The organism is Arthrobacter sp. zg-Y919 (assembly GCF_030142045.1).
Lineage (GTDB): Bacteria > Actinomycetota > Actinomycetes > Actinomycetales > Micrococcaceae > Arthrobacter_B.
Window position 1 is genome coordinate 1 of record NZ_CP126242.1, and the last position, 57,671, is coordinate 57,671.

Annotated in this window: 54 protein-coding genes and 3 tRNA genes (1 of these 57 running past the window's edge); 34 read left to right on the forward strand and 23 right to left on the reverse strand. The window is 65.2% G+C overall.

The genetic code is table 11. The annotated features are described in order from the left end of the window. The 11 genes from dnaA (at position 1) to QNO10_RS00055 (ending at position 12,176) form a co-directional block, all read left to right on the forward strand. Positions 1-1,419, forward strand: coding sequence for a chromosomal replication initiator protein DnaA (gene dnaA / locus QNO10_RS00005; RefSeq protein WP_229945871.1), 1,419 nt, complete (start codon positions 1-3; stop codon positions 1,417-1,419). A gap of 611 nt (positions 1,420-2,030) precedes the next feature. After that, entirely contained in the window at positions 2,031-3,155 is a 1,125-nt protein-coding gene (gene dnaN, locus QNO10_RS00010) for a DNA polymerase III subunit beta (RefSeq protein ID WP_229945868.1), read from the forward strand. A 147-nt stretch (positions 3,156-3,302) separates the two neighbouring features. Continuing rightward, entirely contained in the window at positions 3,303-4,487 is a 1,185-nt protein-coding gene (recF, locus tag QNO10_RS00015) for a DNA replication/repair protein RecF (protein ID WP_229945866.1), read from the forward strand. Continuing rightward, a complete protein-coding gene (locus QNO10_RS00020; RefSeq protein WP_229945864.1) occupies positions 4,471-5,010 on the forward strand; it encodes a DciA family protein in 540 nt (179 codons plus the stop codon). Before recF ends, QNO10_RS00020 begins: the two co-directional genes overlap by 17 nt. A gap of 265 nt (positions 5,011-5,275) precedes the next feature. Further along, on the forward strand, positions 5,276-7,333 hold the full coding sequence (gene gyrB / locus QNO10_RS00025) for a DNA topoisomerase (ATP-hydrolyzing) subunit B (protein WP_442860212.1): 2,058 nt from the start codon (positions 5,276-5,278) through the stop codon (positions 7,331-7,333). A gap of 75 nt (positions 7,334-7,408) precedes the next feature. Next, entirely contained in the window at positions 7,409-10,066 is a 2,658-nt protein-coding gene (gene gyrA, locus QNO10_RS00030; RefSeq protein ID WP_229945862.1) for a DNA gyrase subunit A, read from the forward strand. Beyond that, positions 10,063-10,572, forward strand: coding sequence for a DUF3566 domain-containing protein (locus tag QNO10_RS00035; protein WP_229945859.1), 510 nt, complete (start codon positions 10,063-10,065; stop codon positions 10,570-10,572). Before gyrA ends, QNO10_RS00035 begins: the two co-directional genes overlap by 4 nt. Positions 10,573-10,713: 141 nt before the next feature. Then, a tRNA-Ile gene (locus QNO10_RS00040) sits at positions 10,714-10,787 on the forward strand. 18 nt (positions 10,788-10,805) lie between these two features. After that, positions 10,806-10,952, forward strand: a complete 147-nt coding sequence (locus QNO10_RS00045) for a DLW-39 family protein (RefSeq protein ID WP_229946629.1) — start codon at positions 10,806-10,808, stop codon at positions 10,950-10,952. A gap of 67 nt (positions 10,953-11,019) precedes the next feature. Then, positions 11,020-11,092 (forward strand) — tRNA-Ala (locus QNO10_RS00050). Positions 11,093-11,258: 166 nt separating this feature from the next. Continuing rightward, positions 11,259-12,176, forward strand: coding sequence for a DMT family transporter (locus QNO10_RS00055; RefSeq protein WP_229945856.1), 918 nt, complete (start codon positions 11,259-11,261; stop codon positions 12,174-12,176). A gap of 98 nt (positions 12,177-12,274) precedes the next feature. Here the strand turns inward: QNO10_RS00055 and QNO10_RS00060 are convergent, their stop codons facing one another. After that, positions 12,275-13,270, reverse strand: coding sequence for a hypothetical protein (locus QNO10_RS00060; RefSeq protein WP_229945854.1), 996 nt, complete (start codon positions 13,268-13,270; stop codon positions 12,275-12,277). Between the two features lie 152 nt (positions 13,271-13,422). Between QNO10_RS00060 and QNO10_RS00065 the strand changes: the two genes are divergently transcribed. Then, on the forward strand, positions 13,423-13,965 hold the full coding sequence (locus tag QNO10_RS00065) for a peptidylprolyl isomerase (RefSeq protein ID WP_229945853.1): 543 nt from the start codon (positions 13,423-13,425) through the stop codon (positions 13,963-13,965). Positions 13,966-14,183: 218 nt separating this feature from the next. Beyond that, complete coding sequence (locus tag QNO10_RS00070) at positions 14,184-14,894, forward strand: rhomboid family intramembrane serine protease (protein ID WP_331460315.1); 711 nt, start codon at positions 14,184-14,186, stop codon at positions 14,892-14,894. Between the two features lie 411 nt (positions 14,895-15,305). On the opposite strand, the gene QNO10_RS00075 is transcribed toward QNO10_RS00070, so the two are convergent. After that, the gene (locus QNO10_RS00075; RefSeq protein ID WP_229945849.1) at positions 15,306-15,557 is read right to left on the reverse strand and encodes a cell division protein CrgA; all 252 of its coding nucleotides are present in this window, start codon (positions 15,555-15,557) and stop codon (positions 15,306-15,308) included. 201 nt (positions 15,558-15,758) lie between these two features. Here QNO10_RS00075 and QNO10_RS00080 point away from each other — a divergent pair, with 201 nt between their 5' ends. Together QNO10_RS00080 and QNO10_RS00085 are read left to right on the forward strand one after the other, a co-directional pair. Then, complete coding sequence (locus QNO10_RS00080; protein ID WP_231707255.1) at positions 15,759-16,547, forward strand: class E sortase; 789 nt, start codon at positions 15,759-15,761, stop codon at positions 16,545-16,547. 176 nt (positions 16,548-16,723) lie between these two features. Beyond that, a complete protein-coding gene (locus tag QNO10_RS00085; protein WP_229945843.1) occupies positions 16,724-17,392 on the forward strand; it encodes an aminodeoxychorismate/anthranilate synthase component II in 669 nt (222 codons plus the stop codon). On the opposite strand, the gene pknB is transcribed toward QNO10_RS00085, so the two are convergent. From pknB to QNO10_RS00120, 7 genes are read right to left on the reverse strand one after another with little or no spacing between them, the layout of a single operon-like run. Continuing rightward, positions 17,389-19,287 carry a Stk1 family PASTA domain-containing Ser/Thr kinase gene (pknB, locus tag QNO10_RS00090; RefSeq protein ID WP_229945840.1) on the reverse strand — a complete coding sequence of 633 codons (1,899 nt, stop codon included), beginning with the start codon at positions 19,285-19,287 and terminating at the stop codon, positions 17,389-17,391. The two genes, QNO10_RS00085 and pknB, sit on opposite strands and share 4 nt — an antisense overlap. Before the next feature lie 6 nt (positions 19,288-19,293). Continuing rightward, entirely contained in the window at positions 19,294-21,123 is a 1,830-nt protein-coding gene (locus QNO10_RS00095) for a protein kinase domain-containing protein (RefSeq protein ID WP_229945838.1), read from the reverse strand. Beyond that, on the reverse strand, positions 21,120-22,559 hold the full coding sequence (locus QNO10_RS00100; protein ID WP_229945835.1) for a peptidoglycan D,D-transpeptidase FtsI family protein: 1,440 nt from the start codon (positions 22,557-22,559) through the stop codon (positions 21,120-21,122). Before QNO10_RS00100 ends, QNO10_RS00095 begins: the two co-directional genes overlap by 4 nt. Next, positions 22,556-23,974 (reverse strand): FtsW/RodA/SpoVE family cell cycle protein, encoded by a 1,419-nt coding sequence (locus tag QNO10_RS00105; protein ID WP_229945833.1) that lies wholly within the window; start codon positions 23,972-23,974, stop codon positions 22,556-22,558. The genes QNO10_RS00100 and QNO10_RS00105 overlap by 4 nt, the downstream gene beginning before the upstream one ends. Next, positions 23,974-25,443 (reverse strand): PP2C family protein-serine/threonine phosphatase, encoded by a 1,470-nt coding sequence (locus QNO10_RS00110; RefSeq protein WP_229945830.1) that lies wholly within the window; start codon positions 25,441-25,443, stop codon positions 23,974-23,976. Before QNO10_RS00110 ends, QNO10_RS00105 begins: the two co-directional genes overlap by 1 nt. Positions 25,444-25,487: 44 nt before the next feature. Next, complete coding sequence (locus tag QNO10_RS00115; RefSeq protein ID WP_442860211.1) at positions 25,488-25,973, reverse strand: FHA domain-containing protein FhaB/FipA; 486 nt, start codon at positions 25,971-25,973, stop codon at positions 25,488-25,490. Beyond that, positions 25,973-26,704, reverse strand: coding sequence for an FHA domain-containing protein (locus tag QNO10_RS00120; protein WP_229945828.1), 732 nt, complete (start codon positions 26,702-26,704; stop codon positions 25,973-25,975). Before QNO10_RS00120 ends, QNO10_RS00115 begins: the two co-directional genes overlap by 1 nt. 461 nt (positions 26,705-27,165) lie before the next feature. Between QNO10_RS00120 and QNO10_RS00125 the strand changes: the two genes are divergently transcribed. Beyond that, positions 27,166-27,248 (forward strand) — tRNA-Leu (locus QNO10_RS00125). Between the two features lie 143 nt (positions 27,249-27,391). Here the strand turns inward: QNO10_RS00125 and QNO10_RS00130 are convergent. Then, positions 27,392-27,781 carry a DUF5997 family protein gene (locus tag QNO10_RS00130; RefSeq protein WP_229945825.1) on the reverse strand — a complete coding sequence of 130 codons (390 nt, stop codon included), beginning with the start codon at positions 27,779-27,781 and terminating at the stop codon, positions 27,392-27,394. Positions 27,782-27,834: 53 nt separating this feature from the next. On the opposite strand from QNO10_RS00130, the gene QNO10_RS00135 reads away from it, so the two are divergent. Together QNO10_RS00135 and QNO10_RS00140 are read left to right on the forward strand one after the other, a co-directional pair. After that, positions 27,835-28,578, forward strand: a complete 744-nt coding sequence (locus QNO10_RS00135) for a LysR family transcriptional regulator substrate-binding protein (protein ID WP_229945822.1) — start codon at positions 27,835-27,837, stop codon at positions 28,576-28,578. A 106-nt stretch (positions 28,579-28,684) separates the two neighbouring features. Then, positions 28,685-29,062 carry a VOC family protein gene (locus QNO10_RS00140; protein WP_229945819.1) on the forward strand — a complete coding sequence of 126 codons (378 nt, stop codon included), beginning with the start codon at positions 28,685-28,687 and terminating at the stop codon, positions 29,060-29,062. Position 29,063: 1 nt separating this feature from the next. On the opposite strand, the gene QNO10_RS00145 is transcribed toward QNO10_RS00140, so the two are convergent. The 3 genes from QNO10_RS00145 to QNO10_RS00155 form a co-directional block, all read right to left on the reverse strand. Then, the gene (locus QNO10_RS00145; protein WP_229945816.1) at positions 29,064-30,794 is read right to left on the reverse strand and encodes a cation:proton antiporter; all 1,731 of its coding nucleotides are present in this window, start codon (positions 30,792-30,794) and stop codon (positions 29,064-29,066) included. A gap of 59 nt (positions 30,795-30,853) precedes the next feature. Further along, the gene (locus tag QNO10_RS00150; RefSeq protein ID WP_229945812.1) at positions 30,854-31,630 is read right to left on the reverse strand and encodes a metal-dependent hydrolase; all 777 of its coding nucleotides are present in this window, start codon (positions 31,628-31,630) and stop codon (positions 30,854-30,856) included. Between the two features lie 105 nt (positions 31,631-31,735). Beyond that, positions 31,736-32,254 carry a gluconokinase gene (locus tag QNO10_RS00155; protein WP_229945809.1) on the reverse strand — a complete coding sequence of 173 codons (519 nt, stop codon included), beginning with the start codon at positions 32,252-32,254 and terminating at the stop codon, positions 31,736-31,738. 205 nt (positions 32,255-32,459) lie between these two features. On the opposite strand from QNO10_RS00155, the gene QNO10_RS00160 reads away from it, so the two are divergent. Then, positions 32,460-33,164, forward strand: a complete 705-nt coding sequence (locus QNO10_RS00160; protein WP_229945807.1) for a FadR/GntR family transcriptional regulator — start codon at positions 32,460-32,462, stop codon at positions 33,162-33,164. Positions 33,165-33,204: 40 nt separating this feature from the next. Here QNO10_RS00160 and QNO10_RS00165 read toward each other — a convergent pair whose 3' ends face one another. Then, a complete protein-coding gene (locus tag QNO10_RS00165) occupies positions 33,205-33,702 on the reverse strand; it encodes a Dps family protein (RefSeq protein ID WP_229945805.1) in 498 nt (165 codons plus the stop codon). A 280-nt stretch (positions 33,703-33,982) separates the two neighbouring features. Here QNO10_RS00165 and QNO10_RS00170 point away from each other — a divergent pair, with 280 nt between their 5' ends. Next, the gene (locus tag QNO10_RS00170) at positions 33,983-34,573 is read left to right on the forward strand and encodes an SRPBCC family protein (RefSeq protein WP_331460314.1); all 591 of its coding nucleotides are present in this window, start codon (positions 33,983-33,985) and stop codon (positions 34,571-34,573) included. Positions 34,574-34,643: 70 nt separating this feature from the next. On the opposite strand, the gene QNO10_RS00175 is transcribed toward QNO10_RS00170, so the two are convergent. Then, complete coding sequence (locus QNO10_RS00175) at positions 34,644-36,128, reverse strand: FAD-dependent oxidoreductase (RefSeq protein WP_229945803.1); 1,485 nt, start codon at positions 36,126-36,128, stop codon at positions 34,644-34,646. 155 nt (positions 36,129-36,283) lie between these two features. On the opposite strand from QNO10_RS00175, the gene QNO10_RS00180 reads away from it, so the two are divergent. Both QNO10_RS00180 and QNO10_RS00185 read left to right on the forward strand, forming a co-directional pair. Continuing rightward, positions 36,284-36,784 (forward strand): DUF4383 domain-containing protein, encoded by a 501-nt coding sequence (locus QNO10_RS00180; RefSeq protein ID WP_229945801.1) that lies wholly within the window; start codon positions 36,284-36,286, stop codon positions 36,782-36,784. An 82-nt stretch (positions 36,785-36,866) separates the two neighbouring features. After that, entirely contained in the window at positions 36,867-37,094 is a 228-nt protein-coding gene (locus QNO10_RS00185; RefSeq protein ID WP_229945799.1) for a DUF2630 family protein, read from the forward strand. Positions 37,095-37,097: 3 nt separating this feature from the next. On the opposite strand, the gene QNO10_RS00190 is transcribed toward QNO10_RS00185, so the two are convergent. From QNO10_RS00190 to QNO10_RS00200, 3 genes are read right to left on the reverse strand one after another with little or no spacing between them, the layout of a single operon-like run. After that, positions 37,098-37,400, reverse strand: coding sequence for a hypothetical protein (locus QNO10_RS00190; protein WP_229945797.1), 303 nt, complete (start codon positions 37,398-37,400; stop codon positions 37,098-37,100). Between the two features lie 5 nt (positions 37,401-37,405). Further along, on the reverse strand, positions 37,406-38,311 hold the full coding sequence (gene ku / locus QNO10_RS00195; protein WP_229945795.1) for a non-homologous end joining protein Ku: 906 nt from the start codon (positions 38,309-38,311) through the stop codon (positions 37,406-37,408). A gap of 15 nt (positions 38,312-38,326) precedes the next feature. Further along, complete coding sequence (locus tag QNO10_RS00200) at positions 38,327-39,262, reverse strand: hypothetical protein (protein WP_229945793.1); 936 nt, start codon at positions 39,260-39,262, stop codon at positions 38,327-38,329. A 172-nt stretch (positions 39,263-39,434) separates the two neighbouring features. Between QNO10_RS00200 and soxR the strand changes: the two genes are divergently transcribed. The 4 genes from soxR (at position 39,435) to QNO10_RS00220 (ending at position 41,486) form a co-directional block, all read left to right on the forward strand. Then, positions 39,435-39,893, forward strand: a complete 459-nt coding sequence (gene soxR, locus QNO10_RS00205) for a redox-sensitive transcriptional activator SoxR (RefSeq protein ID WP_229945790.1) — start codon at positions 39,435-39,437, stop codon at positions 39,891-39,893. 80 nt (positions 39,894-39,973) lie between these two features. After that, positions 39,974-40,525 (forward strand): flavin reductase family protein, encoded by a 552-nt coding sequence (locus QNO10_RS00210; protein ID WP_229945789.1) that lies wholly within the window; start codon positions 39,974-39,976, stop codon positions 40,523-40,525. Positions 40,526-40,590: 65 nt separating this feature from the next. Next, positions 40,591-40,809 (forward strand): PLDc N-terminal domain-containing protein, encoded by a 219-nt coding sequence (locus tag QNO10_RS00215; protein ID WP_229945788.1) that lies wholly within the window; start codon positions 40,591-40,593, stop codon positions 40,807-40,809. Positions 40,810-40,811: 2 nt separating this feature from the next. Next, positions 40,812-41,486: a pentapeptide repeat-containing protein gene (locus QNO10_RS00220; RefSeq protein ID WP_442860210.1), complete on the forward strand. Its 675-nt coding sequence runs from the start codon at positions 40,812-40,814 to the stop codon at positions 41,484-41,486. Here QNO10_RS00220 and QNO10_RS00225 read toward each other — a convergent pair. After that, positions 41,483-42,709 carry a L,D-transpeptidase gene (locus QNO10_RS00225; RefSeq protein WP_229945783.1) on the reverse strand — a complete coding sequence of 409 codons (1,227 nt, stop codon included), beginning with the start codon at positions 42,707-42,709 and terminating at the stop codon, positions 41,483-41,485. The genes QNO10_RS00220 and QNO10_RS00225 overlap by 4 nt on opposite strands. A 146-nt stretch (positions 42,710-42,855) precedes the next feature. Beyond that, positions 42,856-44,355, reverse strand: coding sequence for an SDR family oxidoreductase (locus QNO10_RS00230; RefSeq protein WP_229945782.1), 1,500 nt, complete (start codon positions 44,353-44,355; stop codon positions 42,856-42,858). A gap of 160 nt (positions 44,356-44,515) precedes the next feature. Between QNO10_RS00230 and QNO10_RS00235 the strand changes: the two genes are divergently transcribed. The 4 genes from QNO10_RS00235 to QNO10_RS00250 all read left to right on the forward strand — a co-directional run bounded on the left by QNO10_RS00235 (position 44,516) and on the right by QNO10_RS00250 (position 50,794). Next, the gene (locus QNO10_RS00235) at positions 44,516-47,170 is read left to right on the forward strand and encodes an ATP-dependent DNA ligase (protein ID WP_229945781.1); all 2,655 of its coding nucleotides are present in this window, start codon (positions 44,516-44,518) and stop codon (positions 47,168-47,170) included. 36 nt (positions 47,171-47,206) lie between these two features. After that, positions 47,207-49,687: a phosphoketolase family protein gene (locus tag QNO10_RS00240; RefSeq protein WP_442860209.1), complete on the forward strand. Its 2,481-nt coding sequence runs from the start codon at positions 47,207-47,209 to the stop codon at positions 49,685-49,687. 102 nt (positions 49,688-49,789) lie between these two features. After that, a complete protein-coding gene (locus QNO10_RS00245; protein ID WP_229945779.1) occupies positions 49,790-50,257 on the forward strand; it encodes an SRPBCC family protein in 468 nt (155 codons plus the stop codon). A gap of 78 nt (positions 50,258-50,335) precedes the next feature. Next, positions 50,336-50,794 carry a GNAT family N-acetyltransferase gene (locus QNO10_RS00250; RefSeq protein WP_229945778.1) on the forward strand — a complete coding sequence of 153 codons (459 nt, stop codon included), beginning with the start codon at positions 50,336-50,338 and terminating at the stop codon, positions 50,792-50,794. Between the two features lie 100 nt (positions 50,795-50,894). On the opposite strand, the gene QNO10_RS00255 is transcribed toward QNO10_RS00250, so the two are convergent. Beyond that, complete coding sequence (locus QNO10_RS00255) at positions 50,895-51,893, reverse strand: SDR family NAD(P)-dependent oxidoreductase (RefSeq protein ID WP_229945776.1); 999 nt, start codon at positions 51,891-51,893, stop codon at positions 50,895-50,897. A gap of 185 nt (positions 51,894-52,078) precedes the next feature. On the opposite strand from QNO10_RS00255, the gene QNO10_RS00260 reads away from it, so the two are divergent. Continuing rightward, the gene (locus QNO10_RS00260) at positions 52,079-53,086 is read left to right on the forward strand and encodes a LacI family DNA-binding transcriptional regulator (RefSeq protein WP_229945773.1); all 1,008 of its coding nucleotides are present in this window, start codon (positions 52,079-52,081) and stop codon (positions 53,084-53,086) included. 15 nt (positions 53,087-53,101) lie between these two features. On the opposite strand, the gene QNO10_RS00265 is transcribed toward QNO10_RS00260, so the two are convergent. Further along, positions 53,102-54,157 carry a winged helix DNA-binding domain-containing protein gene (locus tag QNO10_RS00265; RefSeq protein ID WP_229945771.1) on the reverse strand — a complete coding sequence of 352 codons (1,056 nt, stop codon included), beginning with the start codon at positions 54,155-54,157 and terminating at the stop codon, positions 53,102-53,104. Positions 54,158-54,229: 72 nt separating this feature from the next. Then, a complete protein-coding gene (locus tag QNO10_RS00270) occupies positions 54,230-55,345 on the reverse strand; it encodes a GTP pyrophosphokinase (protein ID WP_229945769.1) in 1,116 nt (371 codons plus the stop codon). A 106-nt stretch (positions 55,346-55,451) separates the two neighbouring features. On the opposite strand from QNO10_RS00270, the gene QNO10_RS00275 reads away from it, so the two are divergent. The 3 genes from QNO10_RS00275 to QNO10_RS00285 all read left to right on the forward strand — a co-directional run. Continuing rightward, positions 55,452-56,210 carry an alpha/beta hydrolase family protein gene (locus QNO10_RS00275; RefSeq protein WP_229945766.1) on the forward strand — a complete coding sequence of 253 codons (759 nt, stop codon included), beginning with the start codon at positions 55,452-55,454 and terminating at the stop codon, positions 56,208-56,210. A 34-nt stretch (positions 56,211-56,244) separates the two neighbouring features. After that, the gene (locus QNO10_RS00280; RefSeq protein WP_229945765.1) at positions 56,245-57,153 is read left to right on the forward strand and encodes a carbohydrate kinase family protein; all 909 of its coding nucleotides are present in this window, start codon (positions 56,245-56,247) and stop codon (positions 57,151-57,153) included. Positions 57,154-57,241: 88 nt separating this feature from the next. Further along, positions 57,242-57,671 carry the 5' portion of a YbhB/YbcL family Raf kinase inhibitor-like protein gene (locus QNO10_RS00285; protein WP_229945763.1) on the forward strand. It continues 107 nt past the right edge of the window, so only the first 430 of its 537 coding nucleotides appear in the window; its start codon is at positions 57,242-57,244; the stop codon falls past the right edge of the window.

Below are 57,671 nucleotides of genomic sequence, written 5' to 3' on the forward strand. Positions count from 1 at the left end.
GTGGGTACGGACGAAATCAACGATGTGGGCAGCTCCTGGCGCAAGGTCATCCGGACCTTGGAGACGGATGACAGGGTCACTCCCCGGCAGCGTGGATTCGTGGTGCTTGCACAGGCGCAGGGACTCATCGGCACCACCTTGCTGGTGGCAGTACCCAACGAACTGACCCGCGAAGTACTGCAGACACAGTTGAAGAACATTCTCGACGAGGTTCTCCGCGGTGTGTTCCAGGCGGATATCCAGTGTGCGTTCGTGATCGATTCGGATCTCACACCGGTGGCGGAAGCCGAGCCCGAACCGGAAGAGCAGCCGGCCGCACCCAGTCCCGTGCCCACCGGCGAAAGCGCTCCGTCCCCGACGCCGCCGAGCACCAGCCAGGAATTCGGCCGGCTCAACCCCAAGTACGTCTTCGAAACATTCGTGATCGGATCCTCCAACCGGTTCGCCCACGCGGCAGCGGTAGCCGTGGCGGAAGCCCCCGCCAAGGCCTATAACCCCTTGTTCATCTATGGGGACTCGGGGTTGGGAAAGACCCACCTGCTCCACGCGATCGGGCACTATGCCCGCCACCTGTACACCGGGATCCGGGTCAGGTACGTGAACTCCGAGGAGTTCACGAACGACTTCATCAACTCGATCCGCTATGACGAAGGTGCCAGCTTCAAGCAGCTGTACCGCAACGTGGACATCCTGCTCATTGACGACATCCAGTTCCTGGCCAACAAGGACGCCACCCAGGAAGAGTTCTTCCACACGTTCAACGCGCTGCACAACCACAACAAGCAGGTGGTCATCACCTCGGACCTGCCGCCCAAACAGCTCTCCGGGTTCGAGGAACGCATGCGGTCACGGTTCGAATGGGGCCTGCTCACCGATGTGCAGCCGCCGGAACTCGAGACCCGCATCGCGATCCTCCGGAAAAAGGCCATCGGCGACAGCCTCAGTGCTCCTGACGATGTCCTGGAATACATCGCGTCCAAAATCTCCACCAACATCCGCGAACTCGAAGGCGCCCTGATCCGCGTCACCGCGTTCGCCAGCCTGAACCGCCAGCAGGTGGACGTGGGCCTGGCCGAGATCGTACTCAAGGACTTGATTACCGACGACGGTGCGCAGGAGATCACCGCGGCCTCAATCCTCGGGCAGACGGCAGCCTACTTCCAGATCAGTCTGGAGGAACTGTGCAGCAAGTCCCGGACCCGGACCCTGGTCACTGCCCGGCAGATCGCGATGTACCTTTGCCGCGAACTGACAGATATGTCCCTGCCGAAGATCGGCCAGGAACTGGGCGGCCGCGACCACACGACGGTGATTCACGCGGACCGCAAGATCCGGGAACTCATGGCCGAACGGCGGGCCATCTACAACCAGGTCACCGAGCTGACCAACCGGATCAAGCAGCAGCAGCGCGAGGCCTGAGCACGGTTTTCCCGGGCCCCGCAGGGGCTCAAAATTAACATTTGTGGACAAGGGTGTGGATAACCCGGTGGACAACCCCTGGTTACCCACACTTCCCTGTGGATACAGGGAATCCTCAGAAAGTTTCCAACAGGCTCCGACACGGCCGCTGCAGTGGGTCCACAGGTTATCAACAGGCTTAAACAGCCGGGATGCACCGCAGGCCCGGGTTATCCACAGTATCCACAGGAGTTATTAACACTACGGATCTTAAGAAATTCGGTTCCACCAAATAACAACTAAGCTCAAGGCCCACCTCGAACAACACCTCTGAAGACTCTTCAAAAGCTCTTTCGAGGAGACCAGCCAGGACCGATGCACCCGCTCCGCCCGTTATCGGTGCAGGCATCCACCGGACAGGGCTAAGCTGTCACAGAGTATGGTTGTCATTCGCGTGCAAACCCGTACGGTTCGGTGTCCACGGCAAAGTCCATGACAGTCGGGAGCCAAACGGGAGCTGGACCTTCCCTCCGCGGATGCTGTTCCATCGGTTTGCACACACATGGCTCAAGACGAGTTCAAGACAAGTTCAGTTGTACTGAGAAGTACGTTGCGAAAGGCGGCACCCTTCAGTGAAGTTTCGAGTTGAGCGGGATGTCCTGGCCGAGGCCGTCACGTGGACAGCACGTTCCCTGTCCCCGCGCCCGCCGGTTCCGGTCCTTTCGGGGCTGCTTATCAAGGCCGAAAACGGTTCACTGAGCCTGGCCAGCTTCGACTACGAGATTTCCGCCCGTCTGCAGATTCCTGCCGACGTCAGCGAAGAAGGAACCATCCTCGTATCCGGCCGTCTGCTGGCTGAGATCTGCCGAAGCCTTCCCTCCGCACCGGTCGAAGTGGAGACCGACGGCGCGAAAGTAACCTTGACCTGCCGCAACAGCCGGTTCAACCTCGCCACCATGCCGGAAGCGGAATACCCGGAACTGCCGGCACTTCCCGAAGTGAGCGGCGTCGTTGACGGAGATGCCTTCGCCCAGGCCGTTTCCCAGGTCATCATTGCCGCCAGCCGGGATGACACCTTGCCCATCCTCACCGGGGTACGGATGGAGATCGAGGATGATCTCATCACTTTCCTGGCCACCGACCGCTACCGGCTGGCCCTGCGTGAACTGTCCTGGAAGCCTGCAACGCCAGGCATTTCCACCAGTGCACTGGTCAAGGCCAAGACCCTCAACGAGGTAGCCAAGACCCTCGGCGGCGCCGGTGACCTCAATATCGCCCTGTCCGACGACAGCGAACTGATTGGTTTTGAAAGCGGCGGACGCCGGACCACCTCCCTGCTGGTGGATGGCGACTACCCCAAGATCCGGTCCTTGTTCCCCGAGAACACGCCAATCCACGCGACCGTTGAAACCCATGCACTGGTCGAAGCCGTGCGCCGCGTCTCGCTCGTCGCCGAGCGCAATACCCCGGTCCGGCTCGCCTTCACCGACGGGCAGGTGTCCCTGGACGCCGGCACCGGTGAAGATGCCCAGGCCTCTGAAGCACTGGAGGCGGCACTGGTGGGGGATCCCATCACGGTGGCCTTCAACCCGCACTACCTGAGCGAAGGCCTGGGCGCATTCCCGAGCAAATACGTGCGTTTTTCCTTCACCACGCCGCCCAAGCCGGCCGTGATTTCCGCCCAGGAAGAGCTCACCGGAGATGACCAGGCTGATTACCGTTACCTGCTGATGCCGGTGCGTCTCCCCAACCAGTAATTTCCCGCTGCGCCGGGCGGATTGGGGAAAAACCGGCGTAACAAAGCCGTCGTAACACAACTTGACAATGGCCTTTGATGGACGGCCGTTATTGGGGCAGCCGGGCCGTGCCCGGCAGGTTTACGGACAGGAGAGGAACAAGAACCGATGTACGTTGACCACCTGTCCCTGTCCGGCTACCGCAGTTACCCGCAGCTGGACATCCGGTTGGAACCGGGCGTCACGGTGTTCGTCGGCCCCAACGGCACTGGCAAGACCAACATTGTCGAAGCCATCGGCTACCTTGCGACGCTCTCCTCCCACCGGGTCAGCACCGATGCGCCGCTGGTGAATTTCGACGCCGAACAGGCTGTGATCCGGGCACGTGTGGTGCGTGGTCCGCAGGCCACGGGGGTGGAGCTGGAAATAAATCCAGGGCGTGGCAACCGTGCCCGGATCAACCGGGCCAATCCGGTGAGAGCCCGCGACATTCTCGGCCTGTGCCGGACAGTGCTCTTTGCTCCTGAAGACCTGGCGCTGGTCAAGGGAGATCCCGGCAGCCGGCGGCGGTTCCTCGATGAGCTGATCGTTTCGCTGGTCCCGCGGCATTCCGCAACCCGGTCGGATTATGAACGGGTGTTGAAGCAGCGGAACGCACTGCTGAAATCCGCTCGGGCGGCCGGCCGCTTCACTTCCGCCCACGAGGCCACCCTGGATGTCTGGGACCAGCACATGGCCGTGGCCGGCGCCCAGCTCGTGGCCGCACGGCTTGAAGCGCTGCAGCGGCTGCAGCCGCACCTCCAGTCGGCCTACCGGGATCTGACCGACGGCTCCAAGGTTGCCCGGGCGGTCTACCGCTCCACTCTCCAGGGCACAGTGAACGACGACGGCGCGGTGGATGGCGCCCAGGACCCTGACGAGCTGTATGCCCTGGACGTGCCTGCGCTGACGGAGCGATTCCTGCAGGCCTTTGCCGCAAACCGGCGCCGCGAGCTTGACCGCGGAATCTCCCTGGTCGGCCCCCACCGGGACGAAGTGGAACTTATTCTCGGGCAGGCCCCGGCCAAGGGGTATGCCTCCCATGGGGAAACCTGGTCCTTCGCCCTGGCCCTGCGCCTGGGCTCCTACTATCTGCTGACCAGCGACGACCCCACTCCGGGGGCCGGACCGATCCTGATCCTTGACGACGTCTTTGCAGAGCTGGATGTCCAGCGCCGGCAGCGGCTGGCCGGAATTGTCGCCGGCGCCGAACAGGTGCTGGTGACCGCTGCCGTCGGCGACGACATTCCGGAGGCCTTGGCCGGGCGCGTCATTAACGTGATTCCGGGAGGCGTCAGTGTGCCCGTCTCCTGATCCCGTCCGTCCGGGTGAGGAACCCGGGGACCGGCCCGATGCGGCCCGGGAACAGCTGAACCGCATGCGCCAGGCAGCCCTTGCCCGCGGTAACCAGCGCACGCCCGCCTCCCGCCGCAAGAACGGACGCCGCCAGCAGGCGCCCTTTATCCCCGGGGAATATGTCGGCAGGGACCCGCAGGGACTCGGCAACGTCTTTACCCGCTTCGTCAACGAACGCGGCTGGAACTCTCCCGTCGCCGTCGGTTCCGTGATTTCACGCTGGGAAGAACTCGTGGGAAGCGAAGTGAGCGCGCACTGCAAGCCGGAGTCGTTCCAGGACACCACGGTGCAGGTCCGCTGTGATTCCACCGCCTGGGCCACGCAGCTCCGGCTCCTCCGGGACACCCTCATTGCCCGGTTCGATGCCGAACTGGGTTCCGGCGTCGTCACCAAGATCGAAGTCATCGGTCCTGCGGCTCCGAACTGGCGCAAGGGACTGCGCAGCGTCAAGGGCAGGGGCCCGCGCGATACCTACGGATAGGAACCGGCACCACGGTGACCTCTCCGCTGCAGGAAAAGGCTCGGAAACCTGCCCGTACAGGAGCCGGTTAGCGGCCGGAAAACCCCCGTACCGGTATCGGCCCCTATCCTCGGCGCTTTAATTAGCTTCAAAGCGTCATTGCTGGCCTGTCAGGGGGTGTTTTGGGCAGGTTTGCCGCCCGCGGCGCGGTAGAATCGAGAGTGGAGATGCCTGTCCGCTGGGGAGGCTTCATTTTCTGACGAAACAAGAGGAGTCGACAGCACCTGTGGCTAACGACAATGACATGGACAACTCAGAGGTAACACCAGAGGACCACGCAGCACCCGAAAAGGCCACCCCCGTGGAATACGGTGCTAACGAAATTACGGTTCTGGAAGGCCTTGAGGCAGTCCGCAAGCGCCCGGGCATGTACATCGGTTCCACCGGTCCCCGCGGCCTGCATCACCTGGTGTACGAAGTGGTGGACAACTCGGTCGACGAGGCACTCGCCGGTTACTGCGACCACATTGAAGTAGTCCTGCAGGCCGACGGCGGCGTACGCGTCACCGATAACGGGCGCGGCATCCCCGTGGACCTCCACCCCACCGAAGGCATCCCCACCGTCCAGGTTGTTATGACCATCCTGCACGCCGGCGGCAAGTTCGGCGGCGGCGGCTACGCCGTCTCCGGTGGCCTGCACGGCGTCGGCATCTCCGTGGTCAACGCCCTCTCCGAGCGCGTCGAGACCGAGGTACGCCGGCAGGGCTTTGTCTGGCACCAGAGCTTCGCGAACGGCGGGCACCCCGTCGGCGAGCTGCGCCAGGGCGAAGCGACCGAGGAAACCGGCACCACCCAGACGTTCTACCCGGACCCCACGATCTTCGAAACCACCGAGTTCGACTTTGAAACGCTGCGTGCCCGCTTCCAGCAGATGGCGTTCCTGAACAAGGGCCTGCGGATCAAGCTCACCGATGAGCGGACGCTGGAAGAGGAAACCGAGGAAATCGCCGAGACCACCGACGAGGACGCGGCTCCGAAGCACCGCACGGTGGACTACCTCTACGCGGACGGGCTGCTCGACTACGTCAAGTACCTGAACTCTGCGAAGAAGGTCGAAGTTGTCCACGACGACGTGATCGCCTTCGAGACCGAGGACTCGGACAAGAAGATGGCCGTCGAGATGGCCATGCAGTGGACCACCGCGTACTCCGAGAGCGTCCACACCTACGCGAACACGATCAACACCCATGAGGGCGGAACGCACGAAGAGGGCTTCCGCGCCGCCATGACGTCGCTGATCAACCGGTACGCCCGTGAGAAGAACATCATCAAGGAAAAGGATGACAACCTCACCGGCGATGACATCCGCGAAGGCCTGACCGCCGTCATCTCGGTCAAGCTGGCCGAACCCCAGTTCGAAGGCCAGACCAAAACCAAGCTCGGCAACTCCGAGGTCAAGGGCTTTGTCCAGCGGGTGGTCACCGACCAGCTCGGTGACTGGCTCGAACGCAATCCCGGCCCGGCACGCGACGTTATCCGCAAGTCCATCCAGGCCTCCCAGGCCCGGCTTGCAGCCCGTAAGGCACGTGAGTCCACGCGCCGCAAGGGGCTGCTGGAGTCCGGCGGCATGCCCGGCAAGCTGAAGGACTGCTCTTCCAAGGACCCGTCGAAGTCGGAAATCTACATTGTGGAGGGCGACTCCGCAGGAGGCTCCGCCGTCCGCGGCCGCAACCCGGAAACCCAGGCCATCCTGCCGCTGCGCGGCAAGATCCTGAACGTGGAACGTGCCCGGCTGGACCGCGCACTCGGCAACGCCGAAGTGCAGGCGATGATCACGGCATTCGGCGCCGGCATCGGTGAGGACTTCGACGTCGAAAAGGCCCGCTATCACAAGATCGTGCTGATGGCTGATGCCGACGTCGACGGCCAGCACATCACCACCCTGCTGCTGACGCTGCTCTTCCGCTACATGCGGCCGCTGATCGAAAACGGGTATGTGTATCTGGCCCAGCCGCCGCTGTACCGGATCAAGTGGTCCAACCACGCCCACGACTACGTCTACAGCGACCGTGAGCGGGACGAGGTCATCACCCGCGGCCTGGCCAACAACCAGCGCCTGCCCAAGGACAACGGCATCCAGCGCTACAAGGGCCTGGGCGAGATGGACTACACCGAACTCTGGGACACCACCATGGACCCGGACCACCGCACGCTGCTGCAGGTCACCATGGATGACGCCGCGGCCGTGGACTCGGTCTTCTCCGTGCTGATGGGCGAAGACGTCGAGTCCCGCCGCAGCTTCATCCAGCAGAACGCCAAGGACGTGCGCTTCCTGGACATCTAGCGGATCGGCAGCCGGCGCCTGACGCCGGGGAGCAACGCATATGGACTTGAGCGACTTAGAAACGGAAGCAGAACTATGAGTGATGAGACTCCCGAGGTAACCGGGGATGAGACTCCCCTGGCCGGGACCGCACTGACTGATCGGGTTGAGCAGATTGACCTGCAGACCGAAATGCAGCGGTCCTACCTTGATTACGCCATGGCGGTCATTGTTGGACGTGCACTGCCGGACGTGCGGGATGGGCTCAAGCCCGTGCACCGCCGCGTGCTCTACGCGATGTTCGACGGCGGCTACCGCCCCGAGCGCTCCTTCAACAAGTGCGCCCGTGTGGTAGGCGAGGTCATGGGCCAGTATCACCCCCACGGCGACTCGGCGATCTACGACGCCCTGGTCCGCCTGATCCAGGACTGGACCATGCGCTACCCGCTGGCCCTGGGCCAGGGTAACTTCGGTTCGCCGGGTAACGACGGCGCTGCGGCACCGCGGTACACGGAAACCAAGATGGCTCCGCTGGCCATGGAAATGGTCCGCGACATCGACGAGGAAACCGTCGACTTCCAGGACAACTACGACGGCCGTAACCAGGAACCCACCATCCTGCCCTCGCGGTTCCCGAACCTCCTGGTCAACGGTTCCTCCGGCATCGCCGTCGGTATGGCCACCAACATCCCGCCGCACAACCTGCGCGAGGTTGTCGACGGCGTCCAGTGGTACCTGCAGAACCCCGAGGCACCGAACGAGGAACTGCTCGAGGAACTGATCCGCCGGGTCAAGGGCCCCGATTTCCCCACGGGCGCGCAGATCCTGGGCCACAAGGGCATCGAGGATGCCTACCGGACCGGCCGCGGGTCCATCACCATGCGTGCCGTGGTCAATGTAGAGGAACTCCAGGGCCGCACCTGCCTGGTAGTCACCGAACTTCCCTACCAGGCCAACCCGGACAATCTGGCCGTCAAGATTGCCGAACTGGTCAAGGACGGCAAGATCACCGGCATCGCCGACATGCGCGATGAAACCTCCGGCCGCACCGGCCAGCGCCTGGTGATTGTGCTCAAGCGCGACGCCGTCGCCAAGGTGGTCCTGAACAACCTCTACAAGCACACTCAGCTGCAGGACAACTTCGGGGCCAACATGCTGGCCATCGTGGACGGCGTTCCGCGCACCCTGAGCCTGGATGCCTTCATCCGGCACTGGGTGACCCACCAGCTCGAAGTGATTGTGCGGCGCACCCGGTACCGGCTGCGCAAGGCCGAGGAAGCCGCTCACATCCTGCGCGGCCTGCTCAAGGCACTGGATGCCCTCGATGAGGTCATTGCCTTGATCCGCCGCTCCTCCACCGTCGAGGACGCCCGGAACGGCCTGATGGGGCTGCTGGAAATCGACGAGATCCAGTCCCAGGCCATCCTGGATATGCAGCTGCGCCGCCTGGCGGCCCTGGAACGCCAGAAGATCCAGGACCAGCACGCCAAGCTCGAAGCGGAGATTGCCGAATACAACGTCATCCTGGCCTCTGAAGAGCGCCAGCGGCAGATTGTCAGCGACGAGCTGCAGGAAATCGCCGACAAGTACGGCGATGACCGCCGCACGCACATCCTCATGGGCTACGACGGCGACATGAGCATGGAAGACCTCATTCCCGAAGAGGAAATGGTGGTCACGATTACCCGCGGCGGCTACGTCAAGCGCACCCGCAGCGACAATTACCGCCAGCAGGCCCGGGGCGGCAAGGGCATTAAGGGCGCGCAGCTGCGCGGCGACGACGTCGTCGAGCACTTCTTCGTCACCACCACGCACCACTGGCTGCTGTTCTTCACCAACCTGGGCCGGGTTTACCGGGCCAAGGCCTATGAACTGGCCGAAGCAGGCCGGGATGCCAAGGGCCAGCACGTGGCCAATCTCCTGGCCTTCCAGCCGGACGAGCGCATTGCCCAGGTCCTGGCCCTCCCGGACTACGACACCGCTCCGTACCTGGTGCTGGCCACCAAGCGCGGACTCGTCAAGAAGACCCGCCTTGCGGACTACGACACCAACCGGTCGGCCGGTGTCATTGCCATCAATCTGCGCGACGGCGACGAACTGGTGTCCGCGCAGCTGGTGTCCGAGACCGATGACCTGATGCTGGTTTCCCGCATGGGCCAGTCGCTGCGCTTCACCGCCACCGACGACGCCCTGCGACCCATGGGCCGCGCCACCTCCGGCGTCACCGGCATGAAGTTCCGCGAAGATGACGAACTGCTGGCGGCCGACGTCGTCACCGAGGACTCGTTTGTCTTTACGGTGACTGAGGGCGGCTATGCCAAGCGCACGAGCTCGGACGAATACCGTGTCCAGGGCCGTGGCGGACTGGGCATCAAGGTGGGCAAGCTTGCCGAGGAACGCGGCCACCTGGTCGGCGCCATGGTGGTCCAGGAAGAGGACGAAGTCCTGGTGGTTATGCAGGGCGGCAAGGTTGTCCGTTCCTCCGTCACCGGCGTGCCTTCCAAGGGACGCGACACCATGGGCGTTATCTTCGCCAAACCGGACAAGAATGACCGGATCATCGCCGTGGCACGGAATTCCGAGCGGGACCTGGCCGTTGACGAGGAAGCCGAACAGGCAGACGGGGCTTCGGAAGAGTCCCCGGCAGCCGCCGGCGTCGAATCTGTGGAGCCCGCAGGCGATGAAGTACCGTTGTCTACAGACGAAACGGCTGCGCCCGATGCACAGTCAGCACAAGATGGAGGTAGCGAGTGAGCTCGACCAACCCAAACCCCAGGTCGTCCTCGGGCGGCGGGCCGCGGGTGAAGACCCCCGCCCGACCCGCCCAGCGTCCTGGAGGGGGTCAGAGCGCCTCGGGTAACCGCCAGCCGCTGGTAAAGCCCGCACCCAAGGCCAAGGCCCGCAAGGCCAGGCTGCTCGTCAGCAAGATCGATCCCTGGTCGGTCCTGAAGATGGCCTTCCTGCTCTCCGTGGCGCTTGGCGTGGTCACTGTCGTGGCCGCCATCGTCCTCTGGACCGTGCTGGACCTGACCGGCATCTTTGACCGCGTCAACACCCTGCTGGGAGAAATTGCCGGCAGCGAGTCCGGCGGGTTCGACCTCCGAGACTTCGCTTCGCTGGGACAGGTGGTCTCCTTCGCGACCATCATCGCCGTAGTGAATGTCCTGCTGCTGACGGCCCTTTCGATGCTTGCCGCAGTGCTGTACAACATCGCCTCCACCCTCGTGGGCGGCATCGGCGTCACCCTGACGGACGACTAGCGGGGCAAACCCTCCGTATCTAAATTCCATCTTTCCCCCCGGCTGGCACTCCAAATCCGCCGGCCGGGGCGGAAAAGCTCGAAGGATTTGGGTTCACGGCAGAGGTGGGGTAAAGTTTTATCTCGGCCCCAGAAGGTATCGGGGCGCATAGCTCAGGCGGTTAGAGCGCTTCGCTGATAACGAAGAGGTCCCAGGTTCAAGTCCTGGTGCGCCCACGGAACACCTTGAAAAAGGTGGACCACAACGGCAAGGAGAATTCCGTGAAGAAGTTGCTAGCAGTTACGGCAGCGGCGGCTGCGGGAATCTTCGCCTTCAAAAAGTGGCAGGAAACTGCCGCAGAGAAAACCGTTTGGAAGCAGTCGACCGACAAGGTTGACTGACTGCCAGGAGGTAGCTCTGGTTATAACCTTCGGAAACGGTAGGTTATACTGGATAAGTTCTCATTTCGGGGGCATGGCGCAATTGGTAGCGCACCTGCTTTGCAAGCAGGGGGTTCGGGGTTCGAGTCCCCGTGCCTCCACCGAATAAGTACCGAAAAATCAGAAGGTCCCCGCTCTCCGGAGCGGGGACCTTCTGCGTTAAGCGCCGCCACGGCCGCCCTTCCGCCCGGCCCGTGGTGGAGGCTTTGCTCCGGGTGCCAGGCTGCGTGGACGGCGGGTGCCGTGGAGCTGGACTAGGGTTGGCCTGTGAATGTTTTCCTCGCAGTGGTTGGCGTGCTGGGCGTCTCCGCATCCGGGCCCATCATGGCCGCCACTGCTGCTCCCGCCCTGGCCATAGCGTTTTGGCGAAATGCCCTCGGCGCGGTGCTGATGGGAACCCCTGCGGTGCTGGGCCGCCGCCGGGAGTTCGGACAGCTGACCGCACGCGACTACAAATGGACGGCCATCGCCGCGTTGGCCCTGGCACTGCACTTCGCCTGCTTCATCACGTCGCTGCAGCTGACGTCGGTTGCGGCCGCAACGGCGCTGGTCTGCCTGCAGGCCGGGTGGATTGCGTTGTTCAATGTGCTGCGGGGCATCAGCGTACCGCCGGCCGTGCTGGCCGGACTCGCGGCGGCGTTCGCCGGCGTGCTGGTCATTTCCGGGTTCGACCTGGGCTTGTCCGAAGAAGCGCTCATCGGTGATGTCCTGGCCGTAGCCGGCGGTGCCCTGGCCGGCGTCTACACCATAGCCGGAGGGAAAGCACGGGAATCCATGTCCACCGGCACCTACACCACCCTCTGCTACGGAGCGTGTGCGGTATTGCTGCTGGCCCTTTGCGCCGCCTTCCGGCAGCCCCTTGTGGGTTTCCCGCCGGCGGCATGGCTGGGGATCCTCGGGGTCACCATCGTGGCGCAGATCCTGGGCCACACGGTGTTCAACCACCTGCTGGCCGTGATCAGTCCGCTGGTGGTGTCCATGATCATCCTGCTGGAGATCCCGGGCGCGGCCATCCTGGCGGCGGTTTTCCTCGACGAGAAGCTTCCTGGGGGAACATATGCAGGCCTGGCACTGATCCTGGCGGGATTGACGGTGGTGGTGGCCGGACAACGCCGGATCCGGGCCGGGCAACGGACGCAGGCGGTCCCGCCCGCTCCTCCGGCGCTGGGCGGGGACAGGCTGTAAACAGGTCTTAAAGACAGGAGGAGGGCCCCGTCGAAGCGGGACCCTCCTCCTGTACTCGTCCCGGCTGCCGGACCTAGGGCCGACGCCGGAACATGTGGCTACTTGCCGGTGTTGTTGTTCTGCGCGCCGGACGGCTTTGCAGCGTCCTTGGCGTCACCGGCGGTGTCCTTGCTGTGCTTGCCGGCCTCAGGGGACTTCTCGCCGGACCGGGCGGCAGCGCGTTCGGCTGCTTCCTTGATGCTGGCGACAGTCTCCTTGGTTTCGGAGGCCGCGGGCTTGGCGGTATCCGCAGCGGCGGGCTTGGACGCCGTCGTCGGCTTGGGCACCTCAACCACGGGTGTGGCCGGCTCGGCGGACTTGGCGGAGGCAGCAGAGGATGCGCCGGTGCTGGCAGGTGCCGTTGCCGGAACCGTGGTCGCCGGGGTGGGCGAGGCAGCGGGGGCCGCAGGCTTCGGCGCCGGAGTCTTCCACGGATCCTCAACCGGACGGGAAGCGCGCCAGGCGGCCACGCCTGCCGTCACTGCGGCAGCGACGATGCCAAAGACCAGCCAGCCCTTGCCACCGCCCTTCTGGTTCTTGCGGGCTTCCTTGGCAGCCTGTGCGGCGGCCTTCTGTGCACGCTTGAGAGCCTTCTTGTTGCCGGTCACCTTGGCAACGGCTGTCTGCACGGGCACATTCGCGGCAGTCAGGCTGCGCGAAACGCTGTCCGCTGCTACGCCGATGCGCGTGGAGAGGGCGGGAATGTAATCGTCGACAACCCGGTCCTTGGCGGTGTTCAGTGCCGGAGCGGCACGGTCCAGGGTGCTCTGGATACGGGGAGCGGCTTCATCCACAGCGTGGCTGATGCGCGGTCCCACCTTCTCCAGTCCGTCCTGGATGCGGGGAGTGACAGTGGCTACTCCCTGGGCAATTTCGTCAGCAGCACGCTTGATGCCGTCCTGGATTTTAGGAGATGCGGTTTCGATCCCCTTCTCGATGCGCGGAACGGCCCAGCCTCTGGCGGCCTCCACCTTGGGTGAGGCCCAGTCGCGGGCAGTCACGATGCCTGCGGCCACATTGGCTTCGAGATCATGGGTGATGCGGTCCTTCTTCAAAACTACCTCCTGGGATAGTTGTCGTTTCAGCCTTAGCCTACGTGTTCCGGCTGGTCTCTGCTATCGGAGGCCCTGGCCGGGCGTGGTTTTCACTGTGCGCTGAACACGGCCGTTTCCGCCCACGCGGGGAGGTGCCGTGGAACAATGTCCTTATGACTGCTATTCCTACAGCAAAAGCAACCATCCACACTTCCATGGGTGACATCCGTGTCAACCTGTTCGGAAACCACGCCCCCAAGACGGTCAAGAACTTCGTGGGCCTGGCCACCGGCGAAATTGAGTGGACCGATCCGGCAACGGGCGAAAAGACCAGCCGCCCGCTCTATGACGGGACGATTTTCCACCGCATTATCAAGGACTTCATGATCCAGGGCGGTGACCCGCTCGGCCGTGGCACCGGCGGTCCGGGTTACCAGTTCGACGACGAGATCAACCCCGATCTCGATTTCTCCGCACCGTACAAGCTGGCCATGGCCAACGCAGGCGTCCAGATGGGCCGGGGCACCAACGGCTCGCAGTTCTTCATCACCTCCGTGCCCACCACGTGGCTGCAGGGCAAGCACACCATTTTCGGTGAAGTTGCCGATGACGAGTCGCGCGGCCTCGTGGACCAGCTCAACGCGGTCTCCACCGACGGACGCGACAAGCCGACCGAAGACGTGGTTATCAACAGCATTACCGTCGAGCAGCTCTAGTCTGTTCGAAGGTGCCCCGGCCGGAGTCTCCGGCCGGGGCTTTTCGTCAATATCCGGGAGTCCCAGCAATGTCATATGGTGTGCCGGCCGAGGGGCCGGCTTCGCAGGTCCCCGTGTGTCCCCGACACCCGGACCGGGTCAGCTATATCCGCTGTCAGCGCTGCGGACGCCCGGCCTGCCCCGAGTGCCAGACGAATGCCGCCGTCGGGGTCCAGTGCGTGGACTGCTTCAACGAGCAGCGCAAGGCCCAGCCCGCCTACCGCACCCCGTTCGGCGGCCGTGTGGCCCGGACCGAAAAGCCCGTGGTGACCATCACCATCATGGCCATCTGCGTCGTCGCCTTCCTGCTGCAGCAGTTGCTGCCGGAGTTCACGAGGACGTTCTTCTTCGCGCCGGTGCTGGCGGATTACCAGCCGTGGCGCCTGCTGACTGCCGCGTTCCTGCATTCCCAGGGCGGGGTCATCCACATTGCCTTCAACCTCTATGCCCTGTGGTTCCTGGGACGGAGCCTGGAGCCTCTCTTCGGCCGCGCGCGGTTTGCGCTGCTGTACCTGATTTCCGCCCTCGGTGGTTCCGTGGGTGTGATGTACCTGGCGGAGCCGGCCACAGCGGTGGTGGGCGCCTCAGGCGCAGTTTTTGGGCTCTTCGGCGCCCTGTTCGTGGTGATCCGCCAACGGCGCGGAGAGCTGCGTTCCCTGTTGATCCTCCTGGCGGTGAACCTGGTCCTGGGGTTCGTGTTCCCAGGGATAGCGTGGCAGGCCCACGTAGGAGGACTCATCACCGGTGCTGCGTGCGCAGCCATCCTGGCCTACACGCCGCGTGGAAAGCACCGCACCGCCATTCAGCTTGCCGGTCTCGCCGGGGTGGTACTGCTGCTGATCGTGGCGGCGGTGCTCTGGCAGTCCCCCGTGCAGATCATCCCAGGCTGACCGGCCCTGCCGATCCAGAGGCTCCGTGCCCGCCGTCCCTTGACGGCGGGCACCTCCATTTAACCCGGGTGCGGAGCCCTGCCGGGCAGAAAAAGTTATCCACAGGGATACCCACAGTGTTAATAACCTACATGGTTGTAGTTTTCGATCCCGGCGCGCAGTCCACAGGGTTATCCAGAGGCTGTGGAGACTTACACACATGTAATTCCACAGGTGTGGATAACCTGCTTCCCTTTGTTTGCAAGGAAGTTCGAAAAGTAACCCACAGAGTTACCCACACCTGTGGATAACTCCGTGCACAACCTGTGAACAACAGGAAAATCAGGGGATAGCGCCAGGCGGGCAACAAAAAAGGCTTCCCCGGTGCCGAAACGGCACGGGGGAAGCCCAGGTTGGGGAACGCGGGTGTGGTCAGCGCCAGCGCGTTGTCATCAGAAAACCGACAATCGCGATTCCGAAGCCCACCAGGATGTTGCTGGCTCCGAGGGCAGGCACCGGATACTCGCCCTGGGTGATGTAGTACGTGATGATCCACAGCAGTCCCAGGATCATGAGCCCGAACATTACCGGTTTGTACCAGACGGGGTTTTCTTTGGGGACAGACGCTGTCTGGCCCTGGGTAACGGGGCGTGAGGGCTTCTTACGGGATTTGGACTCAGGCACGGATCCTCCTAGCGGAACCGGCTCTGCGGGCGCCGGTGGTTGTAGTCGTGGACTGGGATGGCAAGGCTGTGAAGAACTCTCCTGGAACCCGCACAGACCTGTTAGGGTCATCCCTATTCTGAATATCCTAGCGAATGCCACGGCCAAGCTGTTCCGGTTGATCCAGGACCGTGGAATACCGGTACCAGCTAAAGGAGTCCGTTGGCTGATCCACCAATCACCGCCGTGCGGCACAGCCGGGAGCGCAGTGCTCCCGCATCACGGCCGGGCCGAAAGTGGAGGCTCGGCGTGCAGGTGGCCGGCGAACTCCTGATCACCATTGGTGTGGTCCTGGCCCTTTACGTGGTGTGGCAACTCTGGTGGACCAACCTGGATTCAAACCGGGCCCAGGAGGAAGCCATCAGCGGGTTGTTCAAGGAGTTTGACGTGCCGGCATCGCCGGCACCCCCCGGGGACTATGGGGATCCAGTCGTCTTGGCGCCGATAAGCGGGGAAGGGACGACCTTCGCCGTCGTGTACGTGCCGAGGTTCGGACCCGACTATGTCGCCCCGGTAACCAGCGGCGTGGGAACGGCGGTCCTTGACCGCCTGGGACTGGGACACTATCCCGCTACGGCCATGCCGGGCGCCGTCGGCAACTTTGCCGTCGCCGGCCACCGCCAGACCCACGGCAAGGCACTGGATCCTATCCACACCCTGGTGCCCGGAGATCACATCTATGTGCAGACCGCCGACGGATACTACGACTACGTCTACCGCAACACCCAGATAGTGCTGCCGGACCGCGTGGATGTCCTCTCAGGCGTCCCCACCGAGCCCGCCGCGGTTCCCCAGGACCGGTTCCTGACCCTCACCAGCTGTAACCCGCGTTTCGGTTCGCAGGAACGCATCATCGCCTATGCACGGATGGATTCGTGGCGGCCGTCCTCTGCCGGGCCACCCGCCGCGATCGCCGACGCGGTGGCCGCCAATGCTTCCGGAGGCCGGTAAAATGTACGGATGGCTGTTCCGGCACCTTCCGGGACCGTTGTGGGTCCGGATCCTTCTGTCCGCGGTACTGATTGCCGCCACGGTGTTGGCACTGATGGAGTACGTCTTTCCCTGGCTGGACCGGACCAGCTTCCTTCCTTCCCTAACGGATTCAACGATTGGCGGTTCCTAGCCCCATGAGCACCCGTATCCTGGTGGTCGATAACTACGACAGCTTTGTCTACACGCTGGTGGGCTATCTCCAGGAAATGGGGGCGGACACCACGGTGATCCGCAACGATGACCTGGACACAGCTGCGGCGGCGGAACTCGCTGCAGACCACGACGGCGTACTGGTCTCCCCGGGGCCGGGCACACCCGCCGAGGCCGGGATATCAGTGGACCTGATCCGGTGGTGCGGAGCAACCAAAACCCCCATGCTGGGCATCTGCCTGGGCCACCAGGCATTGGCCGAGGCCTACGGCGGCACGGTCACGCACGCACCGGAACTGATGCACGGAAAGACCTCCCTCGTGGAGCACACGGGAGACGACGTTTTTGCGGGGCTGCCCACCCCACTGACAGCCACCCGCTACCATTCCCTGGCTGCCGTCGCAGACAGCATCCCCGCCGAACTGCGGGTCACGGCGCGTACCGCCAGCGGAATCATCATGGGGCTGCGGCATGCCGGTGCACCATTGTCCGGGGTGCAGTTCCATCCGGAATCGGTCTTGACCGAGGGCGGTTACCAGATGCTGGGCAACTGGCTGGAATCGGCCGGGCTCACGGGAGCAGCAGCGCACGCCGCCACTCTCAGCCCGCTGATCTCCAGCGCCGTCGGTCCGGCAACTTCCACGCGGGCCTAGCGGCGCCCCGGACCTGTGCCGCGCGTAGGCGACGGCGTGGGAGTGGCAGAATCCTCGGGCTTCGGCTGCGGAGCCGGTGCCTTGGCAACCTGGAGCTCCACCGACGTTCCGGGGGCGACGGCCGTCCCGGCGGGGATGCTCTGCATGATGACCGTTCCGGGTACAGCATCGGCGGACTCGACCTCGGTCAGTTTCGGTGTGAGGAGGACCGCGGGATCGAGTAGCCTCGTTTGCGCCTCGGACTCCGGCAGATTCAAGACATCGGGGACAATCACCAGTCCGCTGGACACCACAATGTCCACTTCCTGCCCCATCGGCACGGTCTCGCCGATGGCAGGGTCGGTACCAAGCACGCGTCCCGCTTCCATCGTGGAACTGTTGGCCTTGATCGTGGCACCGCCCTTCAGGCCCAGCTCGCGTAGAGCGTCCCTGGCCCCGGATTCCGTCATCCCGAAGAGATCCTGCGGGATGGCGGCACTGGAAGGACCTTTGGAGATGTAGAGCGAAATGTCCTCGCCGAGGGCGGTGTCGGCGCCCGCTGCCGGAGTGGTCCGGATAGCGAGGTCCTTGCTGATGTTCTCGCTGTACTCCTCGATGATCCTTGGCGGCTGGAATCCTGCGTCGATGACGGCGTTCATGGCATCGGTTTGGGTCTTCCCCTCGACCACGGGGACCGTTGCGGTCACCGGGGCTGGAGGCTTGGCATTGATCATGTTCCAGCCAACAAATCCGCCCACGGCGAGCACGAGCACCACCAGGATGCTGAATACGGTAATCCAGGCGCGCCGGCGGGCCTTTTGCTGCGGGTCGCGGTCACCGGTTGAGCCGATATCCAGGGCAGTGCGGTCCCCGCCGCGGCGTCCGCCGTCATCATCCGTAAGGAGCGGGCTTCCGGCCGGAACATTGGCCATGGTGCGTGTGTGTGCTTGGTCTTCCCGGGAGGAGGGCAGGACCGTCGTGGCCGGCTCCGCCGGGCCGGACACGGCAATCGCCTGCGTGGCAGCGGTGGCGGGGCCGTCGTCGCGCGCTGCCAGCAGGGCTTCCCGGAAATCCCGGGCCGTTTGGTAGCGGTGATCGCGGTCCTTGGTCAGTCCACGCTTCAACACATCGTCCAGGGCCGGCGGGACTTCGGGATTGAGGCTGCTGGCTGCGACGGGCTCTTCACGGACATGCTGGTAGGCGACGGACACGGGGCTTTCCCCAATGAACGGCGGCCTTCCGGTGAGCAGTTCGAACAGCAGGCAGGCAGCGGAATAGAGATCGCTGCGGGCATCTACGGTTTCACCGCGGGCCTGCTCGGGCGAAAGGTACTGGGCAGTGCCGATCACGGCCTGGGTCTGGGTCATGGTCGCCGCCGAATCCGCCATTGCACGTGCAATGCCGAAATCCATGACCTTCACGGAGCCGTCGGGAGTCACCATCACGTTGGCAGGCTTGATATCCCGGTGGACAATCCCCGAGCGGTGGCTGTAGTCGAGGGCCGCGAGGACGCCAATAAGGTAGTCAACGGACTTTTCGGTGGTGAGTTCGCCCGCCTTGAGCAGGTCGCGCAGGGTCCGGCCGGGAACGTATTCCATCACGATGTAGGGCAGCCGGACATCATCACGGGTGGACGCGGATTCATGGTCCCCGGTGTCGTACACGGACACGACGGAGGGATGGTTCAGGCCGGCAACGGCCTGCGCCTCGCGCCGGAAACGTGACTGGAACAACGGGTCACGGGCCAGATCCGGACGCAGCACCTTGATGGCGACGGTCCGGCCCAGCCGGATGTCGCGGCCAAGGTAGACATCGGCCATCCCGCCGCGGCCGATGAGTTCACCCACCTCGTACCGTCCGTTGAGGACGTTGTCGGTGTTGAGGGTGGGTTGCCCCCGAAGGAAGTCTGCGCTCATGGTCTTTTAGTTGCTGCCCGTAGGGCCGGTCATGCTTGCGCCGCCGGACTGGTTCTGGCTCGTGCCGGTGCCGGTGCCGGTACCTGCGCCGGCACCGGTGTTGTCGGTGTTGCCCGTTGTAGGAGGGGTCGTCGATGTCGACGGGGCAGGCGTGGGCTGGGGTGCAGCCGGGGCGACGTAGAACGTGACCGTGGAGCCCAGTGGAACGGCGGTGCCTTCTCCGGGTTCAACAGCGGAAACCCGGCCTGGCTGAGCGCCGGGTGAAGTGCGTTCCCCACCATTGTTGGGAACCAGTCCCGCCTGGGTCAGCAGCTGGCTGGCTTCCTGTGCCGACTTTCCTGACAACGACGGAACAGTAACCAGCTCCGGTCCCGAGGAGTACACGACGGTTACGGCGTCTCCGCGGCTCAGCGGTCCCGAGGGATTCACTTCAATGACCAGTCCCTCCGGGACACTGGCGTCGGAGACCGGAAGGCGTTCGACCTGCAGGCCAAGGGCGCTCAATTCCGCAGCAACTTCGTTGACCGGCCGGTTGGCATATTCGGCCGAATTGACGATGATTTCCTCGTCCGAAGGAGTCGCCGACGGTGTCTTGGACGGCGAGGCGCTGCGGGACGGGCTCGTGGAGCTGGCGGCCGGAGCCGGGTCCTCGTCACCTTCGGAACCGGTGAGGACGAAGAAGGCCACCACGCCGGCCAGAATCAGGACGAGCAGGGCGATCAGCGGAATGGTCCAGGGGCTGCGCCGCCGCTTTTCCTCTTCGACGTCACCCGGGTCGGCGTCGTCGTAGTCGGCCTCGTCTTCGTCGGTCCAATCCCGGGATGCGGCGAGCTCGCCCGTCCGCGCGTCGTCTGCGGCTACGGAGGCACCGGCGACCGTGGGCAGGGCCGACGTCGACGGCGCGGTGTCCACCACGCGGGTGGCGGACGTACCGGCGGTGGGTACCGGCGCCGTAATCGCACTTGTGGAGGAACCGAAGAGCAGCATGCCGGGGACAGCTTCCTCCGCGGCGTTGATGTCGCCCCGGCGGATAGCTGCGACGGCCAGTGCCAGGGACTCGGCGTCGGCCGGGCGGTCCGCCGGATCCTTGGCGAGCATGGACATGACCAGGGCACGCACCGGCTCCGGAATGGACTCCGGAAGCGGCGGCGGAGTGTCGTTGACCTGTGCCAGCGCAATCGCGATCTGGGATTCGCCGGAGAACGGGCGGCGGCCGGCAAGGAGCTCGTAGCCAATGACACCAAGCGCGTAGATGTCACTGGATCCGGTGGCCTGCTGTCCGGTGGCCTGTTCCGGGGCCAGATACTGGGCGGTTCCCATCACCTGGCCGGTGGCGGTAAGGGGTACCTGGTCGGCGAGGCGGGCGATGCCGAAGTCGGTGATCTTGACCTTGCCGTCGGGCATGATCAGCAGGTTGCCCGGCTTGACGTCCCGGTGCACCAGGCCCTGGTTGTGGGCTACGGCCAGGGCGGTAGCGACCTGGCCGATGATGGACAGGGTCCGGTCCGGAGAAAGCACCTTGTCGCGCTCAATGATGGTCGACAGCGGCTGTCCGGGGACCAGCTCCATGACCAGATAGGCCGAGCCGTCCTCCTCGCCGTAATCGAAAACGTTGGCGATGCCGGGATGGTTGAGCAGGGCGGTGTGCCGTGCCTCCGCCCGGAACCGGTTGAGGAAGCCCGGGTCGCCGGTGTACTCCTCCTTGAGGATCTTGATGGCGACAATGCGGCCCAGGACCAAGTCCCGTGCCTTCCAGACCTCGCCCATACCGCCAATGGCAATACGGTCGGTCAGCTGGAACCTGCCGCCTAAGGTGATACCCGATGTAGGCCTCACTTGTTCAACACCGCCTCTAGGAGTTTCTGCGCGCTTGGAGTGGTCAATTGGGCACCGGTAGCCAGATCCACGTCTTCCATGACGACGGAAATGGCTACCTGCGGATCGTTGGCTGGTGCGAAGCCGGTGAACCAGGCGTTGTCGCCCCGGCCGTCCACCTGGGCCGTGCCGGTCTTGCCTGCCACCTCGAAGCCGGGAACCCGGGCGGCCTGGGCCGAGCCGTTATTCACGACGCCGACCATCCACTCGGTGAGCTGGCGGGCAGTATCCGGACTGACGGAGGTATTCAGCTTGGTGGGCTTCGGCTCGTCAATCACGGAAAGATCGGGGGCACGGACGCTGCGGACCAGATTTGGGGTCATCTGCTCGCCGTTATTGGCAATCGCCGCGGAAATCATGGCTACTTCCAGCGGTGTGGCGGTAACGCTGCCCTGGCCGATGGAAGCAAGGGCCAGCTGGGCCTCGTCCTCGTTTTCAGGGAAGTGGCTCTCCACGACGCCGACGGGGATGGACAGTGGCGTGTCGAAACCGAACTTTTGGGCCTGTGCCGCGATGTTGTCCTGCCCGAGGTCCAGCGCCACCTGAGCGAAGACCGTGTTGCAGGACCAGGCGAGGGCAAAGGCGAAATCCGCCTCGGACCGGGACGCGCAGGCACCCGTGGTGAAGTTCGGGAGGGAAGTGTTGGTCCCGGGCAGGGGGAACGTGGGAGGGTTCGGGATCACGGAGTCAGCGTCATACTTGCCCGATTCCAGGGCTGCTGCAGTGTCCACGAGTTTGAAAACGGACCCGGGAGCCAGCAGGGACTGGGTTGCCGGGTTGAGGTAGGGCGACAATCCCGGCGTGGAGGTCAGCGCATCCATGTTTGTCTCGAGCAGAGCGGTGTCGTGGCCGGCCAGGAGATTGGTGTCATAGGAAGGCTTCGAGACCATGGCCAGGATGTCCCCCGTTTTCGGGTCCAGCATCACGATGGATCCCTTCTGGCCGTCGGGAATCAGGTCGTACGCCAATTGCTGGAGTTCCGGGTCGATGGTCAGTTCCACCGACGCACCTTGGCTCTGGGCGCCGGAGAAGAGCTGCACCAGCTTGTCGTAGAACTGCTGCGAACTGTTGCCGGTCAACTCCGCATTCATTGCCATTTCCAGCTGTGTGGTGCTGTTCAGGTTGAAGAATCCGGTCAGGTGGGAATAGAGCTCGGGATTGTTGTAGACCCGCTGGTAATTGAACTCGTCGTTGGAGGGAACGGATTCGGCGACTGCCTTGCCGTCCACGAGGATCGAGCCGCGGGGTTCGCCGAAATCGCGGTAGATGCCCCGGTTGTTGTTCGGGTTCGCGTTCAAGTCCTCGGCGGCAAAGAACTGCACGTAGGTCAGTGAACCCAGAATGAGGACGAACATCGCCAGGGCTACCACCCAGCTGTTACGGATAGCCTGGTTCATTCGTCTCCTTCCTTAGGGATACGCCGCCCGCGTGTGGAAGCGCCGATCGGGTATTCGGACATGGCTGGAACCATGTCGGTGGCCAGGGGCCCGGTTGCCGAGGGCCGGCGGGATGCGTCCGAGATCATCAGCAGCAGCGCCACAATGATCCAGTTGGCCAGCAGGGAGGATCCGCCTGCGGACATAAAGGGAGTGGTCAGGCCGGTAAGCGGAATCAGGCGCGTCACGCCGCCGATAACCACGAAGCACTGCAGGGCGATGGTGAACGACAATCCGCAGGCCAGCAGCTTTCCGAATCCGTCCTTGGTGCCCAGTGCCGCCCGGAAGCCGCGGGAGACCAGCAGGACGTAGAGCAGCACAATTGCGAAGATGCCTATGAGGCCCAGTTCCTCGCCGAGGGCAGCAATAATCATATCGCTGTTCGCAAAGGTCACGAGATCCGGACGCCCCTGGCCGAGTCCCGTGCCGACCAGCCCGCCGCTGGCAAGGCCGAACAGTCCCTGCACCACCTGGTGGCTGCCGCCGATGCTGTTGTACACCTCGGGATCAAAGGCATTCAGCCAGCCGTGGATCCGCAGCTGCAGGTGGCTGAACAACTGGAGGGCGACGAAGCCGCCCACCGCCAGCAGGCCCATGCCGATCAGCACCCAGCTCACACGGCTCGTGGCGACATAGATCATGGCCATAAACAGGCCGAAGAACAGGATGGACGAACCGAGGTCCCGTTGGAACACCAGGACGCCGATGCTGACGAGCCAGGCGGCGAGCATGGGGCCCAGGTCCTGCATGCGGGGCAGCTGAAGCGGCCCCACCTTCCGTCCCGCGAGAAGGATGAGGTCGCGGTTGGTGGAAAGATAACCGGCGAAGAATATAGCCAGGGTGATCTTGGCGATTTCACCGGGCTGGAAGGTGGCGTTGGAGCCTACCCTGATCCAGATCCGCGCCCCGTTGATCTCCTGGCCCAGGCCCGGCATCAGCGGCAGCAACAGCAGGACCGCGCTGACGATCAGGGAGATATAGGTATACCGGCGGAGTATGCGGTGGTCTTTGATCACGAACAGCACGGCGATGCCGGCGGCCACGGCCACGGCACTCCACAACAACTGCCGGTCCGCGGCGTTGGTACCTTCGGTGATGTCCAGCCGGTGGATCATAGCCAGTCCAACGCCGTTCAGGGCAGTGACCACTGGAAGTATTACCGGATCGGCATATTTTGCGCGGAAGCGCAGCACGAGGTGGAAGATGACCACCAGAGCCATCAGGGTGCCGCCCTGGACCCAGAAATCGGAGTCGAAGGCACGGTCTTCATCCAGCCCGACAATCATATTGGCCCCGACTCCGACCAGAAGGGCCACGAGGAGCAGGAGCGCTTCAATGTTTCGGCGCGGCTTGGACACGGTGAGGACGTCAGACATTACTGGACACCTCCACAGGCGCTGTTGGCCGCGGCGCTCGGAGATGCGCCGCCGGAATCCGTCCCCGAACCCGAGTCCGCCGGCGGACACAGTACGGCCTTTGCGGTATCGCGCAGTTCGGTGACAATCTTCCCGGCGTGTTCAAGGTCCCGCGCCGGGAGGGTATCCTCCACCCGGTTGCGGTGGTATTCGGAGAGGCTGTCCACCGGAATATCGGAGACGTCCGTGACATGCGAAAGGTGGATCGGCCCGAGCGTCTGGGAAACCCCATTGAAGATGGCAACCCGGTTGTCATACGACCCCACGTAGTAGCGGGTCTGCGTCCAGGTGTAGCCGAGCCAGACGGCGACGGCGAGAAGGAGCGCAACCACGGTCAGGAATGCGGGCAGCAGCCAGCGCTTCCACGCCGGCCGGGGTGAATCTCCGGTCTGCTGCTCTGCGGCCTGCCCGGTGTCCGCCTTGTGGGTAAGCATGCGGGCGGCGCGGCGCTCGGCGGAGCGCTTGGTGACAATGGGGATCTCGCCGGTCTCGGTGGCCAGGGCGGCCGCACCCACCAACACATGGGGGCGGGAAGCGAGATCCTGGCGGATCAGGGCGGCGCGTTCGCGTTCGCTCTCGTCGTCGTCCGCGTCGTCACCGGCATCCGTGCCGTTGGCCGTCTCCGGAGTGGTCGCGGTATCCGGTGCGTCGTCAACGACCGGAGGTGCTGCAGCGGCGACCGCGGCGTCACGGGAGCCGGAACCCTGGCAAGGGAACTGCGCAGTGGCTGGGCCGGAGCCCGCGTTGGTGTCTTCGGCGATTTCGATGACGGCGACGGTGACATTGTCGGGAGAACCGCCGGCCAGGGTCAGCTCCACTAGGGTGTCGACGCACTCCTGCAGGTCCGAGGAGCCGCGGAGGACACCCTCAATGTCGGAATCCCGCAGGACTGCGGTCAGCCCGTCCGAACACAACAGCCAGCGTTCCCCCGGTTCCACCTCGAATGAGGCCAGATCCAATTCCGGACTGGCATCCACATCACCGAGCACGCGCATCAGGACATTCTTGTGCGGATGGACTTCGGCTTCTTCGGGCTGCAGGCGGCCTTCGTCGATCAACCGCTGTACGAAGGTGTGGTCGATGCTGATCTGCTCGAACCGGCCGTCCTTCAGCCGGTAGGCACGGGAGTCGCCAATATGCGCAAGTGCCAGCCGCTGGTCGTGCAGGAGGAGCGCGGTGACCGTGGTGCCCATGCCGGAGAGCTGGGGGCTGGTGGTCACCAGCTCGGACAGCAGCGAGTTAGCTGCCTGGATCTCGTCGGCCAAGATGGTCAGCGGCTCGTCTTCATGGCTGTCGCTGTCGAGGTGGACCAGGTCAAGCACGGTGGACGCGGAGGCGACATTGCCTCCGGCATGGCCGCCCATGCCGTCGGCTACGACGGCAAGGTAGCGGCCGACGTAGGCGGAATCGTCGTTCTTGAAACGAACCATTCCGACGTCGGACCGTGCAGCATATCTAAGGACCAGGGCCACCTTCAGGGCCTCAATTCGATGACCGTCTTGCCGATGCGGATGGGCACACCGGGTTCGACGGGCAGCGCCCGTGTGAGTTGGCTGCCGCCAAGATAGGTTCCGTTGGTGGAACCGAGGTCTTCGATGAACCAGCGGCTGCCCTGGGGGAAGAGCCGTGCGTGGCGGCCCGAGGCATAGTCGTCTTCGAGGACGAGCGTTGCCTCCTGGGCGCGGCCCAGGAGGATCGGGCTGGCAGCCAGGTCAATGGTGGTGCCGCGCAGGGGTCCTTCCGTAACCACCAGTTCCCGCGGGGCGGCCCTGCTGGGCGCCGGGGCACGCTTCTCCAGGCCGGGGTCCTTGCGGATCTGGCGGGCCGTGGGTGTTCCGGTCCGGTTGCGGCTGCCGACGGCAAGATCGCGGCGGATGGCGCCGACGACGGAGACCACCATGATCCACAGGAGGATCAGGAAGCCGTACCGCAGGAGTGTTTCAGTTAATTCGCTGAGCACTAACGTCCCCCGGTCCGGACGGGTAGCAGCCGGAACACGATCCGCGTGCGGCCCATGGCAATTGTGGATCCGTCAGTGAGCACTGCTTCACCTTGAACTTTCTGGCCGTTGACGAAGCTGCCGTTGGTGGAGCCGAGATCGACGGCACGGCTGGCACCGTTTTCGGTGCGGATCTCCAGATGGCGGCGGGAAACTCCCGTGTCATCCACGGGGATGTCCGCTTCGGAGGAGCGTCCCAGGACCACGGACGGCGCATTCAGGGTGTACCGCTGGCCGTCGATTTCGAGGACGGGCTGCATCCGTCCGGAAGGTCCCTGCTTCGGTGCCGGTGGCGAGGGTACCCGGGGCTGCGTGGACGAGGACTTCTCGGTGGCGGAGTCCACTTCCAGCACTCCCGCTTTCAGCGAGGAGTCCTTAGTGAAGGAGACCCGCACGGGCCCCTGCAGGGTATAGGACTGGCTCCGGGCATGCTTGATGACTACGTCGCAGAGTTCTTCCGCAAGCGGTGCCCCCCACTTCTGGGCCTGTGTGAAGTCCGGGCTGGAAAGGCGCACGGTAAAAACGTTCGGGGCAAGGGTCCTGCCCTGACCAAGGACCATCGAGTTCTCGTCGAGTTCCCTGCGGAGTGCAATGGCAAGTTCCAGGGGTTCAACACGGCCGGACGAACCGGTTGTGAAGGCACCGCGAACAATCTTCTCTATGCCGCGTTCGACATTGTCGAGTAAGCCCAAGTCCGTCTCCTTCCGTGTCCTGTCCATTGAGTTGCCACGTCTGCAGCACCTTCCCCCGGCACCGCGGTGCGGGCGGAACAGTCCGCCGGGACTGGGTTGGGACCGGTTCCGGCAGGGCACAGGTACATACGTCCACTTCGATACTACTGGTGAGCGCAGATAAATGTCTTACCGCGGCGTCGGCACCCGGTGTGCCTTAAAGCGCCGGGGAACGGCAGGAAGCATCCCGGTAGCCGCCGGTAGCCGCCGGACATTGTGCGGGTACCGGCCCGGCGGAGGCCCGGTACGCCCGTGCAGCGAGGCCGTTTGGAAGCAGCATCATGGGCCGTTTAGGTGTTTCACCGGATTGCCGGTATGCTTGATTCTGCTGTTCCCGAGGAAATGCAACGGATCCTCCCGGACAAGACCGCTTCAGCGGAATCGTCCGGCTATCCGTAGAATTACCACGGGAAACCATTTATGCGCGAGTGGCGGAACGGCAGACGCGCTGGCTTCAGGTGCCAGTGTCCGAAAGGGCGTGGGGGTTCAAATCCCCCCTCGCGCACATAGATTGGGAATGACCCCGGCCAGATGGCCGGGGTCATTTTTTATGTCCGGCGGCTGACGGTTGCGGTATCCCGAACGGCAGAGGGACCGTGGAGCGTGCTCCACGGTCCCTCTTTGCCCGGCGGCCAGCACCGGCAGCGGCTAGGCTCCCTGCGCTTTTTTGGCTTCCGCGTCCTTAACCCGCTGGGTCTCGGCGCGCACGGCAGCGAAGCTCGCCCGCTCTTCCACCAGCCAGGCCGGCGGCTGGACCAGCAGTGCCTTGATTTCCTCGGTGGTCAGCGGCTCGGTCACGCCGGCGCGGGTCAGGCCGCCGATGGACACGTTGAGTTTCTGTGCCACCACCGGACGCGGGTGCGGACCGGTCCGCCGCAGTTCGACGAGCCACTCAGGCGGATTGGACTGCAGTTCATCGAACTGGGCACGTGAAATAGGCCCGTCCTGGAAGTCCTGCGGCGCTGCGGGCAGGTATATGCCCAGTTTCTTGGCTGCCGTGGCAGGCTTCATGGATTGGGGGGATTTCTCGGAGGTCATGTTCCAAGGGTATCCGCCCGCCGCGCCTCCACCCGGTGGGCTAAGGTGTTTTGATGCCCACAGACACATCAGCACCCCTTCAGGGGGCCACATCCCGGCCGTTGACCGTGGCCTACGTACCGGGTGTGACACCGGGCAAATGGATCACCCGCTGGCGGGAACGGCAGGACCAGGAACTGCGGACTTTCCAGTGCGAGGAGCCCGACGCCCTGGAAGAACTGGCGTCCGGCCGGGCGGATCTGGCATTTGTCCGGATACCTGCCGAAGGTTTTAACCGCCCGGACGGGGTAAACCTGATTCCACTGTATGAGGAGCAGCCCGTGGCTGCCGCTGCCAAGGAGCACCCTCTGGCGGCCTTTGATGAGGTGGAGTTGGCGGACCTCGACGGCGAGACGATCCTGGACATTGACGAAATGGGTGGAGCCGCCGTCGCCCTGGAGGTTGCTGCGGCAGGCAGCGGCGTAGTGATCCTGCCCATGTCCGTAGCCCGCCTGCATTCCCGAAAGGATGTTGCAGCGCGGCCGGTGAACGGCGTTCCCGCAACCCGGATCGGCATTGCCTGGCGCCAGGAGCGGGATGCCGCCGACATCGAAGAGTTCATCGGGGTGGTGCGGGGACGTACTGCCAACAGCTCCCGCCAGCCTTCCATCCAGGCCGAGCAGAAGTCTTCGGCGAAAAAGCGGACCAAGGAACGGCAGACCCGCAGCGGGGCGAAACCTGCCGTGAAGTCCGGCGGGCGCCCAGGGAGCAAGGGCAAGGGCAATAGCAAGGGCGGCAAGCCGCGGCGTAGCCGCTGAAGTCGCGCAGCCGCTAAGGTCGGGCAGCCGCTGAGGCGCCATCCGTTCGACCGCCAACCGGTCCCCTCTGGTGACACGCGACGAGGGCGGTGGTAGCTTGCGGCGGATGCGGATCAAAATGAGTGGCATCCATGTGCTTGACCCGGAACGCGCCTACGAGTTCTACACGGGGACGCTCGGCCTGGAACCCCTGATGGCCATGCCGGAATACAACCTGTTCATTGTCTGCTCGCCCGAGGACCCGGGCGGTCCCGGACTGCTGCTGGAGCCCAGCGACAATCCGGTGGCCGAGGCCTACCGGTCAGGGATTTACGGGCAGCAGCTTCCCGTACTCGTGCTCGGTGTTCCCGATGTGCAGGCGGAGTACGAGCGGCTGTCGGGGCTCGGCGTCGAATTCCTCGGTGAGCCGACCCTCGACTCGACCGGAGCAATGGCAGTGTTCGACGACGGCTGCGGCAACTACCTCCAGCTCCACCAGGACTAGGTCAGCGTTCCCCCAGCCGCGGCCGCAGCCGGGATTCCTCCAGATCCAGCAGACGCTGTGCCTCAGAGAGCGTCCGGGAGGTGAAGCGTCCCTCCCGGCGCGCGACCAGCAGCTGGTTCCGTTCGGCTTCGACGACGGCGCGCCGCAGCTGCCGGTACTGGAGCTGCGGCGTGGGATCCTCGTTCTCCCCGAGTGCCCGCGCCCGCTCCCAGGCGAGCTCGCTCCGCAGGAACGAGCTTTGCCGGACCCGCTCCACCACATCCGGATCCACGTCCTGGTGAACGCCCAGGCACTGTTCCGGTTGTTCCAGGATGCTGAGGCCGGCGCCGCTGAGCTCATCGATCAGCTTGGCAAGCTCCCGCTGGTCTGCCGCGACATCCCTGCCCTGCACGCCCAGGACGCGGATCAGCCACGGCAGGGTGCCGCCCTGCAGCAGCAGTGTTGCCACCGCGACGGTGAAAGCAATAAGCACCAGCTGCTCCCGGTACGGTGTCTGTTCGGGCAGGGACTGGGCCGCGGCCACGGTCACCACACCACGCATGCCGGACCAGGAAATCACCATGCCGCCGCGCCAGCCCAGGCCTTCGCGGTTCAACTGCTCGATGTCGGCCCGGCGCCGTCGGTAGAGCAGCTCGGCGCGGAGGTGCCGCCTGCGCTGGCGGTCATCCGTCAGCCCGCCGGCTTTGACCCCGTCCAGCCACCGCCGGAACCGCTTGGTCCGCCGGTCCTGGTACCGCACTTTGGCCCGGAGCAGATACATCAGGGGGGTGACCCAGGCGAACCGGACAAGGATCAGCAAGGCGGTGGTTGCCAAACCGATCAGTACGGCATCAAGGACCGGCAGGAGGCTGGTGTCGACGTTTTCAACCAAGTGCCTCAATTCCAGCCCCATCAGCAGGAACACGCCGTTTTCCAGCAGGAACTGGATGGTCCGCCAGTTGATGCTGTCATTGATCCGAACCTGCGCCGTGAATGCGGAGGCGCTTCGATGCCCGGTGTACAACCCGGCAACAACGACGGCAAGGACGCCGGAGGCTCCGGCCTCCTCCGCCGGGATGAAGGCGATGAAGGGAACAACAAAGGAAATGGCCGTGTCCAGCACCGGATCGTGCAGTTTCGAGCGGATGTAGACCGTGGCCGCGCCGACGAGCAGTCCCACCAGGATGGCAACAACGACGGCGAAACCGAAGTCGCCGATCCCTGCCCAGATACTGGACAGGCCGCCGGCGGAGGCAGCGACGGCCGAGCGCAGCAGCACCAGCGCGGTGGCATCGTTAACCAGTCCTTCGCCCTCGAGCACCGTCACCAGGCGCGGCGGCAGGCCGAGCCGTTTGCCGATGGAGGTCGCGGCCACGGCGTCCGGCGGGCTGACGACGGCGCCCAGCGCCACTGCGGCTGCGAAGTTCAGGTCCGGCAGCAGCAGGTAGAGCAGCAGGCCGGTCACAAAAGCCGAGACCAGGACAAGGAAGACCGACAGTGCGGAAATAGCCCCGATATTGCGCCGGAAGTCCACCACCGGAACGTTGACCGCCGCGGCATACAGCAGCGGCGGGAGCACACCCATCAGGATCACGTCGTGCGGAACGGAGAATTCCGGCACACCCGGGGTATAGGAGAGGGCCAGCCCGACGACTACCAGGATGAGCGGGGCGGCTATCCCAAGCCGCTTGGAAAAAGCCGTAATGGTGACAATGACGGCAACGCCTACAACAATCAGAAAACCCGGTTCCACACTTCAACACTAGTCCCGGCGCGGAACGCGCATGCTGCCGCCGGCGGGCGCGGGACGGCCTATGTGTAGGGAGACCAGCCCGTCAGCACCGTGAGCATGTCCAAGGTCACTCCGAAGATTGCGTAGATGGTCACCGGCACCATCAACGCCCATTCGCGCCAGGACCCTGCGGCACCGATCAGGGGCAGCGAGAAGCTGCCGCTGCTGCGCCAGAGCTTGTTGACCACCGGGAAACGGGTCAGGGAACGCGGCCGCTTAATCCGCAGCGGCCACAGGATCATCACGCCTTGATGCGTCAGGAGGTCGCCCACAATGTGGACTGCTACGCCCAGGCCCACGGCTACCGGGAGCCAGTCGTTGTTTTCCGGGGCATACACGGCTATGAACCCGGAGAAAGCCAGTGCGAGGAACCAGCTGCGGACCGGCCCGCCGGCAATTTTCAGTGCCTTGAAGGCGAACCCCATGAGTAGGACGGACAGGATACCCGCGCCTACGGCCACGGAACCGAAAACAGGAACGTCGGCAGTCACCCTGCCCAGCGCCGTCGCAAGGGCTACGAAGACAGCCAGGCCGAGCAGGGAGTGGGTTCCGCGCCTGTGTCCTCCGCTGACCGCTTCCGTCAGCCGGGCGAGGATTTTTGTCACCGGCGGAAGTGAGTGGGCAATGGTTCCGCTGTGGTGGTCGAGGTCCGGCAGCAGAGCCGCGCCGGCGGTCAGCAGGGCGCCGGTGACAACGCCCAGGGGTGTGACCGGATACCAGCCGAAGGCGTAAGGGGCGGTGGACGCCACGGCAACCCAGGCCGCGGCACCGCTAGCGGCATGGTGGCCACCCATCATGGTTGAAAGTCCTTCCAGAGGGCGGTGCAGGCGCCGGAGAGTTAACGAAGGTAACTATTTTTCCACGGTTTGGGCAGCTGCCGGGCCACTGGGGCGGCGTCCGCGTCAGGCGGCGTCGAAGCCCAGGTGGTGCATGACGGCGGCCACGATTTCGGCGGGGCTATTGGTGATGTCAAGGCGGAGGCCCGCTTCCTCCGGCGAAAGGGGCTCCAGGGTGCTTAGCTGGGAGGGAAGCAGGGAGGGCGGCATAAAGTGCCCGGTCCGGGTCTTCATCCGCTCGGAGAGCACTTCGCTGCTTCCGTCCAGATGCACGAAGGTGACATCTCCGGAGGCCTGGGCGAGGACATCACGGTAGGTGCGTTTCAGGGCCGAGCAGGTGACTATGGTGCACCGGCCGTTGTCCGCCTGGGTGCCCATCCAGTCACGGATCGCGAAGAGCCACGGCCAACGGTCGTCGTCGTCCAGCGGAGTTCCCGCGGTCATCTTGGCGATGTTGACCGCGGGGTGGAACTCGTCCGCCTCGGCGGCTATCCAGCCGAGGCGCTTGGAGAGCAGGTTGGCAATGGTGGTCTTGCCGGAACCCGCCACACCCATGATGACGATGTGCTGTGCACTGGGGGCCATGTCGATCTCCTGGGGACGTCGTTGTCGCGGGTTCGGTTCCGGCTGCTAACCAAACAATTTTCGTAAAGGTATCACCAAAGCATCCAATAACCGTGGTTTAGTAGGATTTCATCGAAAGAACGGCTGCCGACAGTGCCGTTCCCGTGGGCGGCACTGTATATGCTGCCAACGGAATATGTGTCGGAAGCCAGCGGGAGACACGGATATGACTGAACAGGCGGGACCGCCGGCCGCAGTGTTGAATGCCCGGATTATCGAGACGCTGGGCTCGGATATTGTCTCCGGCGTACTTGCGCCGGGCGACCGGCTGACACTGGAGGGACTGCAGCACGAGTTCGGGGTGTCCCGCACCGTGGTCCGGGACTGCATGCGGATCCTCGAGTCCATGAACCTGGTGTATTCCAAGCGCCGCGTCGGCATTGTGGTCCAGGAGCGGGACCTGTGGAACGTGTTCGATCCCCGCGTCATCCAGTGGCGTCTGGCGGGTCCGGGCCGGACCGAGCAGTTCCGGTCGCTGACCGAACTGCGGGTGGGAGTGGAACCGGTTGCCGCAGCCGCCGCTGCCCGGCATGCCGCACCGGATGAACGGACCCGGATCCTGGAACTGGCGGCAGAATTACGCAGGCTTGGGGAGGCCGGGGAGCTGGAAAGGTTCCTCGACGCCGACGTCGAATTCCATACACTGCTGCTCCAGGCCAGTGGCAACGAGATGTTCTCTTCGCTGCAGAACGTGGTTGCAGAGGTTCTAACCGGCAGGACCAGGCAGGGCCTGATGCCGCCGAATCCGACGGAAGCTGCCCTGCAGGGGCACCTGCTGGTTGCCGAGGCCGTCGCTGCAGGGGATGACGGCGCTGCCTTAGCGCATATGACAGCCCTGTTGGAGGAAGTGCGGCAGGCCGTGGCCGGCTAGCGGCCGGAAACGGCACTGCCGCACTTCCCAGGAGCGGGACCTAGCGGGTCGGTTCCAGGTTGCTGTCCTCGGGGGTGACCACCTCGGCCGTGGCGGAGATGTTTTCCGCATCCACCATCCAGGCGTACTGCTCCAGCTTGGCGATGAAGCCGTGCAGGATGTCTGCGGTGGTCGGATCTTCCTCGTCCACCTGGTCATGGACGTCGCGCATCGTCTTGACGACGGCGTCGAGCATGGCGACCACGTGGGTCACGGTGTCGCGGGTGTCCACGAGGCCGGCGGGGAACGGCGGCAGGCTGGTGCCCTCGGCCACTGCCACGCTGCGCCCGTCCGGAACGGCCCGGAGGGCCCGCATCCGTTCTGCGAGCTCGTCGGCGAAGATGCGTGCGTCGTCGATGATCTCGTCAAGCTGCAGGTGCATGTCGCGGAAGTTCTTTCCCACCACGTTCCAGTGGGCCTGCTTGCCCTGCAGGTGCAGCTCGATCATGTCCACCAGAACGGCTTGCAGATTGGTGGTCAGTTCTTCAGATGCCTTCATGTTTTCCTCCACTGTTGACGAAAAATGAGTACTGAATGCACCCAGCACGTTTTCCGCCTCCGGATACTGTCCGGACCGGCGGCTTCGGCGGGTGGATTGTTCCCCAGCCTAACCCTGCAGCGCGGCCCCGGCCATAAGGGGACGGCTCACGGGAAAGCTACTATAAGCAACCTTACTTCCAGTTGAAGTGCCCTGTCCTCCTGTGTACGGTGAGGAAATCGGGGCTCCTGATCAAGGGGTGCCCGGCCAGACGCAGGATTCGCACTACCGGAGGGACAGCATGACCACCGTAGAAGAGTCGATCAACGTAGCAGTACCGGTGACCACGGCTTACAACCAGTGGACGCAGTTCGAGTCGTTCCCGCACTTCATGGGCGGGGTCGTCTCGATCACACAGGTTTCGGACACCACCACCCACTGGGTGACCAAGGTGGCCGGCGTCGAGCGGGAATTCGACACCGAAATCACCGAACAGCATCCGGACGAGCGCGTTGCGTGGAAGAGTACGGACGGCAAGTCCCATGCCGGCGTCGTGACCTTCCACCGCCTGGGCGACGCCGAGACGCGGGTGAGCGTGCAGCTGGACTGGGATCCGGAAACCTTCGTCGAGAAGCTGGGCTCCGTGGTCGGCGCCGATGACCGGCAGGTGAAATCGGACCTCGCCCGCTTCAAGGAATTCATTGAGAGCCGCGGCTCCGAGACCGGCTCCTGGCGGGGAAACGTCGACGCCCCCGGTAACGCGGCCACCGGAGCATCCGGCTCCGCCCCTGTGGGCCCGACCTCCACGGACACCTCACGGCTGGCTGCGGCACCCGATGCGGATCCGGCGATGGATGATCCGGAATCCGGCGGCCCCCGGGCCGGCCTCTAACCACTGAGGGATTTAAACAGGAACTGCGGATGCCTTGCCGGCATCCGCAGTTCCTGTTTAAGCGGCGTGGTCAGGCCGGATCCAGGTCCTTTACCGCCGGACCTTCCAGGAGTGCACCTTCTGCGCCGAAACGCGAGCCGTGCAGCGGGCAGTCCCAGGACTGCTCCGCGTCGTTCCAGTTCAGGACGCCCTTCATATGCGGGCAGATGGCCGATACCCGGCTGGTCTTGCCTTCCACCGTGCAGATTCCCACCGGCTTGCCGTTTTCCCGGGCCACCACGCCCTGTCCCTCCGGCGGTGCCTCGCCGGTGCTGGTGGCCAGTCCGGCCGCCCAGCCTGTGAGCATGGACAGTCCGACTTCGGCGTTGTCCCGCAGGGTGGAGGCAGCATCCAGCGGGGCTACCCGGGGCTTGTACAGCTCGCGGGCCCAGGGATTCTCGCCGCCGAGAATCTCGGCGCTCAAGGCGAGCGAGGCGGCTACCGCATTGGTCATACCCCACTTGTTGTAGCCGGTGGCGGCATAGATATTCGCCCCCATCAGCGGCAACTGCCCCACATAGGGCAGGCTGCGCGCCGGCGAGTAGTCCTGTGCCGACCAGGCAAAGCTCGCGGCGCTTCCCACGGCGAAGTTGTCCACCGTCCAGCCCACGAGGTCGTCAACCAGTTCCTGGGTGTGCTTCCTGCGTCCAACGGTGTGTCCGTTGCCGCCGGCCAGCAGATAGGAGATCCCATCCGACTCCGCCGTCCGCAGGGAGCGGGTGGGGGAATCGGCGGAGAGGTACATACCCTGCGGAACCGCGCCGGTGACCGGAAGGGCGACGGCGTAGGAACGTTCAGGCTTCAGGACGGCGAAGTAACCACCGCGGTCGAGGATCGGTATGCCGGTGGCCAGCACCAGATGCCGGGCAGCGACCTCGCCCTGGTTGGTGATGACCCTGATGCCGGCACCTTCCTCATGGCGGGCTCCGGTCACGCGGACGCCTTCGAAGAGGCTGCCGCCGTGCGCACGGTAATCCTTGGCCAGGCCGGCGAGCACCGTCATCGGGTGGATCTGTGCCTGGCCGCGCAGCCGCAGCGCACCCGTGGTTTCAAACGGCAGTTCAGTGTCCGTGGTGAACTCGACGTCGAGTCCGGCCGCCTGTGCGGCCTCGTGTTCCTTCCGCAGGCTCTTGAGTCCCTGCTCGGTAGTGGCGTAGGTGTAGGCGTCCCGCACCTCGTAGCCGATGCCGTTTTCATCGCAGAAGCGCAGCAGCCAGCTTTGCCCCTGGCGGTTGGCTTCCACGTACTGGCGGGCGATCTCCGCATTGTGGTGGGAGGTAATGCTGGACAGCTGTGTCCCCTGCAGGAGTGAGACCTTGGCGGTTGTGTTGCCTGTTGCCACGGCGCCTACCGTGCGTGCTTCCAGAATGGCCACCCGCTGTCCGCTCCGGGCCAGCAAGGCCGCGGTGGTCAGTCCGGTGAGCCCGGCACCGACCACCACGGTGTCATAGGCGACACCGGGGTCGAAGGGATCAGTGGGTATAACGGGCGCGGTTTCGAGCCATAGAGATTTCAAGTTGTCCTTCCCGCCAAGCTGACGAAGTGATGTGGGAGCCGCCTCGCTGAAAGTCAGTATGCTTCCCACCCTGCCCCAATTGTGCAACAGTTTAAAGTCCTGATCACCGATCCTCCCGGCCCGGTCTTCCGGTGCTGCGGAGCAGAGGAGTTGTCATGGCAAGCCCCAGTTACAGTTCCGGCGGCCTCACCGCACACCGGACCAGCGCACAAAAAGCGGCAATGGCCTTCGGGATTATTTTCCTGCTCATCGGCGTCCTGGGGTTCATTCCCGGGATTACCGCTAGCTACAGCCAGCTTTATTTCGCGGGTTACGCCTCGGAAGCTGCGCTTCTAGGCATTTTCCAGGTCTCGGTACTCCACAATGTGGTCCACATGCTGCTGGGATTTGCCGGGCTTGCCCTGGCGCGGAGGCATTCCACAGCCAAGCTCTATTTGCTGGGAGGCGGCATTCTTTACGCCGTGCTCTTCATCTACGGGCTGCTTATCCCGCTGGATTCAGACGCCAACTTTGTCCCGTTCAATACGGCGGATAACTGGCTCCACGCGGTTCTGGCGGTTGCCATGATCCTGCTCGGTATTTTCCTTGGCCGGCAGAGCGAATCGAGCTCCTACCGCAGCAACCCCAATCCCGGGGAAGGTTCGGTTCCCAATTAGGTTCCCGCCCGGAGCTGACCCTGCCGCATCCAGTGCGGATCCGGCGCTGGAATCCACCGTCCGCCCCGGTTAGCGTAGGAGCATGGACGCACAGGAAATTCAGCACCGGATCTCCGAACTCGTCGCCCAGGAGCAGAAGCTTCGTGAGGCTGACCCGGAACACCACGCGGCCGAACTGCGCCGGGTGGAAGAGCAGCTCGACCAGTACTGGGATCTGCTCCGCCAACGCCGTGCCAAGGCCGAGGCAGGGCAGGATCCGGACGAGGCGCAGGAACGGCCCGTTGGTGAAGTTGAGGGATACCGCCAGTAAGGACTAGGCCTTCGGTGCGGATGCGGCGCCGGAGGCTTTCGCTGTGCCGGCGCCGCCGGTGACCTGCCGCAGCAGAGTGGCTGCCCCAATGCTGCGCCGGAAGGGGCTTTCGCCGCGGAAGGTTTCCCCGAGGGCCCAGATCACCAGGCAGCCCTTGCTGAGGGTCCTCAAGAGTCCAGCGTTGCGGGGCGTCAGCGCCATCATGGACGCAGCACCGAACGCCGCCCAGCCGATAAGCGGTCCGTTGGGCACCTTCACAACGGTCTGCCGTCCGAAGGGGTCCGTGAAGAAATTGCGAGAGGCCATGATGTTCAGGCGCCTTTCCGGGTTTTAGCTGGACTCTTTGAGGCCGCTGTCTTGGATTTGGCGGGAGCCTTCTTGGCGCCGTCGTCCTTGGTGCCGGCCGGCGCTTCGCCGGACCCGCTCTTCTTTCCACGGTTTTTCTCTACGCTGCGGCGCAGTGCCTCCATCAGGTCCAGCACCTTGCCGCCCTCATCCTCTTCGGATTCTCCGCCGAAGGTCTCCTCCGTGTCGAGCGAATCACCCTGTTCGAGCTTCGCGTCGATGAGGGTTTTGAGCTGCTCCTGGTAGTCGTCGGTGAACTCCGAGGGATCGAAATCTCCGCTGAACGAGTCGACGAGGGCCGCGGACATCTCCAGCTCCTTCGCGGAGATCCGCACCTTTTCATCCAATGAGGGGAAACTGGCGTCCCGGACCTCGTCCTCCCACAACAGGGTCTGCAGGGTCAACACGTCGCCGCGCACCCGAAGGGCACCCAGCCGGCTCTTCTGCCGAAGGGAGAACTGCACAATCGCCGTCCGGTCGGTGTCCTCCAGGGTCCGCCGCAGCAGTACGTAGGACTTTGTCGACTTGGAATCCGGCTCCAGGTAGTACGTGCGGTCAAACAGGATGGGATCCACCTGCTCGCTGGGCACGAATTCCACGACGTCGATTTCCCGGCTTTTTTCCACGGGAAGGGAAGCCAGGTCCTCGTCGGTGAGGACGACGGTCTGCTCGCCGTCGTCGTAGGCCTTGGCAATGTCCTTGTATTCCACCACCTCGCCGCAGATTTCGCAGCGGCGCTGATAGCGGATGCGCCCGCCGTCCTTGCCGTGCACCTGGTGAAGGCTGACATCGTGGTCCTCGGTGGCGGCGTAAACCTTGACCGGCACATTGACCAGCCCAAACGCAATTGCGCCTTTCCAGATCGCTCTCATGTCATCCAGTGAACACTAGATTCCGGTTCCGTTGCCAGAGTCGGGTTTGCCTGCCCGTGCCTCCTGCAGATGTTCCCACAGCAGCCGGTACACCCGCGGATCGGAGAAATAGGCGGTGTGGGACTCGGGAAAGGGCGTGGCGGAGTCCACCTTGCGGTCGAACACATTGGCCTCCCGGCCGGCGAAAACCCGTTCGGCGCAGAACGAGAGCAGATCACGCTCGTCCCAGAAGTTCAGCCAGGGCAGGGCCGGTCCCGCACCGCCGCGGCCGGGCCCGAGGTAGGCCAGGGCATCCAGGAGGTAAAACCACGGAGCGGGGGACCCGAGGGTGACCAGCAGGTCCACCCGGAGGCCAGCCGCCTCGGGGGAACTGAGCAGGTCAACGGCTGCAACGGAGCCGAGGCTGTGCCCGAGGATCACCACCGGCGCATCCTGGTCCGTGCTGCGCAGGGCGTCCGCGATGCGGGCGCGGGCGGCGTCCCCCTGCCGAAGGTAGAAGGCGACCTTGGCGAAGAATCCGCTGCCTGCGTCGGTCAGCCGGATCCGGTGCCGGACACCGGCGTCAGTGAGTGCACCCAGAATCAGATCCTGCAGTGTCTCCCCAAGGAACGCGGTATCGGGCACCGCGGGCCCGGCGGAGGCAGGCACGGCCGGTCCCACCGGACCTGCAGCGCCCAGATCCATGGCGAAAAGGGCCAGGGCAAGGGAAGCGTCGGACACTCCGGGTGGATCTTCAGCCGAATACCGCGGAGGCAGTGCCGGCACAATATCGACGTCAAGGGGAGCGGCAGCGGCCCAGTCGACCGGAAGTACCCGGTAGTCGGACAGCCCGCGCACCTGCTGCACCTGTTCCCGCACCAGGTCCGCAAGCTGCGGGTTGGGCCGGCCCGTGCCAGGGAGGAAAACCAGGGTTCCGGGTTTCTCCTGCGGGCCCAGGGGTGGGGGCTCCACGGCTGCCTCCTTCGCTGCTGCGCCGTTCCCGGATGGCCTGAGGCCTCCCGCAGGCGCTGATACGGACACCTTCACATGCCGCGCGCCGGGCCGCCAGTGGGGCGCATCCAGTCAGCCGCGCTGGCCGCCGAGCCACCGGGCGGATAATGGTGCAGTGGAGGAAAGGCGGGCCGTGGAAACCAATACACCCGATACCGGGCCTGCCCGGGCCGAACTGTCGGTGGGACAGGTGGCCGAACGCAGCGGGGTCAGCGTATCCGCGCTGCACTTCTACGAACGCCAGGGACTGCTCTCCAGCCGGCGGACGCAGGGAAACCAGCGCCGCTATGACCGTTCGGTGCTGCGCCGGGTGGCGGTCATCCGCGCCGCTCAGCAGGCCGGGATCCCGCTGGCCGTGATCAACCGAGCCTTTGCCGAACTGCCCCCGGACGGAGTGCCGGACCAGGCCGACTGGCAGCGCCTCTCGGCGGCCTGGCAGCAGGAGCTCGATACCCGCATCCGGCACCTGGAGGCGCTGCGCGACCGCCTGGGCGGCTGCATCGGCTGCGGCTGCCTTTCGCTGGCCCAATGCCGGTTCGTCAATCCCGAGGATTCCGGCTCGGGAACGGGTGCCCGGGCGTTCGACGTCTAACCACGGATTTGACCTCAACATTGGTTGAGGTTTTAGCGTTGAGGGATGCCCTTGATGGGTTGGCCCGTGAGAGGACACTAATGACGCGGAATACGGCTCTGTGCGAGCGGAATGTAACGGATGCATTCAAGGACGCCTTCCGGGCGCATCCGGCGGGTGTCGCCATCATTACGGCCGACGGCGGCAGCGGCCCGGTGGGCCTGACCGCGTCCTCGGTTTCCTCCGTGTCGGCAGAACCGCCGATCCTGTCCTTTTCCCTGGCGTCGACGCACGGAACGGCGGGTGTGATTGCCGGTTCCCCTACCGTCGTCGTGCACCTGCTGGGCGCAGAAAACGCCGCACTTGCCGCCCTCTTCGCCCGCCAGGGCGCAGACCGGTTCGGCGCCACGCGGACCCGGACCCTGCCCGGCGGGGAGCCGGTCCTGGAAGAGGCGCCGGTGGCGCTCCTGTGCCGGGTCGACGGCAGGGTTCCGGTGGGCAGCTCCATCCTGATTGCCGCCACCGTCCTGGAGATTATCCCCGGCAGCACCGGCCAGGACCCGCTGGTCTACCACAACCGGACCTATCACCGCCTGGGCAGGCACTCCGCGCTGGGCGAGTCGGGTCGCGTCGCAGGCGGAAGCGGGGAATAGCGCATAATCGGGTACGGACCCGTTCGGCGACCGCCGGCGGGAAGAACCCACCAGGAGGTACGGCGATGGCAAAGAAAAAACTCAAGGACCTGAGCAGCGGACAGAAAAAGGGCCTGGGAGTCCTGACCGGAGTCCAGTTCCTGCTGGCCGGGGCTGCGCTGCGGGATCTCCGCCGCCGTCCGAAGGACCTCATCCGCGGCAGCCGTGGATGGTGGATGGCCGCCTGCGGCATCAACTTCGCCGGACCCATTGCGTACTTCCTCTTCGGCCGCCGGTCAGCCTAGGCATGGTGCGGCCCCGGACCTCCGGTACTGCCGGAACCAAACCGCCCGTCCTTGACCCGGTCCGCCTGCAGGGCCTGACCCCGGGTGCAGACTTCCCGGTCGGCAGCCATCAGGAAGCATTGGCCTACAACGGGGATTCCTTCGCGGGACTTGAGCTGCGCGGAGCGGTGTTTTCAGAGTGCAGCCTCACCGGGGTGTCCCTGGACAACGCCGATCTCACCGCTGCCCGGTTCCTGGAATCCACCCTGGAGAACCTCTATGCCCCGGTGCTGCGGGCTGCCAGGAGCACTTTCCGGGACGTGGAAATCTCTAATCCGCGGCTCGGCTCCGCGGAGCTGTACGGCGGCGCCTGGAACTCGGTCCGGGTGGACGGCGGCAAGCTGGATTTCCTGAACCTGCGCGGCTGCACGCTGACCAACGTGTTGTTCTCCAACTGCATCATCGGTGAACTGGACCTGGACGGCGCGCGGTTGAACCGGGTTGCCTTCCGGAACTGCCGGATCGACTCCCTGCTGCTGGGCAGCGGCGGCACAGCCGTGGATGCGGACCTGCGCGGGTCCGCATTCCGGAGTATCACCGGACTGGCCGGCCCCAAGGGATTCACCGTGGACGAGGAGCAGCTTTTGCTGCTGGCTCCGCTGCTCGCCGACCAGCTGGGCCTTCGGGTGGAAGCCTAGGGCTGCTGCCCGGCGTACTGGTCCCAGGGGATGTTCCAGTCACCGTAGCCGTCGTGGATGGGAACGGGACCGGCTTCGGTGTTCAGCACCTGCACCACGTCACCGGCGTCGAAGTTGTCGTAGAAGTACTTGGCACCCTCGGCGGACATCCCCACGCAGCCGTGCGAAACGTTGATCCGCCCCAGGGCGCCCAGTGCGCCGTCGAGCGCCTGGTGGACAAAGACGCCGCTGTTGGTCAGGCGGCTGGCCCAGGAGGCGTCGAACGGTTCGTAGTAGTCCGGGTCTCCGGGCTTCAGCCCGATGGACTCGGCGCGGAAGGGCAGCTTCTCATGCTGGCTGACCACCACCTGGTAGCCGGAGGGCGAAGGCCAAGTGGGTTCGCCGAGGGTCACCGGGAAGGTCCGGACCAGCTGCCCGTCCATAAACACCTGCATGGTCTTCGTGTAGTTGTCCACCACGGCCAGTCGGGTGTTGTGGGTATTGAAGGTGCGGGTTTCGTTGAAGTTGCCGATCATGCCGTTGCCAAAGTCCACGCCGAACAACTGCATGTCCACCGTGACGGCACTGTTGGCGGCCCAGAAGGTTTCCGGCCGGTAGCGGACGTGCTGGTCGGTGAGCCAGAAGAAGGCGCCGGTCTGCCCCGAAGTGCTGGTGATCTTGATGGCCTGCTCGACTGCGTCCTTGTTGGTGACCGGTTCGCTGAAGGTGATGTCGATGGGCTGGCCGACGCCCACGCTGGCGGCGTCCTGCGGATACATAAACGCGTTGGCTTCATTGGCGGGCAGTACCGTTTCGAATCCCTGCCTGCGGGTGGTTTCCTTGCCGGCGGTGTCGGTGAGCACCACGTCCATGCGGTACTTGGTGTTGAAGGCCAACGGGGCGCCTGCGGTCCAGACGGCTTTGTCGGCGGCCAGGATGCCCGGCACGGTGTCGCCACCGGACTGGGGCTTCAGGATGACCTGATTAATAACCGCATTGGTGGCGGTTACGGAGGGAAGCACCGCTGGATTCACACCCACGGCGCCGTCACCCGGCGTCGTGGTGATGGACACCGGAGCAGCCTTCACCGAGGGTGACTCCGACGGACCGGAGGAAGCGGAGGAATCGGACCCGGACGAGCCGAGGATGCCGGTGGCGAAGGCGGCACCGATGCCGCCGCCCAGAACGAGCACCACGGCAATTGCCGCGGCTATCAGCCCTTTACGGCTCTTTGTGTCCTGCACAGCCAAGTCCCCTCAAAGTACAAGCCGGGCCGTCGTGGATGACGGAAACCGGCATGATCGCAGTTGGGCCGGCTGGTCCGGCGCAAGTGTCCTACCGATGATATTAGATCCTTGGGAACTCTCGGACGCCGTTACGGAATTGTCGCCTAACCCGCGGCTGCCGGTCCCGCAGGTGGTGCCAGGCGGGCTGCCTGCCGGGTGATGTTCTTCGCCATGGAGGGAAAGATCAGCCCGTGGAAAGGGGCAATCAGCCACCAGTACAGCTTCCCGCCCAGCCCCTTGGGGAAGTAAATGGCCCGCTGCCGGTAGAGGCTGCCGCCGTCGCCATCCGGGTCCACCCGCATCTCCAGCCAGGCCTTGCCCGGCACCCGCATCTCGGCGCGCAGCCGCAGCAGCGTGCCGCGCTCCAGCAGTTCCACCCGCCACCAGTCCACCACGTCACCGGTGAACAGTGTGGTGGGATTGCGCCGGCCGCGCGTGAGGCCCGCTCCGCCCACGGTCTTGTCGAGCACCCCGCGGATCGCCCAGGCCATCGGCAGGGAATACCAGCCGTTCCGGCCGCCCACCCCCTCGATGACCTGCCAGACGGCGGCCGGGTCCACCGGCGCACGGCGCTGCCGGGCATCCACATATACCGTCTGGCCGGCCCAGTCCGGGTCGCTCGGCAGGGGATCCGAGGCTAGATCGGACGACGCCGACGCGCTGGCCCAGGTGGTCTCGACCTCGCCGCGCTTCTCCTTGCCCAGCGCCCGGCTGACGGCACCGCGGTAGTCCGTCAGCCCGCCGTCGGGCAGCGGCACGTACCGGTCAATGTCATGTTCCTTCGCGACGGCGTCGTGCTGCAGGGACTCGACGAGCGGCAGTGCCATGGCACGCGGAATAGGAGTCACCAGGGACACCCAGTGTCCGGCCAGCCGCGGAGCGGGCAGCGGAAGGGCGTAGATGCGGCGCCGGGGCAGCCCGGCCTCTTCGGCGTAGCCGTTCATGATCTCGGCGTAGGTGAGGACTTCGCGTGCTCCGATGTCGAAGGTGCGGTTCACCTCGCCGGGGATGTCCACGGCCCGCACCAGATAATGCAGCACATCCCGGACGGCAATCGGTTCGATCCGGCGCCGCACCCAGCTGGGGGCGGGCATCACGGGCAGTGTCTCGGTGAGGTGCCGGATCATCTCGAAGGACGCAGACCCGGACCCGATCACGACGCCGGCCTGAAACACCACCGCCGGCACCTCGCCTTCAAGGAGGATGCGTCCCACCTCGGTCCGGGATTTCATGTGGGGCGACAGCTCACCTTCGGGATGCAGGCCACCGAGATACACGATCCGTTTCACCCCCGCTTCCGCTGCGGCGTCGGCCACCAGGTGGGCAATCGCGGATTCCTGGTTGCTGAAACCCTTGCCGGATGCCATGGAGTGCACCAGGAAATACAGGGTGTCTATGCCGGTGAACGCCGACGCAGCGGAGTCCCGGTCCGAGAGGTCGCCCTGGACGATTTCGACGTCGGATGCCCAGGGCACGTCGGAGAGCTTTTCGGGGGAGCGGGCCAGGACCCGGATACAGTGGCCGTCCTCGAGCAGCAGCGGGACGAGCCGCCCGCCGATATAGCCGGTGGCACCCGTGACCAGGATCTGCTGGCGTTCTGTCATTTTCCCAACATACACACGCACCGGCACCGACGGTCAGGGCCGCGGAAGGTTCAGCGTCGAACGCCTGGAACTGCGGCGCCCGGCCAGGATACCCGGCCTATTCATAAGCCCCCTGATGAAATACTGGCGTTTGTCCGGTATCCCGGTAAGACTAGGGGGCATGGCGACAGGTGGAGGCAGCAAGCAGGAAACCGTCAGCGTGGAGGGCCACCGGCTCCGCTTGACCAACCTGGACAAGGTTCTTTATCCGGAAACGGGGACCACCAAGGCAGACGTGATTTCCTACTACGCTGCCGTGGCGGACTACATGCTGCCGCACTCGCGCAACCGTGCGGCCACGCGCAAGAGGTGGGTGCATGGAGTGGGCACGCCTGAGCACCCCGGCCAGGTGTTTTTCCAGAAGAATCTCGAGGACTCCGCACCATCCTGGGTGAAGCGGTTCCCGATCGAACACAAGACCTCCACCAATATTTATCCGGTGGTGAATGACCTGGCCACGCTGACCTGGCTGGCTCAATCCGCCGCCCTGGAAATCCATGTGCCGCAGTGGCAGTTCGGGCCGCGCGGCAGGATCGGCAACGCTGACCGGATGGTCCTGGACCTCGACCCCGGCGACGGCGTGGGGCTGGCGGAGTGCGCCGAAGTGGCCCGCCTGGCCCGGTCCATTCTGCAGGACATGGGCCTGGACGCCCGGCCGGTGACCAGCGGCTCCAAAGGCATCCATCTCTACGCCGCGCTGGACGGCAGCCAAAGCTCCGACGACATCAACGCCGTGGCCCATGAGCTGGCCCGCGCCCTCGAAGCCGACCATCCGGACCTGGTGGTCAGCGACATGAAGAAAACTCTCCGCAAGGGCAAGGTGCTGGTGGACTGGAGCCAGAACAACGGCAACAAAACCACCATCTGCCCCTACTCCCTGCGGGGCCGGTTTACCCCAACGGTCGCGGCGCCGCGCACCTGGGCGGAACTCGAGGATCCGGACCTGGCGCAGCTGGATTACCAGGACGTGCTGGACCGGATCAAGGACGGCGACCCGCTGGCCGGCATGGAGAGCGGCGCCTTCGAGGAGGAGTCGCTGGAGGAGGCAACGGAGGAATCCGGTGCGGCATCCGAAGAGGTCCGGTCTGCGGGCGGCGCCGACCGGCTAACCAAATACCGGAGCATGCGGGACGCCGCGAAGACACCGGAACCGGTTCCCGAGGAGCCTTCCACTCCCTCTGAAGGCAACAGCTTCGTCATCCAGGAACACCATGCCCGCCGGCTGCACTGGGATTTCCGGCTGGAGCACGACGGCGTGCTGGTGTCCTGGGCGTTGCCGAAAGGGCCGCCGTCGACCTCCGGAAAGAACAACCTGGCCGTGCAGACCGAAGATCATCCGCTGGATTACGGGAAGTTTGAGGGACATATTCCCAAGGGGGAATATGGCGGCGGCGACGTGACCATCTGGGACCACGGCACGTATGAACGCGAAAAGTGGCGTGACGGCAAGGAAGTTATTGCGGTGCTGCACGGCCAGCCCGACGGCGGCCTGGCCCGCGACGGCGCCGCCGACCGCCGCTTCGCGCTGATCCACACCGGCTCGGGCGGCGACAAGGCCAACAACAACTGGCTGATCCACCTCATGAAGAACCAGCCGAAGCCGGGCGAAAAAGGCAATGAGCCGGAGGACAACCCCACCCCGGCCGCCGGGACCTCGCCCGCGAAAGCGGAGACAGCGGAGACACCGGAGACACCGGAGGGCAGTGTGGCCGCGGCGGCCCGGGCCCAGACGGCCACTGCCACAGCCGGAGCAAAAACCTCCCCGGTGGACACCACCGCCGCGGCCCGGGATGCGGACGCTGCGTCGGTGCCGACGGTTGAGCCGATGCTGGCAACACTCGGCACCCGGGCGGAAATCAACGACGACGACGAGTGGGCTTTCGAGATGAAGTGGGACGGCGTGCGCGCCGTCGTTACGGTCACTCCCGAGGGAACCCGGCTGCTCTCGCGCAACGGGAACGACATGACCGCCGCCTATCCGGAACTGCAGGACCTCAGCGCGCACCTCAACGGGGAGCGGGCCGTACTGGACGCCGAAATCGTCGCCATCAACAAGGCGGGCCGGCCGGACTTCGGGTTGCTGCAGCCCCGCATGCACCTGACCAAACCCAGGGAAATCACGGCTGCGGCCGAACGTACGCCGGTGCACCTGATGGTTTTCGACCTGCTGTGGCTGGACGGAAACTCCCTGGCAGACCTCAGCTATGTCCAGCGCCGGGAAATCCTGGAATCAGCGGTGGAAGCCACGCCGGACGGGCATGTCCAGGTGCCGCCGGTCCTGGACATGTCCATGGACGAGGCGGTGGCTTCCAGCAAGGAACTTGGGCTGGAAGGGGTGATGGCCAAACGCCGCACCAGCACCTATTCCCCGGGCCGGCGCTCCAAGAACTGGTTGAAGCTGAAGAACCAGCTCACGCAGGAAGTGGTCGTGGTGGGCTGGCGGCCGGGGCAGGGAAACCGGCAGAACAAGGTCGGCTCCCTCCTGGTCGCCATTCCAGAGGGTGTGGACCTGAAATACATCGGACGCGTGGGGTCCGGCCTGAGCGAGAAGGACCTCGCCCTGATCGGTCCGCGCCTGAAGAAAATGTCCCGCAAGACCGCGCCGCTGGACGATGTGCCGGCAGCGGATGCCTCCGACGCCCAGTGGGTACGCCCTGCACTGGTGGGCGAAGTAACCTTCTCCGAACGCACCGGCACCGGAAAACTGCGCCATCCCGTCTGGCGCGGCCTGCGCCCGGACAAGAAACCGTCCGACGTCGTGGTTGAGGGCGCCTAGCAACCAACAGCGACACCGGCTGGAAAGGATCCCGAGATGACTGACACCAGCGCCACCATGCACAACCGCATCCCCGGTACCGAGCCGCACCCCGACAGCGCCCTGGACGGGGTGGATGCCTGGTGGCGGGCAGCGAACTACCTTTCCGCCGGGCAGATCTACCTCCGGGACAATCCGCTGCTGCGCCGGCCACTGGAGAAAGCCGACGTCAAGGCGCGGCTGCTGGGCCACTGGGGCACCACTCCCGGCCTGAACTTCATTTACGCCCACCTGAACCGGCTGATCCGTGAGCAGAAACGGAACGTCCTGTTTATTACCGGCCCCGGGCACGGCGGTCCCGCCAATGTGGCGAATGCCTGGCTGGAGGGTACCTACTCGGAGATCTACAGCCATGTGGGCCGGGATGAAGAGGGGCTGCGCACCCTGTTCCGGCAGTTCTCCTACCCCGGCGGCATTCCCAGCCACGCGGCACCGGAAACGCCCGGCTCCATCCACGAGGGCGGGGAACTGGGCTACTCCCTGGCCCACGCGTACGGTGCGGTCTTCGATAACCCGGACCTGGTGGCGGCCACGGTGATTGGCGACGGCGAGGCCGAAACGGGTCCGCTGGCCGCCAGCTGGCATTCCAACAGCTTCCTTGACCCGGCGGTGGACGGGGCGGTGCTGCCAATCCTGCACCTGAACGGCTACAAGATCGCCAACCCCACCATCCTGTCCCGGATGCCCGAAGAACAGCTGCTGAAACTGCTCGAAGGCTACGGCTACCGGCCCTATGTAGTGACCGTGGAGGACCCCCATGCCGTCCGGCAGGCCCACGAGGACTTTGCCGCCGTACTGGAGACCTGCCTGGCGGAAATCACCGCCATCCAGGAGCCGTACCGCACCGGCGAAAAAACGGCGGTACCGCCGGATGTCCCCGGCGCCGGCGCAATGGAGCAGCACGCGCCGCGCTGGCCGATGATTGTGTTCCGGTCACCCAAGGGGTGGACCGGTCCCGCCGTCGTCGACGGACTGCAGGTCGAGGGCACCTGGCGGGCGCATCAGGTACCGCTGTCCGAAATCCACGACAACCCCGGCCATCTGGCCCAGCTGCAGGAGTGGCTGCAGTCCTACCGTCCCGGGGAACTGTTCGACGCCGAGGGCCGGCTCGTGGAAGGAATCGCCGCGCTGGCCCCGGAGGGAGACCTGCGGATGAGTGCGACGCCGTATGCCAACGGTGGGCGCCTGCTGCAGGACCTGCACCTGCCGGAGTACGCAGACCATGCGGTGAAAATCGATCATCCCGGCTCGGAACGGGTCAGCCCGATGTTCAACCTGGGCGGTTACCTGCGCGAAGTGATCCGGAAAAACCCGTCCAACTTCCGGATCTTCGGCCCGGATGAGACCGCTTCCAACCGGCTGCAGGCCGTGTACGACGTCACCGACAAGGCCTGGCAGCAGCGCATCGATGAACTGGACGAGCACCTGGCCCGCAGCGGCCGGGTGGCCGAGGTGCTCAGCGAACACCTCTGCGAGGGCTGGCTGGAGGGCTACCTGCTGACCGGCCGGCACGGCGTGTTCAACTGCTACGAAGCCTTCGTGCACATTGTGGACTCCATGTTCAACCAGCACGCCAAGTGGCTGAAGGTCAGCCGCGGGCTGAGCTGGCGCCAGCCGGTCGCTTCGCTGAACTACCTGCTTTCCAGCCACGTCTGGCAGCAGGACCACAACGGGTTCTCGCATCAGGACCCCGGTTTTATTGACCATGTGGTGAATAAAAAGGCCGACGTCATCCGGGTCTACCTGCCGCCGGACGCCAACACCCTGCTGGCCGTGGCCGGGAACATCCTGGACAGCCGGGACCGGGTCAACGTAGTGGTTTCCGGCAAGCAGCCGGCCCCGGTCTGGCTGGATCCGGAGCAGGCGCTGCTGCATGTGGAGCGCGGCATCGGCATCTGGGACTTCGCCGGCAGTGAAGGATCCGGTCCGGGCACCCGGCCCGATCCCGACGTCGTGATGGCCTGCGCCGGCGACGTGCCCACCCTGGAAACCGTCGCCGCCGCGGCGCTGCTGAAGGAACAGCTCCCGGACCTGAGAATCCGGGTGGTCAACGTGGTGGACCTGATGGGGCTGCAGGATCCGCGCGAGCACCCGAACGGGCTGTCCGACCGGGATTTCGACACCCTGTTTACGCAGGACCGCCCGGTGATTTTCGCGTATCACGGCTATCCCTGGCTGATCCACCGCCTGACCTACCGGCGCACCAACCACGACAACCTGCACGTGCGCGGCTACAAGGAGGAAGGCACCACCACGACGCCGTTCGACATGGCCATGCTGAACCAGATCGACCGGTTCCAATTGGCCATCGATGTGCTGGACCGGGTAGCGTCGTTGGGATCGACGCAGGCGTCCTTCCGGCAGCATCTGCAGGACGAACGGGCACGTGCCCGGCAGTACACCCGCGACGAAGGGCAGGATCCGCCGTACATCACCGGCTGGAACCTGCAGGAAGCAGAGCAGGACACGCCCGGCTAGGTTTTGCGGCCAGCCAGGCGCGGTACGCATACGCTTCGGCGCCACCCGTGGGGGAATGGGCGCCGTGGAAAAAGTACGATCCATCCATCGAAGGAGAGTTCATTGACCACTGATCAGACGAGCCTTGTAGTTTCCCGGGTCATCGACGCCTCGGCAGCCGACATCTTCAACCTGTTGTCCAACCCCGAGCGCCACCACGAGCTGGACGGCTCCGGCATGGTGGTCTCGGACGAGAAGACCGACCGCATTACGGCTTCCGGCCAGGTCTTCAAAATGAACATGCACAACGAAAAAATGGGCGACTACCAGACGGAAAACCACGTCACGGGGTACGACCACAACAAGCTGCTGGCCTGGCAGACCGCCCCGGCCGGCACCGAGCCCAAGGGCTGGCAGTGGGTCTGGGAACTGCAGGCCGAGGGCGCCGACTCCACCGAGGTCACCCTGACCTACGACTGGTCCCACGTCACCGATAAGGAAACCCTGAAGAAGGTTTCCTTCCCGATGGTGTCCAAGGATGACCTCGAGGATTCGCTGAACAAGCTCGCCGCAGCGGTTTCGGGCGTTTAAGGGCTTTTTAGAACGTACGACGGCGGCCGGTGCCTTCCTTCGGGGAGGCGCCGGCCGCCGTCGTTGTAGGGTGGCGCAATGCGTGAAGGAACACTGATCCGTGAAGCCACTCCGCTGGATGTCCCTGCCTTGGCGCGCCTGCGGGCGGTGTGGGCGGCCGAGGCGGGCGGGGACAGCCCGGTTGATGCGGGCTTCGTCAAGGAGTTCAGCCTCTGGTTGGCAGCCAACCCGCGCACGTTCTTCGTCGCCGAAGCGGAGGCAGGCGGGCCCCTGATCGGCATGCTGAACCTGTCGATCTTCGAGCGCATGCCGAAGCCGGGCAAACCGGCATCACTTTGGACCTATGTGGCCAACGCCTACGTGCTGCCCCCGCACCGCAATACGGGTGTGGGGAGCGCGCTGCTGACGGCGGCACTTGAGTATTCGCGGGGGATCGGGGCAGTGCGGGTGGTCACCTCGCCCTCGCCGGCGTCGAAGAACTTCTACGTGCGGAATGGTTTTGAGCCCGCCGAGGAACTGGCCGTCTACCGGTTCTGACCATCGCAGGACCGGAAAACAACGACGGCGGCCGGCACCTTCCGTAGGGAAGGCACCGGCCGCCGTCGTGCGCCTGGATAACCGGGCGGATCAGCGGGGATTAGACCGCGGACCAGCCGCCGTCGGAGGGCAGGATGGCGCCGTTGATGTTTACGCCGTCGTCGCTGAGCAGGAACGTGATGGAGGCCGCGAGGTCCTCCGCCGAGGCCAGGCCGGGAATGTTCACGCGGGCCGGGGACAGGCGGGCCTCGCCGTACTCGCTGGTCTTGCCGCCCATCGGAATACCGGTCGCGACGCCGCCCGGAGCTACGGCGTTTACACGTATGCCTTCCTTGGCATACATGAACGCGGTGCTGCGGGTGATGCCTACGACAGCGTGCTTGGAGGCGGTGTAAGCCACGCCCGAAGCGGAGCCACGCAGGCCGGCTTCGGAGGTGATGTTCACGATCGAACCCTTACGTGCTTCGAGCATGGTCGGCAGCACCGCGCGGGTCAGGCGCATCACGCCCTCCACGTTGACGGCGAAGATCTTCTGCCACATGGCATCGGAGACCTCATGCAGCGGGGAGAAGTCGTCATTGATGCCGGCCACGTTGGCCAGGCCGTCAATCTTGGAGCCGGAAGCGGCCATGATGCGGTCGATGGCAGCGGCGTCGGTCAGGTCGCCTGCAACCGGAACAATGGCCTCGCCCAGTTCTTCGGCGAGTTCCTTGATGCGGCCCTCGGCGATGTCGACGGCAATCACGCGGCCGCCTTCGCGGGCAATGCGGCCGGCGGTGGCGCGGCCGATGCCGGAACCGGCGCCGGTGACGATCACGGTGCGGCCTGCGAAGCGGCCCTCAACGGTCGGGAGGACGGTTTCGGCGATCTCGGGCATCACGCCGCCGTTTGCCTGCTTCACGAGTTCATCCACGGCAGCCTGCGGGAACTTGCCCTGGCTGAGGTCAACGAGCTGCTGCAGCTTCATGGTCAGGGCGGGGCCGAGCGTGTTCTCGTCGCTTCCAGCCTGCGCGAGGAAACCGCGGATGGCGGGGCCGCCGGCGGGGTGGTCGAGCCACTGCTGGACGGTGTTCTGGGCGGTGATGGGCGAATTGGCCACGAACCGGTCCTTTCGATCGGAGCAGCGGCCGTAATCTGCGGCCGCCGGTACCGGCAGCTCGCCACGATGGTTACACGTGTAAGTTGCCTGTATCGTCAGACTACCGGAGAAATCTCCAATGGATAAGGGCTGACGCCGTCGTGTTTGGACGGGCTGCCACCGGCAAAGGCGAAAGAGGGACGTCAATGAACCGCAGGGTCACGTCCACCGACGTCGCGCAGGCGGCAGGGGTCTCCCGTGCCACCGTCAGCTACGTGCTGAATGGACGTACCGGGCAGGGCATCTCGGCGGCCACGCGGGACCGGGTGCTGGCCGCCGCGCGGGACCTGGGCTACGCGCCGTCGACCGCTGCCCGCACCCTGCGCCGCGGCCGCAGCGACCTGGTCCTGATGCTGCTGCCGCCCGAACCGCTGGGTCGGGCGCTGGCGATTCTGATTGACGCCGCTTCCGAGGAAGTCGAACGGCAGGGGCTGCGGCTGGTGGCGCACCGGCTGCCCCGGCAGGGCGGAGCCGTTTCGCTGGTGCATTCGCTGGCCCCGGCGGCTCTGATCCTCGTCACTCCGCTCCCGGAGCCGGAACTGGCCGCCCTTGCGGACGCCGGTATCCGGGTTGCGTCCCTGCACCAGGCCCAGGATGATCCCCTGGCGCCGGACCTCGGCATCGGTGCGCGGCAGGTACAGCACCTGGCCGACGCCGGCCATCAGCGGATCGGCGTGGCGGTGCCGCCGGAGTCCGGTTACGCCTGGCGGGTGGACGTCCGGCTGGCCGCCATCGCGGACGCGTGCGCGCGGCTTCGGCTTCCTCCCCCGGTGGTCGCTCGGCTGGGCCTGGACGCAGGGGAGGCCGCCGACGTCGTCGCCCGTTGGCTCGATGGGCCGGAGCCGGTGACCGCGGCCTGCGCGTTCGACGACGAACACGCCTTCGCGCTGCTGGCCGGCCTGGCGGCAAACGGCCGGACGGCACCACGGGACCTCGCGGTGATTGGGGCCGAAGACATTCCGCTGGCGTCGCTGGCAGTGCCGCCGCTGACCACCGTGTCGGTGGATGCCCGCTCCCTGGGGCAGCGGTTTGCGCGGATGGCGGTGGCATCGGTGGATGCGGCGCAGGACCTGCCGGAGAACGGGGCGGGGGCCAGTGGGGAGCCGGACCCGGCCCTGCCGCCCGTCCGCCTGGTGCGGCGGGCTTCGGCCTGACCCGGAAGGCCCGCGTCAGCCGTGCGGCCAGTCGGCGACGGCCTGCGCCACGGCCTTCTGTTTGGCCGGGGAGATCCGTTCCACCAGATCGATGACCGGTTCCGGGGTGGCCCGCGAGGTGCGGGGGAGCCGCCAGGTACCCACCACCACGCCGTCGTCCAGGATTGCCGGGCGGAAGACTCCGTTGCCACCCGGGACAATTGCCGCCAGCATGGCCGGGCCGGCGACCAATGAACGGTCCGCATAACCAAGGATCCATTCGTCGAATGCCGGCACCAGGGTTACACCGGACGGACCCGGGATCTCCGGATCGCCGATGATCCACGCCGGCGTGCCGTCGACTTCCACCTGGACCAGGTCCTCGACCCCGGCTGCAGCCTTACGCACCACGGTTTTGGGCAGCTTGGTCCACCACGCCACATCCGCCTCGGTCACCGGACCGCGCGCCAGCACAAAGCCGCGCAACACAGCTGAGAGTTCGGCGCCGGCAGGGGCGCCGGAATCGCCCGGCGCGCCGGCTGCCGTGAGGGTGAGGAGTTGTTCGGTGCCGGTCTCGGAAAACCGCCCCCAGTGTGCCAGGCCTTCCACCGACAAGTGCATCAGCAGGTGGTATCCCCGGCCGTCAGCCGTCTCGATGCCCGCTTCTGACCACAGTTCCAGCACCTCAGCCCGCCGCAGGGGACGCTTCCCCAGGGCCTCCAGGAGGATTTCCCGGCCCTTTGAAAGCACCACCTCGTCGAGGCCGAGCTCGGCCCGGCGCCGGGCAGCCATGTTGCGGGTCCGCTCCGCGGTGAAGGACAACAGCGTCGCCAGGTGTTCCGGGGTGGTGGCAAAGAGGGTGCCGCGCATCGGCCAGCTGCGCACCAGCTCACCGCGGTCGAACGCGTCCCGGACGTCCTGGACCGTGGTGCCGGGGCGCGAGCGGATGGCAATGGCCCGGAGCACGGCGGGCAGGTCCTGGCCCTGCAGTGCGACAGCACGGCGCACGACGTCCGCTGGAGCAAGGTACGAACCGCCCAGCAGCTGCGATTGTCCGCGCATCCGCCGTGCGGACTGGGCTGAAAGTGTCACGGGGCAAAGCTATGCGCGCGGGGCGGTGCCGGGCAAGGCTTCCCGTCCAGTCATCCGGCAGCGGCTGGAGCGCTAGGAGTTTCCCAGTTCCGCTTCCCGCGCCCGGTAAAGCTGCATCAGCCGGTAGCGGCGGCCCAGTGACTCCCGGCGGGGTTTGGCCGGCGCGTCCTCCGGCTCGGCCGTCAGATCGATGTGCTTCTTGCCGAAACGCCAGAGCAGCAGGTCATCGAGCAGACGGTCCGGCCCGGGGGAGTACCGGTGGTCCAGGGCCGCGCGGACCTTGGTGATGGCGTCGGCCTGCAGCAGCCCGGCCAGGTCCATGGTGGTCTTCATGCCGTGCGCAGAGAGCATTTCCGCGGCCCAGCCCCAGTCATCGCCGGACTTGCGGTTCACGTGCGGCAGCAGGGTCATCCAAATGTCCCGGATCCGGTTGGGGGTCAACGGGGCGCTGCCCTGGCCTTCCTCGTCCCAGAATCCGGTGACGGTCTCGTAGCGTTCGTGCAGCTCGGCGAAGGCCGTTTCGACCGTCTCCAGCATGGCGGCGGTGGCGGTGAACTGGCGGTCAAAGTACGGGCTCCAGGCGCGGGGATCGCCGGCCTTGAAGCGGATATCGTGCTCGATCTCGGACCAGGCGTGGGCCAGCACGGTACGGATCTGCACTTCGAACAGGTAGCTGCCGTTGGGCCGGTCCGGGTCCAGTAGTTTGTGGAATTCCCGCACGGTGTCATTCTGGATGGTCCGCAGGATCAGGTGCCGGCTGGAATAGCCGTAGGTGCCGGACTCAATGGAGCCAATGTCCTTCTCGCGGTCGCCGCGGCAGTCAAACTCCGCGCGCTGGCGCTTGATCAGGTTGGCGGCTTCATCCACTTCGTGCGGCAGCGTCATGATGATGCGCAGGCCCACCAGATCGGTCAGGTTGCGCAGCGGATCCGGGAACAGCAGGGAGGGCAGCTCCCCGGGGTGTTCCGGCGGCAGCATCCGGGAGGCCTTATCCCGGAAGGACTCCACGGTCTTGGTGCGTGAGGCGACAAACAGCGGTTTCACCGGACTGTCGTCAAAGACAGCGCGGAGATTGGCTTCCATCTCTGCGGTGACCGCCTCCAACCCCGGACGGACCCGGGCGTATTCATCGGTGCTGGCCTGGACCACGGGCCGCAGCCGCTCATCCAGTGTGTCCCACGCGCTCAAAAGCTGTTTCCTTTCCCCTGCCTGCCGACAGCTTATGGCAGGGCAATTCCCCAAGGTGCCGATAGGCTCCTTCCCAGATTAAGCCCCAGCGAGGAGATGAATGGCCATGGCGGCATCCGCAGTGCGCATTCCCTATGGTCCGCACCCGGACCAGTACGCCGAACTCACCCTTCCGGAGGGCGGTGCCGCGCCACTTGCACTGGTGGTCATCATTCACGGCGGTTATTGGCGTTCGGCCTACGATGCGGAGCTTGGCCGGCCGCTGGCCGTGGACCTGGCGGCCCGCGGGTTTGCTGCCTGGAACCTGGAATACCGCCGGGCCGGGAACGGCGGCGGCTGGCCCCGGACCTTCGAGGACGTCTGCGCCGGAATCGACGCCCTCGCGCCGGCTGCACGGGAGTACGACGTCGATCTCTCCCCGGTCGTCCTGCTGGGCCACTCCGCCGGGGGTCACCTGGCCGTGCTCGCTGCGGGGCGGACCGGATCGCCCGTCACACTGGCCGGCGTCGTGAGCTCCTCCGGGGTCCTGAACCTGGGCGAGGCCCACGAACTGGGACTCAGTGACGGCGCGGTACGGAATTTCCTGGGCTGTCCGCCGGAATCGAATCCACAGCGCTACCGGGATGCCGACCCGATGCACTCCCTGCCGCTGCCGGTTCCGGTCTGGGCGCTGCACGGTGAAGAGGACACCACAGTGCCGCTGAGCTCCTCCAGCAGCTGGGTGGATGCCGCCCGGGCCAGCGGATCACCTGCACAGCTGCGGATGATCCCCGGCGACCACTTCGCCATGATCACCCCCGGCACCAAGGCGTGGGACGCCGTCGTCCAGGTGGTCTGTGAGGCCGCCGGAATCCCTGTCCTTTAAGGAAACCGAAAGACGGCTCTGTTAGGTTGGCAGTGTGCTTACAGTTATTGGGGAAGCCCTTGTTGATGAAGTAGTCAGCGATACCGCTCCGCGGCGTTTTCACCCCGGCGGCAGCCCGCTGAATGTCGCTGTGGGCGTGGCCAGGCTGGGCAGGCCGGTGCAGTTTGTGGGCCGCTTCGGATCGGATACCTACGGGGCGATGATCGCCGAGCATCTCCGCGCAAATTCCGTCCTGACCGCCTTCGAGGCCGATGAGCTTCCCACCAGCGTGGCCACGGCCGTGCTGGATCCGGCAGGCGGCGCCCGCTACACCTTTGACCTTGACTGGACGCTGCCCGGCCTGGATCTGCCCTCCCTGCTGGACGGCACCACCATGCTGCACACCGGGTCCATTGCGGCCATGCTCTCGCCCGGCTCGAGCCACGTGCTGCGAGCCGTGGAAGAGGCCCGGCCCGGCTGCACCATCACGTACGATCCGAACTGCCGGCCGACCATCATCACCGATGCCTCCTACGCCCGGGAACAGGCGGAGAAATTCGTCGCCCTGGCCGACGTCGTCAAGGCCTCCGATGAAGACCTGCGCTGGCTCTATCCGGACCAGTCCGCCGAGGAATCGGCCCGGCAGTGGCTGGCGGCAGGACCCTCCCTGGTAGTGGTTACCCGGGGGTCGAAGGGACCGTGGGCGGTGGCCGCGGCCGGTGAATACGAGGTAGCGGCACCCACGGTCAGTGTGGTGGACACCGTGGGCGCGGGGGATTCCTTTATGTCCGCGCTGCTGGTGGGCCTGATGGACCGGGAGCTCGACGGCGGTGCCCGGCGCAGCGACCTTGCACGGATCAGCTCCGGCGACGTCCATGACCTGCTCTCCTTCGCCGCCCGGGCCGCAGCTGTCACCGTCTCACGCGCGGGGGCCAACCCTCCCTACCGCAGTGAAGTTCCCTGAGCCGGCCGTCCCGGCTCCGCCCTTCCCAAGTTCCGCCGCTCTCCGCAGCGGCGGCCCCCTGCTCAGTAACCATCCCGAAAGGAAAACAGTGGAAAGCCGTGACCCGTACGAGGCACTCCCGCAGGTGCCCGCATTCACCGTCGACAGCGAGGAATTCAGCGACGGAGGTACCTTCGCACCGGCCCAGTACAGCGCCAAAATGGGTGTGCCTGACGGCAAGGATGCCTCCCCCGAGCTGACCTGGTCCGGGTTCCCGGAGCAGACCCGCAGCTTTGCCGTCACGATGTATGACCCCGACGCGCCGACCGCCAGCGGCTACTGGCACTGGGCTGCCTTCAACATTCCGGCCTCGGTCACCGGCCTGCCCTCCGATGCGGCCAACACCGGAGGGATGCCGGCCGGGACCGTCCAGCTGGCCAACGACGCCGGTTTTGCGGGTTTTGTGGGCGCTGCTCCGCCGGCAGGACACGGCCGGCACCGCTACTTCGTGGTGCTCCATGCGGTGGATACGGAGGAAC

Coding starts and splice junctions, on each gene's coding strand:
- QNO10_RS00250 (WP_229945778.1), top strand. CDS start 50,336: ATGCGTGAAGGAACACTGATCCGTGAAGCCACTCCGCTGGATGTCCCT.
- QNO10_RS00185 (WP_229945799.1), top strand. CDS start 36,867: ATGGACGCACAGGAAATTCAGCACCGGATCTCCGAACTCGTCGCCCAG.
- QNO10_RS00240 (WP_442860209.1), top strand. CDS start 47,207: ATGACTGACACCAGCGCCACCATGCACAACCGCATCCCCGGTACCGAG.
- QNO10_RS00170 (WP_331460314.1), top strand. CDS start 33,983: ATGACCACCGTAGAAGAGTCGATCAACGTAGCAGTACCGGTGACCACG.
- ku (WP_229945795.1), bottom strand. CDS start 38,311: ATGAGAGCGATCTGGAAAGGCGCAATTGCGTTTGGGCTGGTCAATGTG.
- QNO10_RS00100 (WP_229945835.1), bottom strand. CDS start 22,559: ATGAACCAGGCTATCCGTAACAGCTGGGTGGTAGCCCTGGCGATGTTC.
- QNO10_RS00260 (WP_229945773.1), top strand. CDS start 52,079: ATGAACCGCAGGGTCACGTCCACCGACGTCGCGCAGGCGGCAGGGGTC.
- QNO10_RS00155 (WP_229945809.1), bottom strand. CDS start 32,254: ATGGCCCCCAGTGCACAGCACATCGTCATCATGGGTGTGGCGGGTTCC.
- QNO10_RS00275 (WP_229945766.1), top strand. CDS start 55,452: ATGGCGGCATCCGCAGTGCGCATTCCCTATGGTCCGCACCCGGACCAG.
- QNO10_RS00150 (WP_229945812.1), bottom strand. CDS start 31,630: ATGATGGGTGGCCACCATGCCGCTAGCGGTGCCGCGGCCTGGGTTGCC.
- QNO10_RS00110 (WP_229945830.1), bottom strand. CDS start 25,443: ATGGTTCGTTTCAAGAACGACGATTCCGCCTACGTCGGCCGCTACCTT.
- QNO10_RS00210 (WP_229945789.1), top strand. CDS start 39,974: ATGACGCGGAATACGGCTCTGTGCGAGCGGAATGTAACGGATGCATTC.
- QNO10_RS00230 (WP_229945782.1), bottom strand. CDS start 44,355: ATGACAGAACGCCAGCAGATCCTGGTCACGGGTGCCACCGGCTATATC.
- QNO10_RS00105 (WP_229945833.1), bottom strand. CDS start 23,974: ATGTCTGACGTCCTCACCGTGTCCAAGCCGCGCCGAAACATTGAAGCG.
- QNO10_RS00220 (WP_442860210.1), top strand. CDS start 40,812: ATGGTGCGGCCCCGGACCTCCGGTACTGCCGGAACCAAACCGCCCGTC.
- QNO10_RS00235 (WP_229945781.1), top strand. CDS start 44,516: ATGGCGACAGGTGGAGGCAGCAAGCAGGAAACCGTCAGCGTGGAGGGC.
- QNO10_RS00215 (WP_229945788.1), top strand. CDS start 40,591: ATGGCAAAGAAAAAACTCAAGGACCTGAGCAGCGGACAGAAAAAGGGC.
- QNO10_RS00180 (WP_229945801.1), top strand. CDS start 36,284: ATGGCAAGCCCCAGTTACAGTTCCGGCGGCCTCACCGCACACCGGACC.
- QNO10_RS00130 (WP_229945825.1), bottom strand. CDS start 27,781: ATGACCTCCGAGAAATCCCCCCAATCCATGAAGCCTGCCACGGCAGCC.
- QNO10_RS00140 (WP_229945819.1), top strand. CDS start 28,685: ATGCGGATCAAAATGAGTGGCATCCATGTGCTTGACCCGGAACGCGCC.
- pknB (WP_229945840.1), bottom strand. CDS start 19,287: ATGAGCGCAGACTTCCTTCGGGGGCAACCCACCCTCAACACCGACAAC.
- QNO10_RS00065 (WP_229945853.1), top strand. CDS start 13,423: ATGACTGCTATTCCTACAGCAAAAGCAACCATCCACACTTCCATGGGT.
- QNO10_RS00190 (WP_229945797.1), bottom strand. CDS start 37,400: ATGGCCTCTCGCAATTTCTTCACGGACCCCTTCGGACGGCAGACCGTT.
- QNO10_RS00085 (WP_229945843.1), top strand. CDS start 16,724: ATGAGCACCCGTATCCTGGTGGTCGATAACTACGACAGCTTTGTCTAC.
- QNO10_RS00135 (WP_229945822.1), top strand. CDS start 27,835: ATGCCCACAGACACATCAGCACCCCTTCAGGGGGCCACATCCCGGCCG.
- gyrA (WP_229945862.1), top strand. CDS start 7,409: ATGAGTGATGAGACTCCCGAGGTAACCGGGGATGAGACTCCCCTGGCC.
- recF (WP_229945866.1), top strand. CDS start 3,303: ATGTACGTTGACCACCTGTCCCTGTCCGGCTACCGCAGTTACCCGCAG.
- QNO10_RS00165 (WP_229945805.1), bottom strand. CDS start 33,702: ATGAAGGCATCTGAAGAACTGACCACCAATCTGCAAGCCGTTCTGGTG.
- QNO10_RS00160 (WP_229945807.1), top strand. CDS start 32,460: ATGACTGAACAGGCGGGACCGCCGGCCGCAGTGTTGAATGCCCGGATT.